General features: G+C 58.2%; 18 protein-coding genes and 1 CRISPR repeat array. Of the genes, 9 read left to right on the top strand and 9 right to left on the bottom strand.

The genetic code is table 11. From position 1 onward, the window contains the following. The 5 genes from WH50_RS11945 to WH50_RS11925 form a co-directional block, all read right to left on the bottom strand. Nucleotides 1-20460: autotransporter-associated beta strand repeat-containing protein (locus tag WH50_RS11945; RefSeq protein WP_110187508.1), on the bottom strand; the 20460-nt coding region annotated here is incomplete at its 3' end. Nucleotides 20461-20974: 514 nt separating this feature from the next. Continuing rightward, nucleotides 20975-23086: a site-2 protease family protein gene (locus WH50_RS11940; protein WP_110187507.1), complete on the bottom strand. Its 2112-nt coding sequence runs from the start codon at nt 23084-23086 to the stop codon at nt 20975-20977. After that, nucleotides 23083-24402 carry an efflux RND transporter periplasmic adaptor subunit gene (locus tag WH50_RS11935; protein WP_110187506.1) on the bottom strand — a complete coding sequence of 440 codons (1320 nt, stop codon included), beginning with the start codon at nt 24400-24402 and terminating at the stop codon, nt 23083-23085. Before WH50_RS11935 ends, WH50_RS11940 begins: the two co-directional genes overlap by 4 nt. Then, nucleotides 24399-25328 (bottom strand): efflux RND transporter periplasmic adaptor subunit, encoded by a 930-nt coding sequence (locus WH50_RS11930; protein ID WP_279305927.1) that lies wholly within the window; start codon nt 25326-25328, stop codon nt 24399-24401. Before WH50_RS11930 ends, WH50_RS11935 begins: the two co-directional genes overlap by 4 nt. Beyond that, on the bottom strand, nt 25300-25641 hold the full coding sequence (locus WH50_RS11925) for a hypothetical protein (RefSeq protein WP_133251313.1): 342 nt from the start codon (nt 25639-25641) through the stop codon (nt 25300-25302). The genes WH50_RS11930 and WH50_RS11925 overlap by 29 nt, the downstream gene beginning before the upstream one ends. 66 nt (nt 25642-25707) lie before the next feature. Here WH50_RS11925 and clpB point away from each other — a divergent pair, with 66 nt between their 5' ends. Both clpB and WH50_RS11915 read left to right on the top strand, forming a co-directional pair. Next, a complete protein-coding gene (gene clpB / locus WH50_RS11920) occupies nt 25708-28284 on the top strand; it encodes an ATP-dependent chaperone ClpB (protein ID WP_110187503.1) in 2577 nt (858 codons plus the stop codon). 191 nt (nt 28285-28475) lie between these two features. Beyond that, the gene (locus tag WH50_RS11915) at nt 28476-28757 is read left to right on the top strand and encodes a VF530 family protein (protein WP_110187502.1); all 282 of its coding nucleotides are present in this window, start codon (nt 28476-28478) and stop codon (nt 28755-28757) included. 110 nt (nt 28758-28867) lie between these two features. Here the strand turns inward: WH50_RS11915 and WH50_RS11910 are convergent, their stop codons facing one another. Then, nucleotides 28868-30457, bottom strand: a complete 1590-nt coding sequence (locus tag WH50_RS11910) for a methyl-accepting chemotaxis protein (protein WP_133251312.1) — start codon at nt 30455-30457, stop codon at nt 28868-28870. 193 nt (nt 30458-30650) lie between these two features. Between WH50_RS11910 and WH50_RS11905 the strand changes: the two genes are divergently transcribed. The 3 genes from WH50_RS11905 to WH50_RS11895 all read left to right on the top strand — a co-directional run bounded on the left by WH50_RS11905 (nt 30651) and on the right by WH50_RS11895 (nt 33166). Then, nucleotides 30651-30965 (top strand): DUF6482 family protein, encoded by a 315-nt coding sequence (locus WH50_RS11905; protein WP_104154617.1) that lies wholly within the window; start codon nt 30651-30653, stop codon nt 30963-30965. A gap of 93 nt (nt 30966-31058) precedes the next feature. After that, nucleotides 31059-32279 (top strand): DUF6447 family protein, encoded by a 1221-nt coding sequence (locus WH50_RS26625; RefSeq protein ID WP_207780277.1) that lies wholly within the window; start codon nt 31059-31061, stop codon nt 32277-32279. A 137-nt stretch (nt 32280-32416) separates the two neighbouring features. Further along, nucleotides 32417-33166, top strand: a complete 750-nt coding sequence (locus tag WH50_RS11895) for a TrmH family RNA methyltransferase (RefSeq protein WP_110187500.1) — start codon at nt 32417-32419, stop codon at nt 33164-33166. Nucleotides 33167-33383: 217 nt separating this feature from the next. Here the strand turns inward: WH50_RS11895 and WH50_RS27150 are convergent, their stop codons facing one another. From WH50_RS27150 to WH50_RS11880, 3 genes are all read right to left on the bottom strand, one after another. Next, nucleotides 33384-35405 (bottom strand): methyl-accepting chemotaxis protein, encoded by a 2022-nt coding sequence (locus WH50_RS27150; RefSeq protein WP_110187499.1) that lies wholly within the window; start codon nt 35403-35405, stop codon nt 33384-33386. Between the two features lie 337 nt (nt 35406-35742). After that, entirely contained in the window at nt 35743-37134 is a 1392-nt protein-coding gene (locus WH50_RS11885) for a GTPase/DUF3482 domain-containing protein (RefSeq protein WP_110187498.1), read from the bottom strand. 26 nt (nt 37135-37160) lie between these two features. After that, the gene (locus tag WH50_RS11880; RefSeq protein ID WP_110187497.1) at nt 37161-38603 is read right to left on the bottom strand and encodes a DUF2868 domain-containing protein; all 1443 of its coding nucleotides are present in this window, start codon (nt 38601-38603) and stop codon (nt 37161-37163) included. A gap of 304 nt (nt 38604-38907) precedes the next feature. Here WH50_RS11880 and WH50_RS11875 point away from each other — a divergent pair, with 304 nt between their 5' ends. Genes WH50_RS11875 through fecE form a run of 4 tightly spaced genes read left to right on the top strand, consistent with a single transcriptional unit; the run spans nt 38908 to nt 42742 of the window. Then, the gene (locus tag WH50_RS11875) at nt 38908-39879 is read left to right on the top strand and encodes a Fe(3+) dicitrate ABC transporter substrate-binding protein (protein ID WP_279305926.1); all 972 of its coding nucleotides are present in this window, start codon (nt 38908-38910) and stop codon (nt 39877-39879) included. Nucleotides 39880-39893: 14 nt separating this feature from the next. Beyond that, nucleotides 39894-40928: an iron chelate uptake ABC transporter family permease subunit gene (locus WH50_RS11870; RefSeq protein ID WP_207780276.1), complete on the top strand. Its 1035-nt coding sequence runs from the start codon at nt 39894-39896 to the stop codon at nt 40926-40928. After that, nucleotides 40925-41929, top strand: coding sequence for a Fe(3+) dicitrate ABC transporter permease subunit FecD (gene fecD, locus WH50_RS11865; RefSeq protein ID WP_207780275.1), 1005 nt, complete (start codon nt 40925-40927; stop codon nt 41927-41929). Before WH50_RS11870 ends, fecD begins: the two co-directional genes overlap by 4 nt. Nucleotides 41930-41932: 3 nt before the next feature. Continuing rightward, a complete protein-coding gene (gene fecE, locus WH50_RS11860) occupies nt 41933-42742 on the top strand; it encodes a Fe(3+) dicitrate ABC transporter ATP-binding protein FecE (RefSeq protein ID WP_110187496.1) in 810 nt (269 codons plus the stop codon). Between the two features lie 265 nt (nt 42743-43007). Continuing rightward, nucleotides 43008-44088: direct repeats of the CRISPR family, unit length 35 nt; unit sequence GTCGTAACGGCCTGAACGGCCAGAGGGTCTGCGGG. Between the last annotated feature and the right edge of the window lie 65 nt (nt 44089-44153).

The raw sequence follows: 44153 nt of genomic DNA, 5'->3' as shown, positions 1-44153 counted from the left end.
TTCGGTGGCGCTCTGGGCACTGATGGTACCTGCCGTTGGGGCATCGTTCACATTGGCGACGATCAGGCTAAAGGTACTGCTGACGGCGGCATTGCTGCCGTCGGTGGCGGTGACTTTGATGCTGATCGCACCCACGTCGCCATTGGTGGGCGTGCCGGAGAAGGTGCCGGTAGCGGCATTGAAGCTCAGCCAGCTGGGCAGGACGGAACCGTCGGCCAGGGTCGCGGTATAAGTCAGGCTGTCACCGGCATCCACATCACTGAAAGTGCCTGACGGGACGGTAAAGGTGAAGGCGCTGTCTTCGGTGGCGCTCTGGGCACTGATGGTACCTGCCGTCGGGGCATCGTTCACATTGGTGACGGTCAGGGTAAAGCTGCTGCTGACCGAAGCATTGCTGCCGTCGGTGGCGGTGACTTTGATGCTGATCGCACCCACGTCGTCATTGGTCGGTGTACCGGAGAAGGTACGGGTAGCGGCGTTAAAGCTTAGCCAGCTCGGCAGCGCCGAACCATCCGCCAGCGTCGCGGTGTAGGTCAGGCTGTCACCGGCATCCACATCACTGAAGGTGCCTGCCGGGACGGTAAAGGTAAAGGCGCTGTCTTCGGGGGCGCTCTGGGCACTGATGGTACCTGCCGTTGGGGCATCATTGACCGGTGTTACCTCAACCGCAGAGGCCACGGACAGGGCCGTGGTTGCCGTGCCGCCATTTGCCGTCCCACCATTGTCGGTGACCGACGTCAGGGTGACGGTGCGGGTCGCGCTGCCGGGATCGTCCGAGGTGTTCTGATAGCTCAGGCCATTGATCAGGGTCTGCAGCTCAGCCGCTGACAGGCTGCCGCCGCTCAGGGTCAGGGTGGCAGTGGTGCCCGATACGGTCACGCTGTAGTTGAGGTCGTGACTGGTGGTGGTGCCACTATTGCCATCGGCCAGGCTCAGGCTGCTGCCATCGATACCCAGTAGTTCGCTGCTGCCGTTGGTCACGTTGGTGACCGTCAGGATCAGATCGGTGAAGGTCTGGCCGCTTTCCACGGTGGAGGCCGTAGCGCCGGTGAACAGGGTGACCGCACTGCCATTTTCCACAAAGGTGGGATTGGCGGCGGTGGCGGTCAACGTAGGCGCATCGTTGACCGGGGTCATGGCCACGGTGGAGGTCAGTGTCAGGCTGGTAGTATCGCTACCGCTATTGGCGGTGCCGCCGTTATCAGTAACCGAGGTCAGGGTGACCGCCCGGCTGGCCGCTGCGGGATCATCTGAGGTGTTCTGATAGCTCAGACCGTTGATCAGGGTCTGCAGCTCCGTGGCTGACAGGCTGCCACCACTCAGGGTCAGGGTGGCAGTGGTGCCCGAAACGGTCACGTTATAGTTGAGGCCATGGCTGGTGGTACTGCCACTGTTGCCATCGGTCAGGCTCAGGCTGCTGCCATCGATACCCAGCAGCTCGCTGCTGCCGTTGGTCACGTTGGTGACCGTCAGGGTCAGATCAGTGAAGGTCTGGCCGCTTTCCACGGTGGAGGCCGTGGCGCCGGTGAACAGGGTGACGGCACTACCATTTTCCACAAAGGTGGGATTGGCGGCGGTGGCGGCCAGTGTGGGAGCATCGTTGACGGCGGTGAAGTCGATAGCAATGGTCGACGCACTGCTGGTGCCGCCATCACCGTCACTGACCGACACGCTCAGCGTGCGGCTGCCGGTGTCCATATCGGCGCTGTTGGTGTTGGTATAGGTCAGGTTACGGACCAGTGCCTGCACGGCGGCTGCCGTGGCATTGCTGTTGAGACTGATCACCAGCGGGCTGCCAGCGGTACCGCCACTCAGGGTACCGATCAGGGTGCCTTCGTAGCTGATACTGGTGCCCGACAGACTGATCTGACCACTGCCTGTGCCCTGATTGCGGACCGACAGAACATCCTCCGTGCTGACGCCGTTGCTGGTGACCGACACGGTGACATTACCGCCATCGAAATCACTGGAATCGGCATCACTGACCAGCGCATCCTCGCCGCTGTCCAGCAGCAGGGCGCCGCTGTCTTCGACGTAGCTCAGGCTGCCGCCGTTGAGGGTAGAGAGATCGCTCAGCGTGGGCGCAATGTTCTGTACTACCAGCTGCACATCGTTACCATCGCCCCCGCTATAGGTGAGCTGGAAGGCGCGGCCGTTGATCAGCAGTGTCGTACCTTCCGCGATACCGCTGAAAGTGCCCACCACGCTGTCGGTGGCATCGTTATCGATCAGGGTAAAGGTGTCGGCCAGGGTCGGGGTATAGCCCAGATCCACGGACAGGGTGGCATTGGACAGATCAACACTGCCCGTGACGATCAGCTGATCGTACTCACTGCCTGCGGTGGTGCCGTCAATGTCCACCAGCAGGGTGCCATTGACCACCAGATCGCCGTTGACCGTCAGCGCGCCGGGGCTGTTGCCTGGGGCCAGCGTCGCACCGCTCAGTACGGTCAGATCACCGACACTGCCGGAGCCTTGCAGGGTACTGCCGCTGTTTACTGTGACATCACTGACCAGACTGCCGTTGACCGACAGGGTACCGGCACTGACGGTGGTGGTGCCGGTATAGGTGCTGTCACCGGTCAGGGTCAGCGTGCCTGCGCCGGTTTTGGTCAGATTGCCTGTGCCATCAAGGGCTCCCGAGAGAGTAGCGCCGTTGAGCACACTGATGGTGTTGCTGTCGCTGCTCAGGGTCACCGTATTGTCGATGATGACATCGGTGCCGGTAATCTCCAGGCTGCCACCGCTGCTGGTGGCGCTGCCATTGCTGGCTCCGGGAGTGGGGGTGGCCACTTTCCAGTCGCTGGTAGTCAGGGCGCTACCACCACCATCGGTGCTGCGCTGAATGGACTCGTTGTCCTTATCGCCGTTGTCGTCTTCATTGATCTGCGGCTGACCGCTGTTCAACAGCACCAACAGACCAGCATCGTCACCGTCATTGGTGTCGTAAACCACGGCATCCACCAGCCCGGAGGTGGTGACGGCGGTGCCATCGGGGAAGCTGCTGGCTGCGGCCTGATACAGGGCGACGGCATCGGCGCCATTCTGCAAGCTGTTATCGGCGAGAGTCAGACTATGGCTGCTGTCCATGCCCGCGGTGATGGCGGCACTGCCCACCACGAAGAAGCCGTTGGCATCAAGGCTCTTGCCGGTCAGGTCAACGGTCAGATAACTGCTGTCGTTGGAGCCATTGAAGAACACCAGCACATAGCCATCCAGCGACATATTGGCGGCGCCAAACAGCTCGACAAACTCAGCGGTATCCGTGCCGGGAGTATCGGCATCCACTTCGTTGATCAGCACACCGGAGATACTGGTGGTGCTGTCGCTGTTGAGGGTCAGGGCGCCCGCACCCAGATTGCTGTCGTCGGTAATGGACAGGGTGCCTTCGGACACCGTGGTACCGCCGTTGTAGCTGTTGCTGCCACTCAGGGTCAGGGTGCCTGCACCGTTTTTGCTCAGACTGCCGTCACCGGAGATTGTGCCGGAGAGCGTCAGGCTATTGGCATTACTGACACTCCCGTTATTGCTGCCCAGAAGAATAGCCTTAGTGATGGTGACGTCCGCGTCCGTCACCGCCAGGGAGCCGCCATTAAGGGTCAGGGCTCCGTCACCGAGATTGCCTTCATCGGCCACACTGAGGGTGCCTGCCAGTACGGAGGTCGAACCGCTGTAGGTATTGGTGTTGGACAGCGTCAGCACGCCGCCATCGGTTTTACTCAGATCGCCGTCACCGGAAATTAGGCCTGAAAGCGTTACAGCGTTGGCATTGCTGAGGGTGCCGCCGTTGCTGGTCAGGGCAATGGCATTGTCGATGGTGACCGCAGAGCCGGTGACGGTCAGGGTGCTGCCATTGAGGGTGACAGCACCGCTGCCCAGGTTGCTGTCATCGGTGATGCTGAGGTCACCCGCCAGCACAGAGGTATTACCGGTATAGGTATTAGTGCCGGAAAGAGCCAACGTGCCTGACCCTATCTTGGTCAGGTCAGCGCTACCGAATATGACACCGGAAAGAGTAGCCGTTTGCGAAGCAGAGACCGAAACATTCGCACTGCCAGCGAGGAGAATGGTGTTTGTCAGCGCGCCAGTCCCAGTTATCGCTAGCGTTGTACCACTGCTGAGGACAATGCCCTGACTACTTATATTAGTGCTGCCATTGATGGATAGCGTACCACTATCCACATAAGTTGCGCCGGAATAGGTATTGATGCCAGATAGCAGCAACGTACCTGCATCAGTCTTACGCAGGCTGCCGGTACCGGAGACAGAGCCAGAAATGGTAACGGTCTGCGAGCTGCTGACCGATATGTAAGACGTACCACTCAATGTCACTGCATTGTCGATGGTAGTGGTGCCAGCAACAGCCAGAGTTGTTCCTAATGCCAGCGTCACCGTTCCTGTACCCAGATTGCTGTCATCAGCAATGCTGAGGGTGCCCGCGGATACGGTAGTGGTGCCGCTGTAGCTGTTGCTGCCGGACAGGGTCAGGGTGCCGGTGCCGGTCTTGACCAGACTGCCGTCCGTACCCGTGATGGAGCCTGACAAGGTAGTAGAGGTGTTGTCACCGCCCAGTGTCAGCGTGTTGCTGTTCAGGGCGATGGTGCCTGCGCCGGAGACAGAGCCCACGGTCTCGCTGCTACTGAGTGCTAGGGTTGCGCCGCTGCTGACAGTCACGGTACCGCTATCGGACAATGCGGTGCCGCCTGACAGGGTTAGGGTACCGGCGCTGACGATGGTTGTACCGCTGTGGACACCGTTGCCTGCAAGGACCAGGGTGCCCTCACCGGCCTTGGTTAGGGAGCCGGTGCCAGAGGTGACACCGGACACAGTGGCAGTGATACCGCTGCCGACCGTGATGGTGCCGTTCTGCACCAGTGTAATACCGTTGGCGAAGGTCGCGGTGCCCGCCAGGGTCAGATTACCGCCGTCCAGCTTGACGGCGCCGATGCCTAGGTCATTGGCTTCTGCCACCTGCAGGGTGCCTGCCCCCACCACCAGTGTTGAGATCCCGCTGCCGCTGACATTGTTGGTACCGGTCAGGGTCAGGGTACCGCTGCCAGTCTTAGTCAGCGTCTGAGCCAGCCCCGACAGGTTGCCTGACCAGGTCACGTCAGCCAGGGTAGACAGGGTCGCTGACTCCTGTTGGAGATAGGTCAGTCCCACTGTCAGGGTGTTGTCGATGGTGGCGGCGGAGGTCACCTGTAGCGTGGTGCCATCGCGTAGCGTTACACCACCGCTACCGAGGTTAGTATCGGAGGCAATGCTCAGCGTGCCCGCGGAAACCGTGGTGGCATCGTAGCTGTTGCTGCCGCTCAGCGTCAGAGTACCACTGCCGGTCTTGATCAGATCGCCGCCATCTACATCAGTCACGATCTGGCCAGAGAAGGTAGTAGAGCTGTCATCGCCGCCGGTGGTCAGGGAGCCACCGTTCATAGTGACGGTACCGGCCCCGGCCAGCGAGCCGATGGTTTCGCTGTCGCTGTCCAAATCCAGAGTAGTGCCGCTGGCGAGGGTAACGGCAGTGGTATCCGCCAGTGCCGACCCACCGGCCAGTGCCAGCGTACCGGCCGACACCACCGTGGTGCCGGTATAGAGGTTGGTACCGTTCAGGTACAGGGTGCCGCTACCGGTTTTGGTCAGGCCGCCGGTGCCGCTGATGACGCCGCTGTAGCTGCCAAATGTCGACTGATTGACAGTCAGACTGTTAGCGCCCAGCGCGATAGCACCGCTGCCGGACAGCTGACCGACCGTTTCTGAGCTCAGCAGTTCCAGGTTGCCACCGGACAGGGATAATGCACCGCTGTCAGACAGGGAGGAGCCGCCAGAGGCGACCAGCGTACCCGCGCTGACGGTGGTGCTGCCGGTGAAGGTATTAGTGCCGGACAGGGTCAGGGTGCCTACACCGTTCTTGCTCAGATCGCCGTCACCGGAGATCGTGCCGGAGAGGGTGACGCTGTTGGCGTTGCTGACACTCCCGCTGTTGCTGCCAAGAAGAATGGCTTTGGTGAGGGTGACATCAGAGCCAGTGACAGCCAGCGTGCCGCCATTGAGGGTCAGGGCGCCGTCACCCAGATTGCCTTCATCGGCCACACTGAGAGTGCCTGCCAGTACGGAGGTCGCGCCGGTATAGGTATTGGTGTTGGAGAGCGTCAGTACACCGCTATCGGTTTTGCTCAGATCGCCGCCACCAGAGATTACCCCCGACAGGGCAACATCATTGGCGTTGCTGATTGTGCCGCCATTGCTGGTCAGGGCGATGGCATTGTCGATGGTCACCGCAGAGCCGGTGACGGTCAGGGTGCTGCCATTGAGCGTAACGGCACCGCTGCCCAGATTACTGTCATCGGTAATGCTAAGGGTGCCCGCCAGTACAGAGGTGCTGCCGGTATAGGTATTGGTGTTTGACAGCGTCAGGATACCGCCATCGGTCTTGCTCAGATCACCATCGCCGGAGATCACCCCGGACAGGGTGACGGTGTTGGTATTGCTGATCGTACCGCCATTGCTGGTCATCTCCACCGCATTGTCGATGGTGACGCCGGAGCCGGTGATGGTCAGGGTGGTGTCATCCAGCAGCACTGCACCTGTACCCAGATTGCTGTCATCGGTGATGCTGAGCGCACCGGCTTCCACGCTGGTGGTACCGGTATACAGGTTGCTGCCGGAGAGAGTGAGGATACCCGCGCCGTTCTTGATCAGGTTGCCACTACCGGAGATTGCACCTGACAGGGTCAGAGCATTGGCATTGTTAAGCGTGGCAGTGGTACCACTGACGTAGAACGTGTTATCGATAGTGCCCGTGCCGGTGATAATCAGATTGCTGCTGAGGTACACCATACCGGTGCCGAGATTGCTGTCATCGGTAATGCTCAGAGTGCCTGCATAAACGTTAGTCATGCCGCTGTAGCTATTACTTCCTGACAAAGTAAGGGTGCCAGAGCCTGTCTTGGTGATGGCGCCCGCGTCTACATAGTCCTCGATGGTTCCGGAGAAGGTGGTCGACGTGTTATCTCCGCCCATGGTCAACGTGCCCCCATTGAGGGTCACGGTACCGCTGCCTGCCAGAGAACCAATGGTTTCACCGTAATAGTCTACGAAAAGCGTGGCACCACTGCTCACGGTGACGGCGCTGGTATCGGCAATCGCCGATCCGCCGGTCAGAGACAGCGTACCGGCAGAGAGGGTGGTGGCTCCGGTGTAGGTATTTGCCCCTGAAAGAGTCAGGGTTCCTGCACCATTCTTGGTGACGTTCGTGGTCCCGGAAGAGGTAGAAATGACTCCCGAGAGGGTCACATTCTGATCATTGGTCAGGGTCAGGTCTTTGCCCAGCAGAATGCTGTTGCTGAACGTACCACTGCCCGTCAGGGTTACTTCTCCCGTTCCGCCAGCGACATACAGCTGAGCATTGGCACCCAATGAGCCACTGGCTGCGAGTGACAGAGAGCCCTGATTGACGACCAGTTGGGCGCCGTTAAAGCCGGTGGTACCGGATAGTTCCAGCACACCGTTACCTGATTTACCCAGATTCTGTGTTGAGTCAGCAACGTTGATGGCACCGCTGAGCGTCAGGGTTTCTCCTGTGGCCACGTTGATGGTGCTGGTCTTGGAGCCTGAGGTGTTGGCCAGATACAGGGAGTTTGTCAGCGCATAGCTACCGGTTGCCTGTAAATTGCCGCCGGTCAGAGAAATAGTGCCACTGCCCAGTGCGGCGGCATTGGCGGCAACAAGGTTGCCTTTGGTCACGGTGATGCCACCGGCAAAGCTGCTGTTATCGCCAGACAGCGTCAAGTTTCTGGTGGTGCTGCTATTGGTCTTGGTCAGCGTGCCATTGCCAGAGAGAGTACCTGAGAGTGTGGCTTCTGTATTGAGTACATCCACGACAGCGCCATCAACATCGATTTCAATATCATTGTCGATGGTGCCCCCCCCGGTGAGTACCAGGGTGCCGCCATTCAGGGTCACTGCCCCTGTGCCAAGATTACCATCCTGAGCGACCGACAAGGTGCCATCGTTGATGATGGTAGATCCCGCGTAGGAGTTGTTGCCCGACAGCGTCAGAGTGCCTGCTCCCAGCAACTCAAGATTGCCGTCACCTGCTATCACACCAGAAAGCGTCAGCGCATTGGCATTGCTGATATAGCCACTGTTGCTGCTCAGGTTAATGCTGTTGTCGATAGTGACACTGCTGCCTGTGACCGTCAGCGTGCCGCCATTCAGCGTTAAGGCTCCTGTACCCAGGTTATCGTCGCCTGCAACACTCAGGCTACCCACCAGCACGGACGTCGCACCGGTATAGGTATTGGTGTTGGACAACGTCAGCACGCCGCTATCGGTCTTGCTCAGATCGCCGTCGCCAGAGAGCACCCCGGACAGGGTGACGGTGTTGGCATTGCTGAGGGTGCCGCCATTGCTGCTCAGAGCGATGGCATTGTCGATGGTGACCGCAGAACCGGTGACGGTCAGGGTGCCGCCATCCAGTGTCACCAGCCCTGTACCCAGGTTTGCATCCGCAGCAATCGAAAGCGTACCGCCCTCTACCGTGATGGTATTCAGGCCGGTGCCAGCGGTGTTATTGGCTCCGGCCAGCGTGACGGTGCCTGCACCGGTCGTGATCAGGGATGAGCTGACCGAGCCGTCGTCGCTCAGTGCAGAGTTAATGGTCAGGGAGTCGGCACTGGCATTGCTCAGGGTCAGTTCCCCCGCCAGAAGCAGCGCATTACCCGTAATGGTCAGAGTGCCCACATCATCGGCATTAAAGATAATGCCGTCGGCAACCGTTGCACTGCTGCCAAGCGTGATCGTTTGACCGTTCAGCCCTGAAGCAAAATCGATAGTGACGGTATTGCCAGTGCTGGTAACGCGGTTGCTGGCGTAATACAGCGCTTCACGCAGGCTGAGGCCACCGCCATCTGCACTGTCCGCGGCAAAGCTGCTGACAGAGGCATCATCGGTGCTGTCCAGATTGGTCGTGACCAGTAACTCATCATTAATGGTAATGGTGAACACTTCTTCGTAGGTGCCTGAAGCACCATCATCAGCCTGTACTCTGATGGAGTAGCTGCCTGCAGCCATGCTGACTGGATCAACAGCGGTCAGTGTGGTTCCGGAAATATTGAAAGAGGCGTTGTCAGTATCACCGCTTCCAGACACCAGAGTGAATGTCCAGGAAGAGTTATCAACGTCAGTGGCCGACAGTGTGCCAACAGTCACTCCCGCGCCATCATAGGCTGATGCAGTAGTACCGCTGAGGGCGATGTCGGTAGGGGCATCGTTAACCGGGGTAATGGATACTACAGCCTGATTTGTCCCTGTGCTGTCTGTACTGCCGTCGTTGAATGTCCAGTTCAGCGTCACGCTGGTGGATGGGTCTTGTGACGCGTTGGCGTAGGTAATGGCTTGCAATACGGCATCCGCAATAGCCGATGTGGTATTGGCGTTGAATGTAAGCGTCAGCACGCCAGCTGAATTGGCTGTCACAGTGCCCACTGTAGTGCCATTGTAGGTAAATGATTGGCCTTCGGTCAGCGTACCCAGCAGACCACTGTTGCCAAACTGGTCATCGGTATTGGCGCCGCCACTTCGGCTGATGGTGACAGAGGCGCCGTCATAATTTCCCTGCGCACTATTCAGTGCATCCAGTTCAGTGTCGGTAATGGTGACATTGCTGTCGATAACTACGGCAGTGCCGTCTTCGGTATAGGTTGCACCGCCATTCAGATTGGTAAAGCTGGGTGGGGAGTTCAAGGTAATCAGCGTATCGGCACCGCCATTGGTGGTGGTCACGATAAAACTCGCTGTTGGAACGGAGGTCAGTGTGATAACGACTTCCGGGCTGGCAAAGGTGGTTGAGTCGGTGTCGATTTCAAGCGTCGAACCATTGATGCGCACATTCGCTGCTGTCAGATTGGTGACACCTGTGAGCTGAATGCTGTCGCCACCCGAAAGATCGGTAATCGTATCGCCGTTTAGCTCTGATGCTGTACCAACAAAAGTATCATTGCCAGACCCGCCTTTAAGGCTGTCGGTACCTGCACCGCCAGAGATGATGTCATCACCGGCGTTGCCTTCTATAGTGTCATTGCCACTGCCGCCACTTAACGTATCGGCCCCTGAGCCACCTTTGATCAAATCTGATCCTGCAGTGCCCGTCACCACCATGCCGCCGCCAGTGATGTTGCTCAGAATAATATTGTTGGTGCCGCTGCTGTTTGTGTCATCGGAGAAGTCAATTTCACGCAATCCTTCGCTGTAGGCATTGGCCTTGAAGGTCATGTTGAATGTACTGGAGTTGGCATTGCTGGAGAGTTTTTCAATGCCGCTGATACCTGTCGACCAATCCAGGCCCGACCCGAATGTGAACGTACTGGTGGGCTCGAAACGCAGCGTGTCTGTGCCATCGCCACCAGAGATAGTATCAATGAATTGATTGGTGCCGCTGTTGAACAGGGAGCTGGAGCTGGTAAAGCGGAAGATGTCGTCTCCGGCACCACCATCTAGTATGTCGGCTTCGGTTCCTGAGCCGCCATAGAGAGTATCGTTACCATCCCCGCCTTCGAGCGTATCTGAACCTGATCCCCCGATGATGATGTCGTCACCACTGGTACCTTTGATGGTCACGCCGCTATTGTTGCTGGTCGTTAATGTGCCGGTATCGCCACTGGAGCGATCCATACCGCTGGCATCAAGGGTTATACCTGAGGCAGTCAGCGTGAACCCGGCCTGGGTCAGCGTGCCTCCGGTACTGGTAAGAGTGCCGATGGTTTCACTGGCAGCAAGCACCAGCGTGCCCCCTGTAATATCAACGGCGCTATTGTCTTCAATGGCATTGCCACCGGAGAGGGTGAGTGTGCCTGCAGACAATGTTGTACTGCCGGTGTAGGTGTTAGTGCCAGACAGTGTCAACGTTGAGCTGCCTGTCTTAACGAGTGCGCCACTGCCAGAAATCACGCTAGATATCGTAACTGCAGCAGAGTTGCTGATGGTGCCGCCGCTGGAGCCCAGGCTTATGGCGTTGTCGATAGTCGTCGCGCTCGTCACCGATAAGGTGCCGCCGTTCAGAGTGAGTGATCCGCTACCTAGATTGTTGTCTCTGAAGATCGACAGTGTGCCGTCGGTGACAGATGTCACGCCACTTTGGCTGTTCGAGGCTGACAGAACTAATGTCCCTGCGCCTGTCTTAATCAGCGATCCCGTAGCGGCGGTATCGTTGGCCAGCTTGACCGTTGCCGCCAGTGTCAGCGTATCGCCGGTCGCGACATTGACGGTCAGGTCGCCCTGTAGTTTCAAGGAGTATTGACTGCCTGCAGACTGACCAATCGTCAGTCCCAGTGCCTCGGTGCTATCCAGTGTATCGCCTGCGCCGACCGAGGTATTAGCTCCCACGGTAATAGTGGAGTTGTCAGCCAGCTTGATCTTGATGGTGTCGGCTCCGGACTGGGCTACACCGCGTGCCAGGGCCTCCTGTAATGAGAAGCCATCGGCGGCATCACCGTCAGTATCGGTCCCCGTCTGATCGACATAGATCGTTGAGCTGGTGACGGTGACATCGCCTGTGACTGCATTGGAGGCATACTGGTCAGTCAGGGTAAAACGGATGGTGGTATCGCCATAGGGCGTGGCGTTGCTGTAGCCGATGCTGCGTACCAGATTCTGTACCCGAGCGGCGGTGGCGTTGGCATCGAAAGTGACGACCAGTGCGCCGGTCGCAGAGGTATAGCTCCAGGTGGCAAATTGCGTACTACCGTCAGAGAAGGTGCCGCTGCTATCGCTTCCCTGAGTGATGGAACCGGTAACGCTCAGCCCTGCACCGCTGAGGAAATTGAATACATCGTTGGCATTGCCATCAGCAGTACCTCCGGAGGTGACTCTCTGGACCGTCAGGGTACCGTTAGTCCAGGCATCAGCAGCATCCGTGACGGTGGCATTGGCTATGTCCGCCAGGCCGTTAATGGCATCTGCCAGAGCGACACTGTTACCTGTGCCACTGCTGCTACCATTCAGGTCAAGGGTAGGTGGCTGATCGATGGGAGCCTGCAGGGCAAACTCGTTACCACCGCTTGCGTCAGTGTTGCTGCCAAGGGCAGCTCCGCTGAAGTTATCAGTCGCGGCGTAATAAGCAGTGAGGACGGTGGCGTTACCGCCCGCAGTCACAGTGCCGCCTTCTGTCACACCCGAGAAGGTACCGGAGATAGCGTCGGAGCCATCGTTAGTGATAAGCCGATACGCATCCCCGTTGTCCGGTGTGTAGCTGTGGTTAACCGACAGCGTTACGCCCGTACCGATGGTGACCGTACCGTTGACCGCAACGGCATCATAGGTCGAACCAATATCCGTGCCGGCAATGTCCACCGAATAGGTACTGTTGTTGCCGAAGGCCAGATTACCGTAAAAGGTAAGGGCGCCGACATCATTGTTAGTGCCTTCCACACCGGGAGCCAGAGTGCCATTGATGGTGGCAGTGTTGGAGGTGCCAGAAGATGAGAAGATGCTGCCGGTACCCGCCAGCGTAGCGCCGCTGGCGACGGTCAGTGTGGAAGTGCCATCCAGCGCGCCAGTGACCTCCAGATTCCCTGCAGATACAGTGGTTGCACCGGTATAGGTATTGGTTTCTTCCAGAGTGAGGGTGCCATTACCGTCTTTCACCAGCGCGAATGCACCAGCAACTACACCGCCGACGGTAAGGGACGAGGTGTCCTCAACATAAATGGTGGCGTCTGCCGCCATGGTGATGGTGCCGGTCAATACCGATGTACTGCTCCCGGCAGTGACAGAGATGGCCCCCATACCATCACCGTCACCACTGATAGTGATATTTTCTGCCAGAGTCCGGCTGTTGACTCTAAGAGCCGCTCCGCTGTCGATAGTGGTGGTGCCGATGGCACTGCCCAGTGCGGTGTCGCTGCCCACATCCAGCGTGCCTGCAGTAGCAGTGATGTTGCCGTCATAGCTGGAGTTATCGCCGTTGAGTGTCAGGCGTCCGTCACCCGATTTGGTCAGGTTGCCTGTGCCGCTGAGGACGCCGCTCGCATTCAGAGCAGTGCTAGCGCCAACGCTGATCACGGCATCGGCCGACAGGGCAACGTCACCGGTCAGGCTTACAGAGAGGGGCGAGCCTGTCGTACTGATCGCCAGGGCGCCTGCAGAAGATACGCCTGTGCCACTGAGGGTGAGTGCCTCGGAGAGGGTGACTGCCGATTGAACAGCGAGTGTCGCTCCGCTGGAGACAACGGTACCGGCGCTGTCACTGCCCAGCGCGCTGTCGCTGGCAATGGTCAGCGTACCGGCACTGACAGTGGTCAGGCCCGAATAGCTATTGTTGCCACTGAGCGTCACATTGCCAGCCCCCGACTTGGTGACGGTGCCGGTGCCACTGATGGTGCCGCTGTAGGTGCCCGATGAGCTCTGGCTGAAGGTCAGCGCGGCATTGTTGATGTAGTCGCCGGTCAATGAGGAAGTGGTTCCCAAAATCGTACCGGCTGAAATGGTGGTGGTGCCGCTGAAGGAGTTGGCTGCACTCAGTGTCAGGGTGCCTGCACCTGCTTTTGTTAGCGAGTTACTGCCTGAGAGGGTGCCTGAAAGAGTGACGTCATTGGCATTGGTGATCGAGCCGCCATTGCTGCCAACTGCAATCGAATTGTCGATATTGACACTGGAGCCGGTCACGGTGAGCGAACCACCGTTCAGGGTGACAGCGTCCGCACCCAGATTGTCATCCGTTGCAACTGACAATGTACCAGCCAGCACGGAAGTGGTGCCGGTATAGCTGTTGCTGTTAGACAGGGTCAGGGTACTTGAGCCTGTTTTCGTCAACGAGCCTGAGCCGCTGACGGTGCCGGACAGGGTCACATCCGCATCAGTTTGCACCACAGCGCTGTCGATCAGGGCGAGGTTATTGTCTATCGTGGTGGCGCCTGTGATCTCAAGGGTGGTACCACCGTCCAGCGAGATGGCTCCTGCACCCAGACTACCGTCACCCGCGATGGCGAGGGTGCCGGTGCTCACTGTCGTTGTGCCGGTATAGCTGTTGCTTCCTGACAGATTGACGGTACCCGAGCCCACCTTAGTCAGAGAATATCCGCCGGTAATATCGCCGGTCAGGTTCAGTGTATCGCCTGCATTGTAAGCGCCAATACTGGTGTCTGCGGCCAGGGTGATAGTGCCACTGAGGGTGGCTGTCCCCGAGCCTTCATTAATTTTCAGGGCACCATAAGCGGAAAAGACCCCCGTGCCACTGATGGTCAGGTTCTCGGCGACGGTTAAACCATCAGCGATACGCATTGTTGTGCCGCTGGCAATGGTGGTACCTGCGGCACTTGAACCCAGAGCGTTGTTGTGGCCGACAATGATGATGCCGCTGCTGAGATTGATAGCACCATCATAGCTGCTGTTGTCGCCCGATAGCGTCAGGGCACCGCTGCCGGTTTTGGTCAGGCTTGCTGATCCGTTAAAGACACCTGCAATAGTTGCGGAGCCGCTGATATCAATGGTTGAGTTTTCTTCAACGAAAATACCACCGGATGTCAGTGTGCCGCTGGAGAGGGACAGAGTACCGCCATTCAGGGTGATCAAACCGGCAGAGGCTCCACCCATGGCCGCAGGATCGGTCAGTGCAAGCGTGCCTTCAGTAATTTTCAGTCCGACATTCTGCGAAATAGTCGTTGCACCCACTGTTAACGTACCCGCTCCCAGCTTTTCCAGGGTGCCAGTACCATCTAACAATGTGTTGGACAGAGTAACGGTTACGCTATTGGCTACAGAAATATAACCGCTTCCGGGATTGAGATTGACGCCTAACTCGAAGGCATTGTCGATGGTTGTGGTACCTGTGACGGCCAGCGTGCCACCGTTGAACACCACATCGCCATTGCCAAGATTGGCGTCGCTGGCTACCGAGAGTGTGCCAGCCTCCAGTGTAATATCACTGATGCCAGTGCCAGTGGTGTTATTGGTGCCTGAAAGGGTAAGCGTACTGCTTCCTGATTTGGTTAGCGTGAATGTGCTGCCGGACAGATTGCCACTAAGTGTCGCGTCAGCCGACGTAGTTATAGTCGCTGAGCCAGTCAAGCTGATGGCGTTATCGATGGTTGTAGCGCCAGTGATGGCGAGAATCGTGCTGTCGGCAAGCGTGACGGCGCCCGTACCCAGGTTGCTGTCACTGGCTACCGAAAGAGTGCCTGCGCTGATCAGGGCGTTCCACGCACTGCCTGTATTGGTTCCAGATAGGGTAAGAGTGCCGCTGCCTGTCTTGGTCAGGGTGTTCGTACTGCCCGAGACGGTGCCAGAAATCGTCGTATCAGCGTCCGTTTGCACCGTAGCGCTGCCGGACAGGGTGAGGTTATTGGTAAAGGTTGCCGCATTGGTAACGGCCAGGGTAGCGCCACTGCTAAGTGTGATAGTGCCTGTACCAAGGCTGTCGCCAGCTGAAACACTTACTGTCGTATCGCTGGAAATGACAGTACCGCCGCTAAAGCTGCTGTGACCTGAAAGGACGAGCGAGTTACCGTTGGACGAGCCGTAGTCAGATAAGGTGAGCGTTCTGCTGCCACCTGATTCTGTGATAGACCCTGACAGGGTATAGACGGCGTTTGCATCGGCAATCGGTGAGCCTTCGGTAAGGATGGTAGCGCTGCTGGCCAGGACAATATCGTTGCTAATGGTTTTGGTGCTGCCGGTAATATCCAGCATGACGTCGTTGGAGAGCGTGACCTGACCACTACCGAGAGTGCCTGTTCCCCCCACACCCAATATGCCTGCGGTTACAGCAATGGAGCCCGTGAACGAACTGGCATTGTTGATATAAAGGATACCCGCGCCGCTGCTGCTCAGTGCGCCTGAACCCGTGATGGCGCCGGTTAACACCCACTGTGCATTTGTTGCACTAAGCGTCCCGCTGCTGCTGATCTCAATCGCATTGGTCAGTATGTCGTATGCGGTAGTGTTGGTTACTGCGTCAGGATAATCACTGGTCCCACTTCCTGTATTGGCCAGCGTACCTCCATCCAGCGTAATCGTACCTGTACCGATATTGGTATGGTTGGTCAGGCTGAGTGTGCCGGCAGTGACGACAGTGGCAAAACTGGAGCCGTTGTTTGTTCCTGACAAACTTAACGTACCGCTACCCGCTTTGGTCAGCGTTGTATCATCGCCGGAAATGGCGCCGCTCAAAGTAACGGCGTTGGCATTGGTAATGGTAAAAGATTCGTTGGAGGAGAGGTTGATGGCGTTGCTTACCGTCACGCCTGATCCGGTGATGGTCAGCCCAGCGGCGCCGTTACTGCCGCCGAAAGTGATGTCGCCAGTGCCGATATTGCTGCTATTGGTGATGCTGACCGTACCAGCGTTGATCAACGTGCCACCGGAATAGTTGTTGGTGCCTGACAGGACCAGCGTGCCGGGGCTGACTTTGGTCAGGGAACCTGTTCCCGAGATACTGTTGGAGACAGTAACGACAGTACTGCTACCCAGTACGGCGATGGTTCCACCGGCGTCACCGAGCGAGATGAGGTTGTCCAGCGTACCGCCATTGAAAGCACTTGCCAGCATCAGTAAGCCGCCATCCAGCGTGACAGTGCCCGCGGGCAGGTTCGAGTCACTGCTAATGGATATGGCACCATTGGTGACAGTAAGCCCACCTGACCAGCCAGTGGAGTTACTGGTGCTGGAAAGAGTCAGGGTGCCACTACCTGTCTTGATCAGATTCCCTGAGCCACTAATGGCCGCAGACAGCGTACGACTGCTGCTCTGATTTACTGTCAGATCGTTAGATCCCAGGGCGAGGGTGCCACTACCGGAAATGGAGCCGACCGTCTCTGTTGCAGATGCCAGCGTCAATGTACCTGCGATACTGACAGCCGCCGTGTCTGCCAGGGCTGTGCCGCTGCTGCTGTTCAGTGTCACCCCGCCATTACTGATGGTCAGCGTGCCAGTAAAGTCGTTACTGCCTGTCAGGGTCAGGGTGCCGGTACCGCTCTTGGTCAAACCTCCCGTGCCACTGATCACACCATCAAAACTGGTGCTGGTGTTGTCATCGCCAGCGGTGAGCGTGTTACTACCCAGGGCTACTGCCCCCGAGCCTGCCAATGAGCCAATCGTTTCAGATGAACTGAGGGAAAGGGTCGCGCCGCTACTTATGGTGACGGCACTGCTATCGCCGATGGCACTACCACCCGATGCTATCAGTTCACCTGCACTGACCGTCGTGCTGCCGGTGTAATCGTTAGTACCGCTCAGCGTCAGTGTACCTGCGCCACTTTTAAGCAGAGCGCCGCTACCGCTGATGCTGCTGGTAATGAAGGCACTGTCGCCTGAGCCATTGCTCAGTGTCAGGATGGCGCCACTGGTCACGGACAGGGTGCTGCCAGCAATGGACATACCGCTGGCATTGTCCATATCGAACGTCAGGCTCTCGTTGATCGCCAGGCTGCCTGCCAGGGTCAGCGTCTGTCCGGCCAGGCTGCTGTCAAACACGATGGTCTGGGTACCAGTGCTGTCGGCAGCGGCAATCGCGACCGCTTCACTCAGGCTGACACCGTTGCTGACATCAATAGCGCTGGTGTCGGTGGCATTGGTTACGTAAATGGTGTCACTGGTGACAGTCACATCTGCTGTGGTGGCGCTGGTGCCATCCGACAGGCTGAAGCGGATAGTGGCATCACCGGCCGGAGTATCGTTGCGGTAGCTGATGTGCTGCATCACCTCCTGCACCAGTGCAGTAGTGGCTGTCGTACCGGCGCTGGTGAAGGTGATAGTCAGAACACCACTGGTGTTGGTGAAGGTCGCAAATGTGAGGCCGTCTTTCTGCAGATTGCTGCCAGAAACGGTGAATGAAGCACCGGAGATATCAAAATCAAAGGTGTCTGCAGACCAGGCGCTGCCAGAGCGTTGAACGGTCAGGCTGGCACCTGACCAATCGCCATCGCCACTGTTAAGGGCATCCAGTTCAGTATCGCTGAGCGTGGCGTTGCTGCTCGCATCAAGCACGACTGTACTGCCTACGCCAGCCCAGGCAACGGAGTCGCCAGCCACATTGGTGATCACGGGCGTGTCGTTATTGACGACGGTAATAGTGAATACCTTGTCATAGGTTTCACTGCCGCTATCGGTGGTCCTTATCCGCACAGAATAGGTGCCTGCGCTTAAGGCTGAGGCGCCTATGACCAGGTTGTCGCCGGAGATAGAGAAAGAAGCATTGTCAGTATCGCCACTTCCTGACACCAGTGAGTAGGTGAAGGTATCGCCACTGTCCTGGTCTGTGCTGCTAAGTGAACCGATGGTGCTGCTGGCACCTGCACTGCCGGATGCCACGGAGTCGTTGGAAATAGCAATGTCAGTGGGTGCATCGTTCGCATCCTGCACTGTCACGGTAATGGTGCGGTCGCTGGTATTACCAGCCAGATCGGTAGCACGAACATCCACTATGTACGTATTGTTCAGGTCACTGTCGGCTGGGTTCTCGAAGTCCTGACCTGTGGCAAACTCAAGGTTACCGCTGCTGATGGTGAACTTTGTTTGATCCGCTCCGCCAACAATGGAGTAAGTGACGCCACCGTTTGTGTCTGAGGCACTCAGGGTTTCAATGGCTGTGTCATTTTCATTCTGAGAGAGGCTTGTGCTGGTAGTCCACGATGGGCCAGTGGTATCGATGGTTAAATTCGACGACGAAGAAGCGGCTGATGACTGTGAGTTGATTGTCTGGATGGCTTTGATGTGAGTGTAAGTGCCATCTGACATGGTTGAGGCGGTAAGCTCAATGCTCGATCCCGTTGCAGTACCTGTAGCCAGGGTCTCGCCCACATCTACGACGCCATCATTATCAGCATCGTTGAACAGTGTCACCGTGGCGCCACTGGTTACGCCGCTTATTGTGTAGGTCGGTGTTGTAACGCTAGTCACGCCATCACTGCTTGATGAGCCACTGTCTGATGCGGCATTCAGGCTGGGCATGCCCGGCGCCGTTGGTATCGTTGTCACATCTACTTTGGTAACGCTGCTCATGAGATTGCCTGCAGAGTCTTTGGCCACGAAGTAGACGCTGTAGGCTGTATTGGACGTTAGCCCGGTGACTGCTGCAAATGAGCTATCAAAACTACCGGTGGTGGCTGACGAGCTACCTGCCGCCAGTACCGTGACACCGCTATAGTCGGTACCTGCCTCTACTTGTGCAGCAGTAGGTGCCGTAACGCTGTCATTGACAACGATGTAATAAATTGACCCCGCTTCATCAATGCTCGCAGATGGAGTGAAGCCGGATTGCGTTACGCTGGAGACGGATGGGCCAGTGTCGAAAGTGGGCGGAATGGTGTCTGAGCCGCCTGTTGTCGTCGATGTAAAAGAGAAGACCATTGTACGTGTGTCACTGCCAGCGTTAACCCCTCCATTGGGGTCAAACGAAAGGGTCTGGCCTGAGTAAGTAATCGTAGGTGTATCGCCAGTCGTGGTGCTGGATGTCAGTGATGCACTGGTGAATGAGTCTAGATTGCCTCCACTGAAAACGAGGTCAAAGGGATCAGTCCATCCTGATCCTTCATCAATAATGATAGTAACCGTTGATGCGGCAGGATCTATATCGATCGTTAAGACACCGGTTTCGATACTGGTAAACTCGTTACCGGCACCGACTGAAGTAGTTGCTAATGAGCTACCGCCTGCCTCCAGTGAGACGGTGGTTCCTTCAACACTTAGCTCATGCTCGTAAGCCGTAACAGAAAGTGCTGTGGTGGTAATGTCGCCCTCTGTTGTCTCAAGTATCCAGTCTCCCCCCAGCTCTGCTGCGCCGGTCAAATCATCCGAAGCCGCAATATCCGCAGCTGTCAGTTGTGCCAGCAGGGAGACAAAGCTCTGTCCTGAATCCTGTGCCACTTCACAGCCGTAAAGCAGCAAGTCGCCCGAGTCTGTCAGGGCCGCGCCCAGCTTGGCCAGATCATCCGCGCGCAGCTCGGCGGTGGTGCTGTCGAGGGTAAAGCTCCCCAGCTGCACTTCGCCTTCACTGCCGTGGCTGAGCACATGAATGGCATCGTAGCCTGAATGGGTTTCTGCCCAGTCGACCATCTGGCTCAGGCCATCTTCGCTGCCATCAATCAGTACCACTTCCATGCCCGCCGGGACGTTATCCACCAGCGTCTGATAGTCAGTGACTGAGGTATCGATAAATACCACTTCCCGGCGAGTGCTATCCCCGGCCACCGCAGTATCGGTCAGATCAGCGGAGCCGTCGTGGCTGTCGGTATCCTGCGAGGTATGTTGTGACGAGCCGTTATCACTATCGGCATTCTGCGTGGAGTCTGTTGTCTGGCTACTGGTGTCGGTCGCGCTGGTTGTCTCTGTGGTTGTGGCAGCCGTGGCTGCCAGGGCGCCATCAAACAGCATGCGGGGTTCGAGCGCCAAACCCAGTAGCTGAGGGGAGTCGGATGTTGCGGAGGGGGATTGCTGATTGTGCTTGCTAAACAGACGACGCCACAACATACCGAAAACTCCATAAAGAAGGGGATACCTGCTTCATCATCCTGACACGACCTGTCACATCGGATGGCTGGTCGCCAATGGCTTTAAAAGTAAATCAGTTAAGGGATGAGTGAAGCAAAGTGCAATAAAGTGCAAATAGTTTGTCAGCATATGGGTAGGAAAAGAGAGTGTCTAGGCTATTTTTAAGGGAGTTCCTTATAAAAAATTACGTCAGGTCATTCTCAACGACATTTGTAAACAGCGTTATCTGTGGTGGTTGACTGAAGTGTTTTGAAATCGAATGGTTTGGAAAAAACAATTGAAATTGGCTGCTGTAAAAGCTGAGCCGTCTGATAAGTGTAATTTATTGTTTTTATGGGGCTTTTATAAGAATTGAAATTGTCGAAAGCCAGGCGCAGTGCATCAGTAAGTTTGTTCAGCGTAAAAAAGCACTGACTGTAATTCGACATCTACCCGTTTGCGCGAGGTAGATGTCAGATACTGAGGTTCTTATTCTTTAGTCGAGATCACCCCGTCAAAACCCACTCTCGCGAATACCCAGTGCCGCTACCCGGCGCCACACGCTACCAAGAATGGATTCCTTTTCACCCTGCAAAATCACTTCACCACGTAACGGTTGTTCGGGTAGCGCCGAATCTGCGTTAACCGAAAAACTGACGCTGTACTGTGCCTGTACCGGCTGCAACTTACGTTCGTCATCATGGCGCACGGCAATAGGGCCTTTATAGTCTGATGCCAGAGCTTCCAGCTGCAGGTAAGGCGAACCGGTGGGAGCCAGAGTTTGCAGGGTAACGGTCAGGCGTGGCCAGGCAGGATCATCAGCAATAAAGTGGCCCTGCATACCCGGTGAGGCACGGCCCAGGCTGTCTTCGGGCAGATAGCCCTGAATCTTGCCTGCCCCTTTCATGGTGACGCGCAGTAGCGGCATATCTGCCGCCACCCAGCGGCCTGCGGTCATATCGCGGGCAATGTCACGTACCTGGCCATCCTGCGGCGCCCTGATCAGCAGTTGCTCGCGCTGGGCAACCAGACCGCGATAGCGCGCCAGTGATTCTGCCAGTTGTTGCTCCTGCACCTGAGACTCGCTGGCAGTCTCCCGGCGGGCCGCACCCCGGCGCAATTGCTGTTGCAACACATCAATACGCTGACGCTCGATATCAATACGGTAGTTGAGGTCGGCAGAAGTCAGCTCGGCCAGTACCTCACCTGTTTTAACCTGCTGACCATCCACCACCCTGAGTGTTTGCACCTGTGCGGCGATGGGGGCGTAGAGGGTGCTGACTTTTTCTGCCTGCAGTACCGCCGGGATGCTGATACTGCCATGCCAGGGATAGATCAACAGGCCAAGCAGTGCTGCCAGCAGCAGGCCGGAGCGCAGCACCGCGGCAGGATGAGAGGCTTTACGCAAGGTCCACCAGTTTTTCATTTCTTTCAGAATCGGTAAGCCAATAAACCAGAGAATCTCCACCAGCATCAGCACAATACCAATCACTTTAATAAAGAGGTGATACACCACCAGTGCGATACCGAGGAACAGGAAAAAGCGCCACAGCCAGGAGGCATAGCCCCAGATCAGCAATTTACGCTGCATGGCGGGTGACCAGGTTTCTGGTGCCGGTGCGCCGTAGCTGAACAGCCATTCACGCAGACGCCAGCGGCACAGCGCATAAGCGCGCTCCTGCAGGTTTTCCACCCGCCAGAAGTCACTCAGCAGAAAGTAGCCGTCAAAGCGCATCAGCGGGTTGAGGTTAACGATGACGGTGGTGATCCAGGTGGCGCTGGAGAGCATGAACGCTGCCGTGCGGGCAGGGCCTTCAGGCAGCAGTGTCCAGGCTAGCAGGGCCATACAGGCCAGCGTTAATTCCGCCAGAATACCGCCGGCACCGATCAGTATGCGCTGGCGATGATCCTTCAGCTTCCAGGCATCGGTCACGTCGGTATAGAACAACGGAAACAGCACAATAAAGGCCACGCCGATGCTCTGCACCCGGCACCCGGCGCGCTTGGCCAGATAAGCATGGCCCATCTCATGGATAAACTTGGCAAACACCAGCGCAATACCGAAGGTGGCCATACCGGGCAGGGTAAACAGGTGCGGAAAGGAGTGGGTATAGCGTACCCAGTCACGACTGACCAGAAACAGACCGATGATCAGTACCAGTGGTAAACCTATCCCCAGCAGCAGGCGACCATGGCGCTGCAGCCAGGGCCAGCTGCGGTTGAGGAAGGGGTCGGGTCGCCACAGCGGGATGCGGAAAAACAGGTACTGGTGCAGCACGGATTTCCACAGGCTGTTTTGCCGGGCTCGTGCCTTGCCGACATAGCTTTTGCGTTGCTCGGCGTCGCTGGCAGCGATCAGATCATGGCCACGCAGAAACATCAGCAGCTGTTCCAGCTCTTTGCCCAGCACAGGTAAGCCCGGCTCGGCATTGGCGGCTTCCAGTACTCGTTTAGGGTCACGCAGTGCCCAGTGGCGAAGCAGCCGGATGGCAGTGGGAGAGAGCTTGAAATACCGGCCGGTCAGCGGATCAGACAGTGTCCACTGCGGTGCGCCGTCGCGACCTGCAGCGGCTTCCGACAGCTGCAGGTCATTACGCAAGGCAGGAAGCAATGCAGCCGCATTCATACCCCGATCGCCTTTCTGATGGCGGCCAGAGGTCGGCGGAACAGATAGACCGCCAGTGGCACATTTTCACCATAGACCTTGGCCGTGCCACGCAGACCTATACGGGGCGGTGCGTCAGTAAAACGTGCATCCAGCCGGTAGGCCAGATTGCCGGATGGCGTCTGCTCTGATTCGTAGGCCGCACGCTCCAGAATGGCCTGATGGGGTGTCAGGGGATCACTGTCGAGAAACAGCGTGACCGGTGCCTGTGATGCAAAACCGATGGCATCGCCGACATCCAGTTCGATTTTCAGTTCAGCCTGGTGCGGGTCGGCCAGCTCCAGCAAACGTTCACCAGTGCGCACGGGCTTGCCGGTCCAGCGCTCAGCATCCGCAAATACTGCTATACCATCCCGCTCTGCGCGCACTTCCGCACGGCTCAGCAGCTCTCTGGCATAGTCTCGCTCTGCGCGCTTCTGTGCCACCTGTGCAGCCAGCAGATCCAGCTTGGCTTTGGAGTCGGCATCCTGAAAGGCCCGCTGTGCGTTGGCACGATATTCAGCCTCGGCGACATCCAGCGCCCGCTCGGCCACATCAGCCTGAGCACGCAGGGTAGTGGCATCGAAGCGCACCAGCAGATCACCCTGATTCACTGCCTGATTGGGCTGCACCACAAATTCCTGCACGACGCCATCCAGCGGCGCGGCAACCACGCGTCCCTGCAGCGGCACGACTTCTGCCGGAGCCAGGACGGATTGTTTGACCGGAATAAACATGCAGGCCAGCACGGCCAGGGCCGTGATCACTACGGGCCAGCGAATTCCCCCGCGGCGCCAGGGGCGACGCTGCTCCAGGGCCAGCCAGGCATGGCTGTAGGCGTTGGCCAGCTGGTCCGCCAGCACCTTTTCCGCATCCTGCCAGGGGCGCTCGCGGGCATACCAGATGCCACCAAAGGTGCGTCCCTGACGATCCTTTAAGGGGGACCACAGGGCTTCGGGGGCAGACAATGCCTGCCAGTCATTACGGCACTGCTGATCCAGACTGGCTGCTTCCACGATGGCGCACTGGTCCAGCTTCTGCTGTTGCAGCAACTGGTCACAGGCGCGTTCGATAAAGGCCACGAAGGGGGCTTGTGGGGAGGGCTGGGTGACGCCGGTAATGGCGCGGACCTTGCCATCAATAACCAGTGCGGCGTGGCGAAAGCCAAACAGGGTCTGGCTGTCATTGACCAGAATATAGGCCAGTTCTTCTACTTTTTTTGCGGCACGGATCTGGCGTTCGATATCGAGGAAGCGGGCAAATACCCGCTCGACGGAAAAGGAGGCGGGAGCGTTCACTGGGCCTCCGTAAACTGCGCGGTGCCACTCATGCCAGCGATCAGGTGGCTGTCTTTGCCTGCACTGCTCTTGTTATCACCAGTATTGCTCTTGTTATCACCAGTATTGCTCTTGTTATCACCAGTATTGCTCTTGTTATCACCAGTATTGCTCTTGTTATCAATCGTACCGATCAGGCTTAGCGTCTGACTGCCTTCATCGATACGGGCGCCGAGCCGTGCCACTCTGGCCTGCAATGGCTGACCTGTTTCATCAGGCGTGAATGTGAACGTCATGCCGGGGTGGATTCTGGTCAGCCAGCGTGAGGGGACCAGCAGATCAATCTCCAGATGGCGGTTATCCACTATCTCCATCATAGGTGTGCCCTGGGTCACGCTCTCGAAGGCATTCACTTTGCGGCTGACAATCTGTCCATCAAAGGGAGCCAGCAGACGGCAGCGGCTGACCTGTATCTGATAAACCTGACTCTCCGCCTGAGCCTGAGCAAGCTTGGCAGCCGACAGTGACACCGCGTATTTGCCGACTGATTTCATCTGGGCCAGTTGCTGGTTCTGGTTAAGTTCCGCCTGAGCGGCGCGAGCGCTGGCCTGAGAGGCATTCAACTGAGCCTGATAGACCGAGCAGTCAAAGCGTGCCAGTAAGTCGCCCTGTTTGAAGGACTGTCCTTCACGGAAGGGTAATTCGATGATGCGCCCGGCCAGATCACTGGACAGGGTGGCCTGAGCGATAGCACGCAACACACCACGAGCCTGCTGGGTTGAGGAGAGTTCGGTCGTGGGTGCTGAGCTGGCTAGGGGGGCCAGTAAGGGGTCGTCAGCCTGTGCAAGCGGAGCGGTCAATGCGCCCAGTAGTGTGGCTATTACCAAAGATGATGTGGCTGGTGAAATAAAGGGCAATCTACGCAGAAAAAAGTGGTGGTAAAGCACGCTGTCTTGACCTCATGCTGACTGCAGCACGGGTCTGCAGTGCGATTGAACTTGCCGAAAGCATGGCCGATGCAGGCTCATATTCAGCAATCAGTTGTAGCGCAGTGTAGCAGAGTTTATCTGCCGGACGAGGGGAGATGCGCTCAACTTCAAGCCCTCTGCACTGGTTGAATCCACTCTCCCACAGGTAATTGTTGATCCGCATCAACTTCACCAGTGCCAATGTGGGTTTTCTGACATTAGTCGTCTTGAATTCATCAGCCGTGCCCCAACTTTGACAGTCAATCGCCCAAACACACAACGGCCATGACACGACTGGCATCCCATCCAGTGCAAGCGCCGTTTCTATTACCGGGCTTATGACTTTGGAGGTAGCTCAATGCGTATCGACCGTTTTACTACCAAGCTGCAGGAAGCACTGAACGACGCCGTTTCTCTGGCTGTCGGCCGTGACCATAACCAGCTTGAACCCCTTCATTTATTCGTCAGCCTGCTGGAACAGCAGGGTGGCAGTACCCGCAGCATTCTGTCGCAGGCAGGCTTTGATGTTGCCAAACTGCGGCGTGAGCTGGACAAGGAACTGGGCAAACTGGCGACGGTGAAACAGCACGATGGTGATGTGCGTCCGTCGGAGCGTTTTGCCCGCCTGCTCAATCTGGCCGACAAGGCATCGCAGCAGAATGGCGATCAGTATATTTCCAGCGAGCTGGTCGTGCTGGCCGCCATGGATGACAAGTCCGGGCTGGGGGATGTGCTGCGCGCACAGGGCATCAGGAAAGAACAACTGGAAGCGGTGATCAAGAAAGTGCGTGGCGGTGAAAACGTGAGCGACCCCAATGCCGAAGAAAAGCGTGATGCGCTGAAGAAATACACCATCGATCTGACGGCGCGTGCAGTCGCAGGCAAGCTGGACCCGGTGATCGGTCGTGACGATGAAATTCGCCGTACTATTCAGGTGTTGCAACGCCGTACCAAGAACAACCCGGTGCTGATCGGTGAACCCGGTGTGGGTAAAACCGCCATTGTTGAAGGGCTGGCGCAGCGTATCGTCAACGGCGAGGTGCCGGAAGGTCTGAAAGACAAGCAGGTGCTGTCACTGGATATGGGCGCCCTGATTGCCGGTGCCAAGTTCCGTGGTGAGTTCGAGGAGCGTCTGAAAGCCGTGCTGAATGAGTTGGCCAAGGAAGAAGGGCGGGTCATTCTCTTTATCGATGAACTGCACACCATGGTCGGCGCTGGTAAAGGTGAAGGCGCCATGGACGCGGGCAATATGCTCAAGCCTGCCCTGGCGCGCGGCGAGCTGCACTGTGTAGGCGCGACCACACTGGATGAATACCGTCAGTACATCGAGAAAGATGCGGCGCTGGAGCGTCGTTTCCAGAAAGTACTGGTGGATGAGCCCAGCGTTGAAGACACCATCGCTATTCTGCGTGGCCTGAAAGAACGCTACGAAGTGCACCACGGTGTCGATATCACCGATTCGGCCATTATCGCAGCAGCCAAGCTGTCGCAACGCTATATCACTGACCGCCAGCTGCCGGACAAGGCTATCGACCTGATTGACGAAGCCGGTAGCCGTATCCGTATGGAGATGGACTCCAAACCAGAAGAGATGGATCGTCTTGATCGTCGTCTGATTCAGCTGAAGATGGAACGCGAGGCGTTGAAGAAGGAGACCGACAAGGCCTCTAAGACACGCCTTGATGACCTTGAGCAGGTGATCGGCAAGCTGGAGCGCGAATACGCGGATCTGGAAGAAGTGTGGAAAACCGAAAAGGCTGCACTGCAGGGCTCACAGAAGATCAAAGAACAGCTGGAGCAGGCGCGGGTTGATATGGAACAGGCGCGCCGTAGCGGCAATCTGGCGCGCATGTCTGAGCTGCAATACGGCGTGATTCCTGATCTGGAAAAGCAGCTGGATATGGCCTCTCAGGCAGAAATGATGGATATGCAGTTGCTGCGTAACCGTGTGTCGGAGGAGGAAGTTGCTGAAGTGGTGTCCAAGTGGACCGGCATTCCCATCTCGAAAATGCTCGAAGGCGAGCGTGAAAAGCTGCTGCGGATGGAAGATGCGCTGCATGAAAGCGTGATCGGGCAGGATGAGGCCGTGGTGGCGGTTGCCAATGCGGTGCGTCGCTCTCGGGCCGGGCTGGCGGACCCCAATCGTCCCAACGGTTCCTTCCTGTTCCTCGGCCCGACCGGGGTAGGTAAGACCGAACTGTGTAAGGCGCTGGCACGCTTCCTGTTCGATACCGAAGAGGCGATGGTGCGGATCGATATGTCCGAGTTTATGGAGAAGCACTCCGTAGCGCGTCTGATCGGTGCTCCTCCCGGTTACGTGGGTTATGAAGAGGGCGGTTACCTGACCGAAACCGTGCGGCGTAAGCCCTACTCTGTTGTGCTGCTGGATGAAGTGGAGAAGGCGCACCCGGATGTCTTCAATATCCTGCTGCAGGTGCTGGAAGATGGTCGCCTGACCGATGGTCAGGGCCGCACCGTGGACTTCCGCAATACCGTGATTGTCATGACCTCCAACCTGGGCTCAGACATCATTCAGGCGTACACCAGCTCTGACACCCTCTATGAGGAAATGAAGGACAAGGTGATGGATGTGGTAGCGACCCACTTCCGCCCCGAGCTGGTCAACCGAATCGACGAAGTGGTGGTGTTCCACAGTCTTGGCCAGAGCCAGGTACGTGGCATTGCCGACATTCAGATCGGTCGTCTGGGGCAGCGTCTGCAAGAGCGTGACCTGCAGCTGGAGATTACCCCCGAGGCACTGGACCATCTGGTGGCGGTGGGCTTCGATCCGGTTTACGGTGCTCGCCCGCTCAAGCGCTCCATCCAGCGTCATCTGGAAAACCCGCTGGCCAACGAGATTCTTTCCGGTCACTTTGCACCGGGAAGCACCATCAAGGTCAGTCTGGCCGACGGTCAGCTGGTGTTTGGTCAGTAAGCGTCAGGTGTTATCTGCAACGCCCGCCTTGTGCGGGCGTTGTTGTTTCTGCTGGCGCAGCGGGCTGACGCATGGCGGGAGCAGGGTTACAATAGCGTCCTTTTCTATTCCAGCGCGCTGCAATCTCTTTAACAGCCTGTTAAGGAAAGCCCTGCTGGGTGTGCCCTGAGCAGCGTCTTTTGAGTACCACTATGACAACTGATAACCACACTCCCACCGAGTCACGTTCTGCCGAAGCAGAGAGCGCCAAGACTGCAGGTCAGGCCAACAACCCCATGCATGGGGTGACGCTGGAAATGATCCTCAATGAACTGGTGGAGCAGAAAGGCTGGGATGAAATGGCAGAGCGGGTGGACATCCGCTGCTTCCGCAACGAGCCCAGTGTCAAATCCAGCCTGCGTTTCCTGCGTAAGACGCCCTGGGCTCGCGCCAAGGTCGAAGCGCTCTATCTGGAAATGAAAGGTTGGAAATGAAAGGTTGGAAATGAACGGCTGACAGTAAGAGGCTGCACGCTCAGCCTCTTACTGATTGACCTCCTCCCCTGATCCGCTCCCCAGCCTGCGGAGCCTGATCACGAACCAGCTCAGATGCCAAAGCGGCTGGTCAGTGTCTGTAGCTGATAGATATCGTGCAGCAGCTGATCCTTGGTGGTGACCGCGGCTCGGGTCAACGACGCATTGTCATTGGCACTGCTGGCCACTGACGCGATGCGCGCATTGACCTCTTCCGATACCCGTCGCTGCTCTCCTGTAGCAGACGAGATATGCCGGTTCAGGCCGTTGAGCTGATCAATGGTGTCACTGATCTGGCCGAACACCTGAATACTGTTGGCGGCCTGTTCCGCTACCGAATCGGCCAGCCGCTGCGAGGTGCGCATCACGTTGGCGGCGTCGCTGGAGCCGCGCTGGATACGTTCTACCACCGTCTGGATTTCCAGTGTCGATTGATGGGTGCGGTTAGCCAGATTGCGCACTTCATCGGCTACTACCGCGAAGCCCCGCCCGGTTTCTCCTGCCCGTGCTGCTTCAATGGCGGCATTGAGTGCCAGCAGATTGGTCTGTTCGGCAATACTGCGAATCACCTCCAGCACCGAGCCAATGTTCTGTCCGTCTGATTCCAGATGGGCAATGACGGTAGAGGCTTTTTCCATTTCCGACACCACCTCATGCAGCGAGTCCATGGTGCCCTGCAGATCGTTCTGACCACTGCGCGACTGACTTTGTGCGGTGGTGGAGCTGCTTTCCGTATCGGCGGCAAAGTGCGCCACCTCCCCCAGTGTGGATGTCATCTGATTGACTGCCGTGACGATCTGCTCTGTCTCCCGGCATTGCCGGGTAGCGCCTTCATCAATCTGCTGCAGGCTGCTACCGATGTGCTGCATCAGGGAGGTGGTGTGGTCGATAGTGTGAGTCACCTGCCGCACCAGATTGTGAATCACGTCGAGAAACTGATTGAAGTACCCGGCCAGCTCACCCATCTCGTCCTTGCTGTTGATCTGTAGCCGGGTACGCAGGTTGCCGTCACCACGGCACAGCTCCGCGAGCAGCTGAGTGAGGCGGCGTATTGGCTGAATCACGTAGCGGCGTGCCAGCAGCAGAATCACCATGGCTAACACCAGAGCGATGACAAGAGTGACGACCGCTGTGGATTTAAGGCTGCCGATGACCACATCCAGATCGCCCGCCGTGGCCTCCACCTTGCTGTCTGCATCGGCCTCCAGCTTGTCGATAAAGTCCAGCATGGTTTCCACCTGAGCACTGAGTGCACTGGCCGCCTGCGTCCGGTTATCCGGTGTGCTGCTCAGCAACTGCTCTTTGGCCCTGGCAAACTGCTGCAGATGCTGATCGAGCTGCGAAATCTGCGCCGGGCTGATCAGCGCCGCCTCCTTCATGCGGGTCAATGCCTGGGCGGTGAACTGGCCGGCCTCTTCAAGCTTGCTGTGAGCTTTGTTCAGGTCGATCTCGCCCGCAGCAAAATCCTTGAGCAGGATGATTTCTGCCTGAATGCCGATCGTGCCTTCCATGGCGCCATCCGCCGTCGCCCAGGCCGGGCCGGTAATGTATTCAAGGGCAGAGGACAGCTGGCGGATAGCGAAGAGGCCAGCGGCGGCATTGAGCAGAATGACCAGCATCAGGGTGATGATGCCGGCATATACCTTGGTGCGGATAGTCATGGTGGGAATCTCCAGCACAACCTGCCAGGTTGTTGTTCTTTTTGTTTGCGGAGTTTGACCTTAAATGTGGTGTATGCGGGGCAATCTTTCCAGTTTCGGAGGGGAGAACAGGGTGAATGGCTCGATAGAGTCATCCACTGACGCTGGAGTTGCGTATAACCCCGCGTGATGCGACCAGCAGAGGAGTCAGAACATGCAAGGTGTTACTCTCAACCAGATTCGCCACTTGACCCCCAGCCCGCAGGCACTGCGCCTGCTTTCTCTGGAAAACAGCCTGTATCTGGTGGAAGTGCAGGTAGGGGATGAATGGCGCAGCGTGCGCGATGAACAAAACCAGTGCCTGCGTTTTCGCAGCCAGATCGATGCCAAAAAGCCTTTCCGGGGTATGGGGATTTCCCGTGCTTATCTCTGTCATCAGAGCGCCTATGACGAGATGATCGGTCAGCCCGGTGGTGACCTGGATAACGAGCTGATGGTGCCCATCGCTGACCCCGATCACGATCACTGAGGGGTCATGCCATTGCAGGGAAGGTTGGGCGTAGCCACGACCTGCAATGGCTTATATGCTGGTGCTCCTACTGCCAGCACTAAGGAAGCAACCGTGCCCGACAGCCTGTCGCCCTGGCCGCCTTCTGTTCATCCTCCTCTGCAGCACCTGCTGCCCAATGAACCGCGAGTGCCGGACTACCACGTCCAGCATGCCCTGACGGAGCAGTATCTGCTGCCTTACCTGAATGAGGTTGAGCAGTGGCTGCTGTCATTGCGGGCGGAGGTCGATGCCGAGCAGCAGCCCAGACAGCCAACCAAACTGGGCAAAACCTACCCTCTGGGCCAGTGCCTGGAAATCTCCCAGCTGATGCAGCAGCGCCTTGCCCGCCTGGGTGCCGGGGCACCGTCCGGGCAGGTCAACGCAGGCTGGCAGGCGATGCGGTCATTCCTGCAGGCAGGAGGGATGATCCGGCAGGTATGGGGGGATTTGCGCCGCGAATACTTCCAGAATGCCTTTCAGGTCGGCAGCCTCTACATCGATGTGGCCAATGACACCGTTGTTCCGACCAAGCCCAAGGTAGAAATCCTGCCGTTCTATCAGGCCAACTTTCGCCCTATCGAGAACTACCAGCACTTTATCCTGATTGCCGGGCGCTACTGGAAAGACCGGGTGTTCGCCAATCACCTGCTGCCGGAGCTGGCACCTTTTTTCCCGCTGCTGCATCTCACCGTGGACGGGCGACTGGTGCTGCGTGAGCCGACCCGTTACATGCTGGCGCTGACCGAAGCCAGTGGTTTCCGGTTAAGTGAACAGATACTGCAGCAACTGGCATTGCCGCTGCCCCTGTTCCAGCGCGCTGCTGTCACTTTGCTGGGCAGTGGTTACACGCTGGCCAGCGATCCGCAGCAGGGGCGCCAGCAAGCGCTTCTCCATTGCCAGCGTGAACGCCAGCGAGTCCCGCTGGTGGTGGCGGAAACCGACAGCAAAATCCGAAACTTGCTGGATATTAATCAACGACTTGGCTATCTGCGCATTGCCAATCCCGATGGATTCGATAACACTGCGGAAGCTTCACCTTCAACAGCGGTGGTGCCGCTGCCAACCTTTGTACAGGATTCAAGGAACGTTATGCCTAGCATCAATATCGATAACAAAGAATACGATCTCGATACACTGTCCGAAGAAGCCAAGGCGCAGATCGCCAGCATTCAGTTTGTCGATCAGGAACTGGCCCGCCTGCAGGCCAAGGCCGCTGCCCTGCAGACTGCCCGCAATGCTTATGTAAATGCACTGAAAGGGTTGCTGCCAGACAGCGCCAGTCTGGCCTCCTGAGCACAGCTCATGCTCTGAGCGGTCTCGTAGCTGATACGTCAGCACGTAAGAGTCGTTTCTGCTGGGCGGATCGCCTATCATTAACGGCTCTTTTTATTTTCACCCTCCGTATTACCGTCTGATCAAAAGAGACTCGCGTGCGCCAGATTACCTCCACCCAGAATCCCCAGGTCAAAGCCTGGAAAAAACTCCAGACTCGCAAGTACCGCCAGCAAAGCGGGCAGTTTCTGGTGGAAGGTCATCATCTGGTGGAAGAAGCACTGAAACAGGCCGGACGCGTGGAAGAGTTACTGCTGGTGGAAGGCCAGCCGGTGCCTGCCGGTAGCGCCGGTGTGGCGCTGACACAAATCAGCCCCGAAGTAATGAAGGCCATTGCCGATACGGAAACGCCGCAGGGTGTTGCGGCCATCTGCAAGATGCAGGAAGAGGCGACCGTACTGGCGTCAGGTCAGCGTTTCCTGCTACTGGATGCGGTGCAGGATCCCGGTAATCTGGGCACCATGATTCGCACGGCGGATGCCGCCGGTCTGGATGGCGTCATTCTCGGTGAGGGCTGTGTCGATCCTTATAACCCCAAGGTGCTGCGTTCAGCACAGGGCAGTCATTTCCACCTGCCGTTGTGGCATCAGCCATTGCCAGAGGCCATGGCCGCACTGGCGCGGCGTGGTGTGCCAGTGTTTGGGTCAGCGTTGCGCAAGGCCGTGCCTTTCCAGCAGATACAGGCTCAGCCCGGTTTTGCCCTGATCATGGGGAACGAAGGCAGCGGCGTTAGTGATGCGTTGCTGGATCAGACCCAGAGCAATCTGTTTATTCCCCTCTATGGTCAGAGTGAATCACTGAACGTTGCTATTGCCGCGGGTATCCTGCTTTACCATTTACGCGGCTAAACCCCGGATGCTGTGGTGTACAGATCACACGCAGCAGAACGATCTTCGGAATGCCCATTTACAGCCAGCTGCTTGCTGATCGCCAGTCGCTGCCGCATCTTCAGTGCTTTTCGTCTGGCTCGCGAGATCGTGAACGTCCTCTTATAACGCCGCTGTCCCGGTCAGGTACGGCGGCGTTATGGTTTTCAGTCATCTGCTATTGAACAACCACACGGCATCAGTGCCGTTTGGTCAGGGCCAGCAGGGTGTTGGCCACTCCTTTGGTGCGTGATGCGTTATCTGCCGTCAGCGAGCTGGTGTGTTCCAGTGACGACAGCATGGACGACAGCTCGCCCACTGCTCCTGATTGTCCTTCAATATCCTGCGCCACACGGCGTATCTCGTTGGCCAGCTTGTCGATGTCAGCGCCGATTTCACCGGCACTTTGCCGTGATTTTTCTGCCAGCCCGCGTACCTCGTCGGCTACGACGGCAAAGCCCCGGCCCATTTCACCGGCGCGGGCCGCTTCAATGGCAGCATTCAGCGCCAGCAGGTTGGTCTGATCGGCAATCTGCTGGATCACCTGCACCACGCTCTGAATGCGGTCGCTGGACAATGCCAGCGTGCGGGCACTGTTGGCGACTTCTTCAGCCTGCTGTGTCATGTGGCTGATGGTCGTACCGGCTTCATCCACCGCGGCGGCCTGAGTGTGAACGTGCTCGGTCAGCTCGTTGACCGAGTTGGTCAGATCGGTGGCGCAGTCTTCCAGCTGCGTGGCAATCTCGGCCTCCATCCGCCGTGCTTCACTCAGTACCCCGCCCAAATCCGACAAGCCCTTGAACACCGGGCGAATATGCTCATCCAGCCCTTTGGCATCGATAAAACTCTCGAAGTCATTGCGCTTGAACTGCTCAATCTGCTTCACCACCACATGGCTCAGGCCACTCAGCTTCTTGATCTGGCGGCGCAGGAAAAAGGCTTTGAACTCGCCGTATTTGGAGACGAAGTTGTTGACGTAGTCATCCTGAAACGTCTTGTCGCCTTTGCTTTCACGGAACCAGAAAATCGCGGTGAGGGTCTGGTTGAGGTTCAGCCCAAGGATTTCACCGAAGGTGGAAAAGCCGATCAGGGGAATATCACCAAAGACTTTGCCCATGCCCGACAGATCCTTGTCGTTATAGAGACGGCGCAGGATACAGTCGTTAAGCAGACCGCCTACCGGCTGGCCGGGCTTGTTGCGCATGAATTCGGCAAAGTCTTTCTGCGTGGCCTGAATGATATTGGTCCGCTTGACCATCACCAGCTCTTCACCGGGCGCCACGTCGCAGAACAGATGGACCTGTTTCCGCGGCAGGTCGATGCGAGCGATGGAGCGGACAAACAGCTCATTACCGACACGAATGGCGAAGGAATAATCGGCCAGCCGCTGCTCCAGTTGCTCCGGCGCGCATTTGAACTCCTGGCACAGGGTGTCCACCATCGAGGCGATATTGCCATGACGGTCGATAACCTGACTGATAAAGCGCTGTTCCAGCGAGGCGGTCAGTACGCTGAAACTGAAATGGGTTGGCTCGAAGTTCTGGCTTTTGAACACGCCGAAACGAATGTCCGGTGCCATCTTGATAAAGGTAATGACGGCATGGTTTTCAAGGCTTTGCTGACCGTCATGAATCAGTGTCTGCTTGAAATCCAGCTTGCCACCTGCGGAGCCGCCGACGAACAGGCAGGGGAAGCGGCCGGACTCGTACAGTGCTTCCATGAAGAAGGATTCCGAAGACGACAGACCGTCAAACAGTACAAAGGCCAGGGTGTCGCGATAATCAATCTCCATGCCGACCCGCAGGTTCTTGATGGACGCCATCAGCTTGTCCAGTCGCTGCTGCATGTTCAGGCTGGCCCGCCCCTTGCGCAGGTCGGTACATTCCAGTGGCACCCGGACGATTTCCACCTTGCTGATCAGGGATGTCGGGAAGCACTGCAGCACAATGCCATCCCACTGATTGCCGGCCTGGCAATACAGGCCCTGGCTGCTGTTGCACAGCTCGCCTGCCGTGGTGCACAGGGTAAAGGGAACATTGGGGAAACGATTGCGTACGCTGGTGGCGACCTGATCGAGGCTGATATGGGGAGAAACAAAACCAACGATCAGGGCAGGGGAGACGGACAGGCCTTTGAGCTTGTCGTTCAGATCGCGAGAGGTCGCATGAAGCGTAACCACGGAGGTGGAGGCAGTGCCGTTGAATCGCTGGAAAATACCCATGGTAAGCTCCTTCGGGGCATGTCCCGCCCGGCGGAGGCGGCACAGTCTTATCGTTATTGGTATGTCTTTTCAGCTGACAGGCAGGCGGTCGGTTAGATTGCCGTCCTGATAATGTCACTAAGTGTAGTCGCTGACTGAGTGGGCAGAGATAAAAGGTGGTAAGGGATCAAAGTCAGCCACTGAGGTCTCAGCATAGGGATTCAGGTGCCGCTTGCATCGATCACTATCAAGTTTTCAGCAAGCTGGCGTCATCCTGTCGCGGATTGGCTTTATTGGAGCGGGGTTGTGCGAAGGGCGGGGTGTCTGTCCCGATGCGGATGTGGTGGGAGCGGCGCTGCTAGCGCTCCAGCAGGTCCAGCGATTGCAGCAGCGGCAGGATGTGTTGTTCCAGCAGCGGCATGGCCTTGTCGATATTCTGCTTGCGGCAGTAACCGAAGGCCTTTTCCAGATCCAGCTTCTGGCTGGTAGACAGCTGTTCGTGCCAGTCACCGGGGGCAATGTCGAGGCTGAGAGGCTCGCGCCAGGCATGATTGCGGCGAATCAGGGCCTGCCAGTGATAGAGCGCCCGGCCCAGAATAACAAAAGGAAAATTGCGGTGGCTGGAGGGGCCGTAGGTCAGTTGCTGACCGCCCAGAGGTAACTTGCCTTTGATCTTGAAACGCGCCAGCTCAGCGGAAAACAGCCAGGCACTGACGCCACCAACGACGCCGCCGCCCAGTGCACCCAGCATGAAGGAGGCGCCGCCGACGCCGAGATCGGCCAGCGCCCCGGTAGCAGCACCGGCACCGGTAGCAATGGCCAGCAGTTCCGTTTTGCTCAGCCCCCACAGATACCACTGGTCGGTGTTGAACAGGTCTTCCTGCTGCCATTCCAGCCCGCTTTCATGGCGCTGCAGGTGATGGTGCTGATAGAGCTTCTCAATGTGAGTGCGGCATTCCTGCTCGCGCTGACGCTGAAAGGCCTGCCACTGCTGTTCCAGCAACGCTTTCATGGGTTCGGTATCGACCCCGTCGGGCAGTTTGATACTTTGCTGATGGCTGAGCATGTCGGCCAGCATGCGGCTGATCTGCTGACAGGTCGTTTCCCGCCGCTGCCTGTGTTGCTGCAGCAGGTAGTCAATCGCCTCATTGAGGGGTGCTTCCCAGCTTTCTTCCAGCTGACCAAAGCAGCGTAGCAGGCTCAGATGCTTGTCGAATTCTGCCGTGCGGGCATTGAATACGCGCACGGTGCGGAAGAACTGACCCAGCGCAGTCTGCCATTCCTGCACGTGAGCATCGCTGGCAATCGGGTTGATCAGCGCCATGGAGGGCTGACCGGTCCAGCGCAGGATTTCCATTTCCGCTTCGTATTCCGGGCCGTAAGGGACCGAACCATCCACCACATAGATGATGCCTGCGCCCTGCAGAATGGGGCGCAATAGCTCGCACTCGTCATGAAACTGGCTGAGGCCCTGATGCTGGGTGATGAAGCCCTGCACCGTATCGCGACGATCCGCAGCAGAGCGGCTGTGGGCCTGCAACCACGCCAGCGCTTTGCGGGCACGCTGGAAGCCGGGCGTGTCGACCAGATGGTAGAGCACCTGACCATCGACCGACATCGGATAATGATGGCTGTTGCGGGTGGTGCCCGGCTGCATGGCGATATGGATGGAGTCGTTTTGCGCCAGAGTAGCAACGATGCTGGACTTGCCCTTGTTGGGGTGGCCGACGACGGCAAAGGTAGGTGTCATTCAGTCATCCCCAACCGGTTTTGAGTTCAGTCTGCATCCGCCGCTTTGACCAGATGCAGGTGAGCATCGTCCATGCGGGTGATGAAGTGCTGCCACTGTGGCAGGTATTTGCTTTCCGCTGGCTCCAGCTTTTGCCCCGGATTGATCGGCAGCAGATAGAAGCTGTTGTGGCGATTGAGGTTACGCAGATCAAGCAGGAAATCCTGCAGCTCTGCCAGCGGTGGCTCCCAGGCCTTGACCAGTATCACTACCGGCAGATCATCCGGCAGATGGCTGAAGGCTTCGATCACCGCTTCATCCTGATCAAGGCCGTGGCCACCCCCGGCACAGTAACTGTCGTCGGCATCCAGCGTCGGGACAATCTGGCGCAGGTCCGGGTGGCCATAGGCGGTATCGGCCCAGTGCACGACCTTGGCCGCTTTCAGTTTGGGCATGGTGATGGCTGCGTGGGACACGGCAGCAACGGCTTCGGTATCGCTTTCCTGCTGCTCGGATGCTGTACCGACCCAGGCACGATGCAGGCGGCGGAACAGTGGCTGGAAGCCCGGGTGCTGCTCCAGCTGACCGGCCAGCCGACGGCGCCAGCGCCGCTCAATCCAGATGGCCAGAACGATGCGTGGCAGCAGGGCATAGCTCAGCCAGCACATGGCAATAAACGGCCACCACTGGCCCAGCAACGCCGGGTTATCGAGGCCGCTTTGCGCACTGCCAGCCAGCCGGAAATAACGGCTTTGCTCGATCAGCGCCAGATCCGGTACAGCGGACGGGAAGAACGCCTGCCAGGGCAGCGCCAGAGTGCTGACCAGCCCATGCAGAGTGGTGGCACTGATCTGCAGGGTGGTGCTCCAGCCAAAGGCCAGATCCTGCACGGTGACATTCAGCAGCAGGCAGAGCAGGGCGCTGGCACTGAAGGCACAGGCAAAAAACTGGGAAAAACGCAGTACCAGCCAGGGGTAGAGCGGTTTTAAACCATGCTGATGATGGAAAAGTGACAGGCTGCTTTTGTCGCCGGGCAACAGCAGGCTGAGCAGTCCCGCCAGTCGGCCGCTGCTGAACCAGGGTGCGCTGGGCACGCCGCGCGCAGCCACCGTGCAGGACAGCAGGGTAAATACGAGTTGCATCAGCACCAGCAGCAGAATCAGCAGCACGTTGATGCGCTGGCTGCCGTCATAGGCCAGCAGACCGGCAAAGGTGCTGATACCGGTCATCACCCCCAGCAGGGCAATGGCGGCCGTGACCCAGCCAAAGCGCTGGGTGATCTGCTGACCGGGCAATTCCTGACTGTTGGGATGCAGCCGCGCCAGCCAGGCCCGGGCCTGCTCGCGAGGCGGTAATGACGCCGATAGCGACAGGCCGATGCGGCGGTCACGCTGGTGCAACAGGTCGGGGTTGAGCTGCTGATCGCGCTGATTCTGCCAGTCAAAATCCACCAGCAGAGCGAAGGAGTCGGTGTGAGGTGATGAGGACATGAAACCGGTTACAGGCCTTTGAAAACACGGCCTTAAGGTACTTGATCCATCTGCGAAGGGGAAGCGATGTCAGCAACTGCTGAGGGGCAGACGGTCGGGGTGTCAGCTGGGTGTCAGGATAATTTTGCTAATAATAGCGATTCTCATAATCTGTTGCATTGGCGCAGCCGGGGTTAGAATGGCCGCCTTGCGCTGATGCTCCGGACATGTACTCAGATGTCATCGTCATCCGCCTCTGGATCGTGAAAACGATGGTGTTGACCGGCTCGACTTACTCACTCCCTATCGCAGGTGCCCGTTCAGGATGATTTTCTCCCGGTTTGTTTCTTCTCCACGCCCGACAGCGCTTTCCCTGAATACATCCTGTTTCACCGGTCTGCAGCGGCGATTGGCAGCCGCGCTGGCGTTGATGGCTCTGACACTGCTCGGCAGCTTGCCTGCGCAGGCACTGACAGTGACCGACGCGCGGGGCAGCTTCACTATCGACCATGTGCCCCAGCGCGTGGTGGCGCTGGAGAACTCCTTCGTTGATGCGCTGGCGGCGGTCAGGGTTTCACCGGTCGGCGTAGCGGATGATAACCAGCCTGAGCGCCTGCTGCCGGAAGTACGGGAAGCGACCGGCCCGTGGCAATCGGTCGGCACCCGCTCCCAGCCCAGTCTGGAAATGATCGCCGCACTCAAGCCTGACCTGATTATTGCTGATACCAGCCGCCATGCCGGGGTGTATAACGAGCTCAGGAAAATTGCCCCCACCCTGATGTTGCAGTCACGCCGTGAGACCTATGCCGACAATCTGAAGTCAGCGGCCATCATCGGTGAAGTGGTGGGTAAAAAGGCGGAAATGCAGGCGCGGCTGCAGCATCATCAGGCACTGATGGCGTCTTACGCCCGGCAGCTGCCTCAGGGCAAAGTCGTGCAGTTTGCCGTGGCACGGGAGAACACCCTCTACCTGCATACCCCGGATTCCTACGCGGGCGGCGTGATTCAGTCGCTGGGGCTGAAGGTGCCGAGCGTCAGTGCCACGGACCAGCAGGAGTCCCGCCAGATCAGCCTTGAGCAGATGCTGGCGATCAACCCCGACTATCTCGTAGTGGGCACCTATGCGGGCAACAGCATCGTGCAGCAGTGGCAAACCGAACCGCTGTGGCAGGCGCTGACTGCCGTGCAGAACAACCATGTCTATACCGTTGACGGTAATGCCTGGGTGCGCAGCCTTGGCATTCTGGCGGCGGAACATATGGGCGCCGATCTGGTGCGTATTTTCACACAGCCATAAGGGCTGCGATTGCCATGTCACTGACTACCATCGACACCGCCACGTCACCTCGGCGTGCTGCCGGGCATGCTTATGGCTGGCGCATGCTGGGTTTGCTGTCACTACTGCTGATACTGGCCTGGGTCGGGCTGTTCGCCTGGTCAGCCATTCCGCTCAGCGGCACTCAGGCGATGCAGGCGTTATTCAGCCACCCCACTGCGCAGGTCAGTGACGTGGTTGTGCGCCAGTTGCGCCTGCCCCGTGTGCTGGTGGCAGGGCTGGTGGGCGCCTGTCTGGCGACCGCCGGTGCGCTGATGCAGGGGCTGACCCGCAATCCGCTGGCCTCACCGGGGGTGTTTGGTGTGAATGCCGGCGCAGCACTGGGCGTGGCGCTGGTGTCGACCTATGCCGGATGGATGGGCGTGATGGGCCAGTCTTCGGCGGCCATCCTCGGTGGCGGCGTCGCCTGGACGCTGGTGATGCTGCTCGGTGCGGCGTGGCGCCCCGGTGCGGATAAAGGCCGGCTGGTGCTGGCGGGGGTGGCAGTGGCCGCCTTGTGTGGCGCGCTGACCAAAGCCTCCATCATTCTGGCGGAAGATCAGGCTGCCGGGGTGCTGACCTGGCTGGCCGGTAGTGTCGCCAATGCCCGCTGGACGGTCTGGTATAACCTCTGGCCAGTGGCCACAGCGGGTTTGCTGGCGGCACTGGCGCTGGCGCCCAGCCTCAATATTCTCGCGGTCGGTGATGAACAGGCGCGCAATCTCGGTATGCGCCTGGGCTGGGTCCGGCTGGCGGTGGGCATTGTGGTGCTGGTGCTGGTCAGTGCCAGCGTAGTGGCGGCAGGCTCTATCGCCTTTGTCGGTCTGCTGGTGCCGCATATGGCACGGGCACTGTTCGGCATTGACCATCGCAAGTTGTTACCTGCCTGCTGTTTGCTGGGCGCGGCACTGGTGATGGCTGCCGATATTCTTGGCCGGGCCGTGGCATTTCCGTCCGAAACCCCGGCTGGCGCGGTGCTGGCGCTGATCGGTGCACCCTGGTTTATCTATATGGTGAGGTCACGCACATGAGTGATCTGACATGCCCATCCCGTCACCGCCAGCTCACATTGTCACCTCTGCAACAGCGCGTCTGGCTGTTGGCTGGGCTGCTGCTGATAGCGATCATCGCCAACCTCTGTCTGGGGGCGGTCGATCTGACTCTTACGCAAGTCTGGCAAGGGCTGTCGGCGGAGGGCGAACAGTATTTCACCGTGCATGAATACCGCCTGCCACGTATTGCACTGGCCATCGGCGTGGGCGCCATGCTGGCCACGGCGGGAGTATTGGTGCAGGGCGTGATCCGCAATCCTCTGGCCTCCCCGGATATTCTCGGCGTCAGTCAGGGCGCCGGGCTGGCTGCCGTCAGCCTGATGACGCTGTGGCCGCATGCGTCCATTCAGCTGCTGCCCTGGGCGGCACTGGCAGGCGGTTTCTCGGCGGCTGTGCTGTTATGGCTGGTGTGTGGCAGTAAAGCGCCGCCAATCAGAATGGCACTGACCGGCGTGGCGCTGGCGGCGTTATACAGCAGCACCATCGACTTTCTGCTACTGACAAGGCCACTGGACATCAACAACGCCCTGCTGTGGCTGACCGGCAGCCTGTGGGGCCGTGGCTGGCAGCAGCTCTACACCCTGTTGCCCTGGCTGATACTGCTACCGGCGGCACTGTGGCTGAGCCATCGCCTGAACCTGATGGGGCTGGGCGATGACAGCGCCACCTGCCTTGGTGTCCGGGCGCCGCGCGTGCGTTTGCTGGCGCTGGCGCTGGCGGTAGGGCTGACCTCGGCGGCAGTATCTCTCTGTGGGCCGATCAGCTTTCTCGGTCTGGTGTCGCCGCATCTGGCGCGGCAACTGGTCGGGGGGCGCCATCAGCGGCTGTTGCCGGTGGCCATGCTGGTCGGAGCAGTGCTATTGCTGATCGCTGATCTGGTGGCACGCATCATCCACCCGCCCATCGAACTACCGGCCGGTATTATGACGGCGCTGATCGGCGCGCCTTATTTCCTCTGGCTGCTGCTGAAACTGAGATAACCCATGGCACTTCCTTCCTTTGTATTACCGCCTGCCAGCACCGACACGCATCTGCTGACGCGACAGCTACAGGTGGGCTATGGCACAGCCGCCATCGTCAAAGGTGTTGATGTACAGATTCCCCATGGCTGCATGACCGCCTTGCTCGGCCCCAACGGCTGCGGCAAATCGACCCTGCTCAAATGTCTGGCCCGTATTCTGCCGCCGCTGGCCGGGCAGGTGTTGTGGCAGGGCCAGTCAGTACATGGCATGGCTTCCCGGCAACTGGCGCGGCAGCTGGCATTGCTACCGCAGACGCAACCGATCCCCGAAGGCGTCACCGTGCGTGAGCTGGTGGCCTATGGCCGCAGCCCCTATAGCGGTTTCTGGGGGCGGCTATCCGGCAGTGATCAGCAGCATATCGCCACGGCCATGGCGGCGACCGGCGTGGCTGAACTGGCCGAGCGTAAGGTCAGTGAGCTGTCGGGCGGTCAGCGTCAGCGGGTATGGCTGGCCATGGTGCTGGCGCAGGATACCGACTACCTGCTGCTCGACGAGCCCACCACCTATATGGACCTCAGCCATCAGGTCGAGCTGATGCAACTGCTGCGACGGTTAAATCAACAGGGTAAAACCGTGGTGACTGTGCTGCACGACATCAATCAGGCGGCGCGCTACTGCGACCATCTGATCGTGATGAAAGAAGGGCTGGTCGTCGCCGAAGGCACACCAGAGCAGATTCTTACCCGTCAACTGCTGGCCGATGTGTTTGATCTTGATGCTGAAATCCACCGCGACCCGATTGCCGGATCACCGATGTGTGTTGTGCGGTAGTTCAGGCGCTATCTGTTTCCTCTTCTTCCTGAATCACTCGGCAAAGCGGGCGACATGCTAGAGCACAGCGCCGCTCCGGCTGCTAGTCATTGCTAGTCACCAGAACATGAGCAAAACACGATACAGGCTCCCCTCGCCCCTTGCGGGAGAGGGGCTGGGGGAGAGGGGGAGCTACCGCCAACCAGCGAATTGGATATTGCAGATGGTGAGGTTCACTGCGGTGACGGTGAGGCACGAACCGCACCGTTTACCGTGGTCTGGAAGGGGAAAGACGGCCTGAACGGCCAGAGGGTCTGCGGGCCTTTCCGTTCCATGGCTGGAATTGAAAACCACGTGAACAAGTCGCAACGGCCTGAACGGCCAGAGGGTCTGCGGGTTTTGGCAGTTCGAGTCAGGCGGAGGTGTGAAAGGGTCGTAACGGCCTGAACGGCCAGAGGGTCTGCGGGCAAGCTGGTTGAGCCTAAGCGGCGCATACGGTGGATAACGTCGTAACGGCCTGAACGGCCAAAGGGTCTGCGGGGTTCCGTATGGGCTCCGCTTCAAGAGTGGTTTGGAGTCGTAACGGCCTGAATGGCCAGAGGGTCTGCGGGATATGCAACAACTCATGGGCGGCCGGGATAGCCTTTCAGTCGTAACGGCCTGAACGGCCAGAGGGTCTGCGGGCTTTTTCTCACTACGCCATGGCAATTGCCCCCAGCTTCATGTCGTAACGGCCTGAACGGCCAGAGGGTCTGCGGGACCGAAGGACGCTATCGACTATGAGACAGCGTTGATCTGTCGTAACGGCCTGAGCGGCCAGAGGGTCTGCGGGATATGGCCGCAGCAACCGGTGATCGTCCTATAAAGAAAGGTCGTAACGGCCTGAGCGGCCAGAGGGTCTGCGGGTTTAGCCGCGATCCCCGACCATCCTTCTCCTTCAGCTTGTCGTAACGGCCTGAGCGGCCAGAGGGTCTGCGGGCGTTACATCCTGAATTCCGGCGATGCTGATAACAAGTCGTAACGGCCTGAACGGCCAGAGGGTCTGCGGGCAGCAGGAAGTACGCAGTCTGCTGAACAAGGCGGTTTGTCGTAACGGCCTGAACGGCCAGAGGGTCTGCGGGAGAACTTCGGAAACGGAAACTTCATGAGGCTGATATAAGTCGTAACGGCCTGAATGGCCAGAGGGTCTGCGGGTTAGAATACCTTTGTGCTGATCCATTCCTGAAAATCTACAAGTCGTAACGGCCTGAACGGCCAGAGGGTCTGCGGGATTCTGCCGACTATATCAAAAGGCTAAGGTTAGATGTCGTAACGGCCTGAACGGCCAGAACGGCCAGAACGGCCAGAACGGCCAGAGGGTCTGCGGGTCTTCTCAGCATTACTGTCATGGGGACGTAAAACATGATGTCGTAACGGCCTGAACGGCCTGAAC

Source organism: Pokkaliibacter plantistimulans (genome assembly GCF_003194385.1).
Taxonomy (GTDB): domain Bacteria; phylum Pseudomonadota; class Gammaproteobacteria; order Pseudomonadales; family Balneatricaceae; genus Pokkaliibacter; species Pokkaliibacter plantistimulans.
The sequence above is the reverse complement of the archived record's forward strand: the minus strand, read 5'-3'. Positions and strand labels throughout refer to the sequence as shown.

Excerpts from the sequence above, each read along its gene's own strand:
- WH50_RS11880 (WP_110187497.1), bottom strand. The coding sequence starts at position 38,603 with ATGTCCTCATCACCTCACACCGACTCCTTCGCTCTGCTGGTGGATTTT.
- fecE (WP_110187496.1), top strand. The coding sequence starts at position 41,933 with ATGGCACTTCCTTCCTTTGTATTACCGCCTGCCAGCACCGACACGCAT.
- WH50_RS11915 (WP_110187502.1), top strand. The coding sequence starts at position 28,476 with ATGACAACTGATAACCACACTCCCACCGAGTCACGTTCTGCCGAAGCA.
- WH50_RS11940 (WP_110187507.1), bottom strand. The coding sequence starts at position 23,086 with ATGAATGCGGCTGCATTGCTTCCTGCCTTGCGTAATGACCTGCAGCTG.
- WH50_RS11870 (WP_207780276.1), top strand. The coding sequence starts at position 39,894 with ATGTCACTGACTACCATCGACACCGCCACGTCACCTCGGCGTGCTGCC.
- WH50_RS11910 (WP_133251312.1), bottom strand. The coding sequence starts at position 30,457 with ATGACTATCCGCACCAAGGTATATGCCGGCATCATCACCCTGATGCTG.
- WH50_RS11905 (WP_104154617.1), top strand. The coding sequence starts at position 30,651 with ATGCAAGGTGTTACTCTCAACCAGATTCGCCACTTGACCCCCAGCCCG.
- clpB (WP_110187503.1), top strand. The coding sequence starts at position 25,708 with ATGCGTATCGACCGTTTTACTACCAAGCTGCAGGAAGCACTGAACGAC.
- WH50_RS27150 (WP_110187499.1), bottom strand. The coding sequence starts at position 35,405 with ATGGGTATTTTCCAGCGATTCAACGGCACTGCCTCCACCTCCGTGGTT.
- fecD (WP_207780275.1), top strand. The coding sequence starts at position 40,925 with ATGAGTGATCTGACATGCCCATCCCGTCACCGCCAGCTCACATTGTCA.
- WH50_RS11885 (WP_110187498.1), bottom strand. The coding sequence starts at position 37,134 with ATGACACCTACCTTTGCCGTCGTCGGCCACCCCAACAAGGGCAAGTCC.
- WH50_RS11875 (WP_279305926.1), top strand. The coding sequence starts at position 38,908 with ATGATTTTCTCCCGGTTTGTTTCTTCTCCACGCCCGACAGCGCTTTCC.